The organism is Haloglomus halophilum, from assembly GCF_024298885.1.
Lineage (GTDB): Archaea > Halobacteriota > Halobacteria > Halobacteriales > Haloarculaceae > Haloglomus > Haloglomus halophilum.
The window spans coordinates 3,312,865-3,369,937 of sequence record NZ_CP101166.1 but is presented as its reverse complement, the minus strand read 5'-3'; the positions used below and the strand labels follow the sequence as shown (position 1 = coordinate 3,369,937).

Sequence of the window (57,073 nt, the reverse complement as noted above, 5' to 3'; positions counted from 1 at the left end):
AGCGACGGCCGAGTTGGCGTTGAGGGTCTCGAACGCGAACCGGACCAGCGTCCGGACGGCGTCGGTGGCGTACCCCTTGCCCTGCCCGGACGGGAGGACGTAGTAGGCCACCTCGGCGACCCGGGCACGGTCGTCGGTCATGGTCACGCCGGCCCATCCCAGCGGCTCGCCTTCCGCCCGGATAACACACAGGGCGCCGTCGCGGTCATCGGCCCGTCGCTCCCGGATGCGCTCGCGGGCCTCCCCGGTCGTCAGGCCAGCCTCGTACGCACCAGTCACGCGCATCGCAGGCTGATTGCGCGACGCCCGGTAGACGGCGACGTGGTCGTCGTCGTCCGGGTCGAGCGGTTCCAGGTCGACGGTGTCGCCCGAGAGGAAGGGCATGGTGGTCGCTAGAGGGGTCGGGCCATAACTCTGGTCGGGGGGGCGTGGGGGCCGTGCGGCCAGGGGAGCGTCGGGGCGTCGTCGGACTCCACGTTCCCACACGGACATCCACCGTCAGATATGTTTCTCTCGGTAGTCGTTGGGGATTATTTATCCGTGGGTGGGCGCTATCTGCCCGTGAACGCGCAGGCGTCGCCGCCGAGTTCCGAACACGTATGCTGGACCCCCATCCGCTGGACAGCCCCCCGACGGGGGAGGCCGAAACCCCCTCGCTCGTCCTGGTGGTCGATCCGAACGACCCGACCACGAGCCGGATCGTATCGGCGCTCGAGGAGGCCGACATCCCGACGGTGGAGACCGTCGACACCGCCCATGCCGCCAGGGAGCACCTCGAACGCCAGCCGGTCGAGTGTGTCGTCAGCGAGGCGACGCTCCCGGACGGGACCGGGCTGGGCCTCTACGAGTGGCTCCAGGAGGACCGGCCGGACCTCCCCTTCGTCGTCCACACGGCCGACGGGAGCGAGGCCGTGGCCAGCGATGCACTCTCGGCGGGCGTGACCGAGTACATCTCCAAGGAGCGCGATGGGTCGCTCCAGCAGCTCGTCGACACGGTCGAAACGGTCCTGCGGCGGCGCAACGCGACGCGAGCACTCACCACCGCCGAGGCCGACGAGTTCCGGGCTCTCGTCGACGGAATCAGGGACCACGCGATATTCCTGCTCGATCCGGAGGGGTACGTGACATCCTGGAACCGGGGGGCCCACAATCTGAAGGGCTACCGCCGGGAGGAGATCCTCGGAGCCCACGTCTCCACGTTCTACCCCGAGGCGGCCACCGAGCGCAACAGACCCACGAACCTGCTCGCGGAGGCCCGGACCCACGGGCGCGTCACGGACGAGGGCTGGCGCGTCAGGAAGGACGGGTCGCAGTTCTGGGCGAGTGTCGTCATCAGGGCACTCCGTGACGACGACGGGGCGGTCCGGGGGTTCGCGAAGTTCACCCGCGACCTCACCGAACAGCGCGAGCGCGAGCGACAGCTCCGCGAACAACACCACCTGACCGAGCGCATCCTCGACGCGGTGCCCGTCGCCGTGGCGGTTCACTCACCCGAGGGGGACCGCCTCCGGGCGAACGACCGTGCGACGGAGCTCCTCGACGCCCTCGGTATCGACGGCCACGACGCCACCGGGGGCCCGACGGCCACCATCCGCGACGCGACCGGAGAGCCGCTCGACCCCGGAGCGTTCCCGACCCAGCGCGTCATCGCGACGGGCGAACCGGTCATGGATCGTGAACTCGCCGTCGAACGCCCCGACGGCACCCGCCAGTGGCTCTCGGTCAGCTCGGTGCCGATGGCCGACCGGCGGGACCAGATGGAGCGGATCATCACGGCCGGACGCGACATCACGCCGCTCAAACGGCGCGAACGGGAGCTCGAGGAGACCCGGGTGGAACTCGAGGAGACCATCACGCAGCTCGAGGCGGCGAATCAGGAACTCGAACGGACCGAGAACCGGTTCGAGGCGCTGACGAAGAACTCCTCGGTGGCCGTCGTCACCATCGACGGCGACAGCACGATCCGCTTCGCGAACGACACCATCGAGGAGATATTCGGCTACGAGCCGGAGACGCTGGTCGGGACCTCGCTGACGCGAATCATCCCCGACCGGCTCGTCCCGGACCACCTCCAGGCACTCGACCGGTACCAGACGGACGGAACTCGGCACCTCGACTGGGACTGGATCGAGGTTCCCGGCGAACACCGGGACGGCCACGAGGTGCAGCTGGGCCTCTCCTTCGGCGAGACCAGGGTCGACGGTGACCACCTCTTCACGGCCGTCATCCGCGACATCACCGAGCAGAAGGAACGACAGCAGGAACTCGAGGAGCGCCGCGAGGAGCTGAGTGAACTCGTCGAGGAGCTCGAGCGGTCGAACGCGGAGCTGGAGCAGTTCGCCTACGCGGTCTCGCACGACATGAAGGAGCCACTCCGGATGATATCGAGCTACCTCGACCTGCTGGAACGCCGCTATGCGGGCGAACTGGACGAGGACGCGACGGAGTTCATCCAGTTCGCCGTCGACGGCGCCGACCGGATGCAGCGGATGATCGACGAGATCCTCGAGTTCTCGCGGGTCGACCTCGACGAGTCGGCCCACGAGCCGGTCGACTGCACCGCGGTGCTGGCGGAGGTCCGGGAGATGCTCGCCATCGAGGAAGCGGATGCCGAGGTGACCGCCGAGCCGCTCCCGACGGTCCGGGCGAACCGGACGCAACTGACCAAGCTGTTCCAGAACCTCGTCACCAACGCCATCAATCACAGCGAGGGCCACGTTGCGGTGGACATCAGGGCGGAGCGGGCAGGCGGGATGTGGCGCTTCGCGGTGGCCGACACCGGACCGGGAATCCCGGAGCAGCGCCAGGAACACATCTTCGACCTGTTCACGTCGGTCGGCGCCAGCGGCGGGTCGGGTGTCGGCCTCGCGCTCTGCCGGAAGATCGTCCAGCACCACGGCGGCGAGATCACCGTCGACTCCACCCTGGGCGAGGGGACCACGTTCAGCTTCACGCTCCCGGACGCCGGGGAACACGACACCGCTCCGGACGGCGGCTACCGGGAGCACGGCGACACGCCGGCCGACGACACGTGATCGGTCGCCCTAGTACTCCCGTTCGACGAGGTAGTCCGCGATGACGGCCAGCAGGGCCTTCGGCTCCCCCTCGGGGAGGGGTTCGAGGTTCGCCTTCCCGGAGGCGACGAGGTCCTGTGCGGTCTCGCGGGCGTACTGGATGGAGCCGGCGGCCTCCAGCGTCGCGACGGCCTCGTCGACCTGGGCCTCGGTCACCTCGTCCTCGTCGTCCGGGAGGAGGTTCTCCACGTCGACGCCCTGCTCGCGGGCGTGGAGGGTGACGAGTGTGCGCTTGCCCTCGACGAGGTCCGAGCCGCGCTGCTTGCCCAGCTGCTCGGATGGCGTGGTCAGGTCGAGCAGGTCGTCCTGGATCTGGAACGCACGGCCGACGTCGAGTCCGTAGCCAGCAAGCGACTCGACCGTCTCCTCATCGGCTCCGAGCAGGACCGCCGGAATCGCGGCCGCTGCGGCGTACAGCACGGCGGTCTTCAGTTCGACCATCTCCAGGTACTCGTCCGTGTCCACGTCCTCGCGGCCCTCGAACTCCACGTCGAAAGCCTGCCCTTCGCAGATCTCCGTGCAGGTCGTGGCGAGCCGGTCGAGCGCCTCCACGGAGCGCTCGGGTGGCGCGCCGGTCCGGAGCATGTACTCGAACGCCTTCGAGTAGAGCGTGTCACCGGCGAGGATGGCGGTCTCGAGGTCGAACTCCCGGTGGACGGCGGGCACGCCGCGCCGGAGGTCGTCGTCGTCCATGATGTCGTCGTGGATGAGCGTGAACGACTGGATGACCTCGATGGAGACGGCGGCGCTCATCACGTCCACGGGCTCGCCCCCCACGTCCGGGAAGGCCTCGTAGTCCTCGGCCATCGGCTCGGTACCGGTGACAGCCTCGGCGACGAGAAGCAGCATCGTCGGGCGGAGCCGCTTCCCGCCGGCATCGAGGAGATAGCGCGACGCCTCGTAGAGCCGTTCGGGCTCCGTCACGGGGAGTCGCTCGACGATGGCGTCGTTGACCAGCTCGCGGCGGTCGCGGATGGCCCGGTCCACATCCACGTCGCCGCCGCCTGCGTCCGGGTCGGTCATGGTGGTCGCTCAGCGCCGACACCCAAAAGCCCCGCGGGTCGCGACGCTATCGTGGCGCCGTGACCGAACCGGCGGCGGCCGCAGGGCTGGAGCGGGCCACGGGAGCGCGGGAAACCGGGCTGGGCAAGGGGTTACAGTGGGCCGGGAGCGAACGCGTACACGACGACGAAGAACACGAGCAGACCGAGCCCCGCGAGCAGCGGGGCGAACGGGACGGCAGCGCCGGCAGCCGCGCCGGCGACGAGGGTCCCGACGTACGCCAGTGTGGCGACGAAGACCGCACCGAGGGCGAGTTTGATGGCTGGACCGATGGCACCCGGGCGCGCCGGGCCGGTCGAACCGCGTCGTGAGCGGGGAGGTGTGCTCATGCATACCATAATGCAAGCTGAATATAAAAAGGGCAGGGCAGATAACGGCCCCCGATACGACTGCTGAACGTCCGGCGTCACCCAGCCCGTCGGGCGAGTGGAATATCGCAGGGCGCTCACGGGGGACGGGGTCCCGTACCCGGATTACTCGGTCAGCTGGATGGTGTTGCCGTTGGACGTGACGTGGAGGTCACGACCCAGCTTGTAGCCCTCGGACTTGCACAGGTCCGCGTACGGCGCGAAGCCCTTCATGTTCTGGTGGGCCGGGATGACGTTCTGGGGCTGGAGCGCGTCCAGCATCGCGTAGTGGCCCTCCTGGTTCAGGTGCCCAGAGACGTGGATGTCGTCGTAGATGCGCGCACCCTGCATCCGGAGGAGCTGCTCGGACTGGTAGCGCTGGCCCTCGTTGGTCGGCTCCGGGATGACCCGGGCCGAGAAGATGACCTTGTCACCCTGGTCCAGCTCGTAGGGCGTCTCGCCACGACCCATCCGGGTGAGCATCGCGCGCGGCTCGCCCTGGTGGCCCGTCACGACGGGCAGGTATTTCTCCTTGCCCTCGTTCATGATGCGCTTGAACGTGCGGTCCACGCTCTTGCGGTGGCCGTACATACCGACGTCGTCGAGGAAGTCGACGAAGCCGAGGCGCTCGGCGGTGCCGGAGTACTTCTCCATCGACCGGCCCAGCAGGACCGGCTGGCGCCCGATGTCGCGGGCGAACTCGACGAGGCTCTTCACGCGGGCGACGTGGCTCGAGAACGTGGTGGCGACGATGCCGCCGTCGTAGTCCTCGATGGAGGTCATCACGTCCTTGAGGTGGCGCCGGGCGACGGACTCGGAGGGCGTGCGGCCCTTCTTGCCCGCGTTGGTGCAGTCCTCGATGTACGCGAGGACGCCCTCGCCCTCGCGGCCGATCTCGCGGAACCGCTCCATGTCGATGGGGTCGCCGATGACCGGCGTGTGGTCCATCCGCTTGTCCAGCCCGTAGACCACGGCGCCCTCGGGCGTGTGGACGACGGGGTTGATGGCGTCGATGATGGAGTGGGTCACGTTGACGAACTCCAGGTCGACGTTGCCCGAATCCCCGATGGACATCGTCTCCCCGGCATCCATCTTGATGAGGTCGTTCTTGACGCCGAACTTCTCCTCGCTCTGGATCTGCTGTTTGACCAGCTCGATGGTGAACGGCGTCGCCACGATGGGCGCGTCGTATCGGTGGGCGAGCTTGGAGATGGCGCCGATGTGGTCGAGGTGGCCGTGCGTCGGCACGATGGCCTGCACGTCGCCCTCGATGTCGCTCATGACCCGGTCGTCCGGGATGGCCCCCATGTCGATGAGGTCCAGGCTGTGCATCCGCTCGGTCTCGACGTTGTCGTGGATGAGGACCTTCGACAGGTTGAGCCCCATGTCGAAGACGACGACGTCGTCGCCGGCCCGCACGGCAGTCATCTGCCGGCCGACCTCCTCGTAACCGCCGATTGTCGCGATTTCTACTTCCATTGTTCTATGCCGAGTGGCCGCCCCGGACGACGGGGGGACCGGCGAGAGCGCATGGCTGCGCGGCCGACGACGGGCGGACGTCCCGCGACCGCAGGGCCCGAACGCGGACCCGGAGGCCGGTCCAGCGACTCCAAGCGGAGCCGTGGCCGGGGCGTGCCGACCGTCGGCGGGTCGTCGGGCGGGCCCCGGTCGGCCCCGACTGGAGCCATCCCGGACCGTCCCGACGACGCTGCCGGTCGCCCCCCGTACGCGTTCCCGGGGCGACCGATGCTCGGTTACCTGCAACTCTGCAGCGCAGGCGTATAAGTTCGGGGGTTCGGCCGGTGAAGCAACGGACCAGTGGAGCAACGAGCCGGGGTCGGACGGCCGCTCCTCGCTCGTGCCGACACGCTTAGGCGATTCGCCGGTCCCCTTCGAGATATGTCAGCCGACCTCGCCGAGAAGACCGACCGCTACGAGCGACTGCTGGCCGAGGCCCTCGACGCCGCCGAGGCCGTCCCGCCGGCCGAGACGCCGCTCGCCGACGCCGCCGCGGAGTACGAGGAGATGGCCCGCTCGTATCTGGAGGACGGGCGCCACTTCCGCGAGGACGACGACCCCGTGAACGCGCTGGCGGCCTTCTCCTACGGGCACGCGTGGCTCGACGCGGGCGCCCGAATCGGGCTGTTCGACGTACCCGACGAGGGGCACCTGTTCACGGTCTGACCCCCGGACCGCCGGGTGGCGTGGGGACGGACCCGACCCTCGTCGGGGCGCCGGCAACCAGACACGAAATTGGGTGAGAGTGTGGGCCGAGGGGGGCTGAAAGTCGGAATATCGCTTTACAGTGGCTCCGTGACGTACAGGTGTATGCATCGACGGATATCCGTGCTGATGATCGCCGCGGCACTCGTCCTCTCCGGGATGACGATGGGTGTCGGGGCGGTCGGCGCGACAGCGACCGACGCCGATTCGGGCAGTTCATCGGCAGTATCGACCACGACTGATTCGGCCGCGCTCTCGCACGTCGCGAGCGCGACACTGGACAACCAGACCAGTGGCGGCACCACCGTCACGGTCCAGCAGGTCTACGTCCCGGACGGCGGGTTCGTGACCATCCACGACGCCTCGGTCAACGAGGGCGGCGCGAAGGTCCTCTCCAGCGTCCGCGGGAGTTCGAAGTACCTCTCGCCGGGCAACCACACGAACGTCACCGTTCGGCTGGACGACCCCATCGAGAACACCACGACGCTCGTCGCGATGCCGCACAAGGACACCGACGGCGACCGTATCTACGAGTTCGTCTCGGGGAACGCCGAGGTCGACGGCCCGTACACGGCCGACGGTGAGATCGTCGTCGACGTGGGGACGGTCACCGCCTCCGCGACGGTCTCGATCTCCGACCAGCCGACCGACGGCGAACACGTGTTCGTCGACCGGACGGAGCTGGCCAACGGCGGCTTCCTCGCCATCCACGACTCCTCGCTCCTCGACGGGGCGACCTTCGAGAGCGTCCGTGGCGTGAGCCCGAAGCTGGGCGCCGGCGTCCACGAGGACGTTCGCGTCACGCTCGACGAGCCGCTGGAGAACGACGACACGGTCATCCCGATGCCCCACCGTGACACGGACGACGACGGGTCGTACGACTTCGTCACGAGCAACGGCGAGGACGACGGTCCCTACACGGACACGGACGGGAACATCGTCCTCGACTCCGCGAGCGCGGAGCTGACGGACACGGCGAACGTCACGATGGCCGACGAGGTCAGTGGCGGGCACCTCGTGACGGTCGATTCCGTCTTCCTCCCCGAGGGCGGCTTCGTCACCGCACACGACGCGAACGTCTCTGACGACGCCTTCGGCAGCGTCCGTGGTACCTCGCACTACCTGGGTCCGGGCTACCACGAGAACGTCCACATCGTGCTGGACGAGCCGTTCACGGACGACAACGCGACCGTCGTCCCGATGGCGCACAAGGACACGAACGACAACCAGCGCTACGACTTCGTCCGTAGCGAGGGCAACAACGACGGCCCGTACACGGACGACAACGGCGCCGTCATCGACCAGGCGACGCTGGACATCGCGGCCAACTTCCACATCGCCGCCCAGCCGTCCGACGGGACCACGGTCGTCGTCGACCACGTCGACCTCTCCGAGGACGGCTACGTGACGATCCACGACGCCTCGCTCAACGCGGGCGCCGTGACCGGCAGCGTCCGGGGCTCCTCCGAGTTCCTCGAGGCCGGCTACTACGACAACGTCACTATCACGCTGGACGACCCGCTGCAGGAGTCCGGCACGGTCATCCCGATGGCTCACCGTGAGACGGACGGCGACGAGTCGTACGACTTCGTCACCACCGAGGGTAGCGAGGACGGCCCCGTCACCACGAACGGTGGCAACCTCGTCATCGACACGGCGAAGGCGACCGTCAACGCGCAGGTCACCTTCGAGTCACAGACCACGTCCGACACGAACGTCACGGTGCAGTCCGCGACGCTCCACGACGGCGGCTTCGTCACCATCCACGACGCGAGCCTCCTCGAGGGAGCGGTCTTCGACAGCGTGCGTGGCACGTCCGAGTACCTCGGGCCCGGCACGCACGAGAACGTGAGCGTCTCCCTCGACAGTCTCGAGGAGTCGACCACGCTCATCGCGATGCCGCACTACGACACGAACGACAACCAGCAGTACGACTTCGTCACCAGTGAGGGCACCGCCGACGGACCCTACGTGGCGAAGGATATCGTCGTGGCGCCCGCCACGGTCAACGTCTCCGACATGGGGATGGGCGGCGGCACGGCGACGGTCACGCTGAACAACCAGACCGCCAACGGGCAGGCCGACTCCGTGAACGTGGCGAGCGCGACCCTCTCGCAGGGTGGCTTCGTCACGATCCACGACGGGACCCTCCTCGACGGCGACGTCTTCGACTCCGTGCGGGGCACCTCCGACTACCTGGAGGCCGGCTCCCACGAGAACATCAGCGTCTCACTGGACGACCCGTACACGGAGTCCGGCACCATCATCGCGATGCCGCACAAGGACTCCAACGACAACGAGGCGTACGACTTCGTCTCCTCCGAGGGCAGTGCGGACGGGCCGTACACGAGCGGCGGCGAGGCAGTCGTCGCCCCGGCCAGCCTGACGGTGCGCTCGGCCTCGGTCACCTTCGAGGCCCAGGAGACCGCGGGCGACTCGCTGACGGTCGCTTCGGTCTCGATGTCGCAGGGCGGCTTCGTGACCATCCACGACGCGACCCTGCTCGACGGTGCCACCTTCGACAGCGTCCGGGGCAGCTCGGACTACCTCGAAGCCGGCACGAACGAGGACGTCGAGGTCTCGCTGGACGACCCCGTCGAGGAGTCGGGGACGTTCGTCGCGATGCCGCACCGCGACACCAACGACAACCAGCAGTACGACTTCGTCTCCAGTGAGGGCGGCGCCGACGCGCCCTACGTGACCGCCGGGGGCGACATCGTCCTCGCGGACGCGCAGGTCACGCTGGCCGACGGCGCGACCGACACCGGGATGGGTGGTGACGGCGGTGACGGCACCCCCGACTCCACCGAGTCCGACGGTCAGCCCGGCTTCGGCGCGGTCATCGCGGTCCTGGCCCTGCTGGGCGCGGCACTGCTCGCCCGACGCAGCTGAGCTACCGGTTCCATCCGGTAGATTCAAGTACTGAACTCCGACATTCTTTTATACTACCACTTCTCGGAGCGGATGCACCGTCCTGATGGAGAATGTACGAATTCGGGCGTTACGGGCGGCCACAATCGTGTTAACGACCCTCACGACGGCGAAAGGTTTAAGTAGCTTTCGACCTTACTGTGGGTAAGGAGTCGTCCCGCCGGAATTCTTTGGCTTTCCCGGCCCGGCAGGGGCGTCTCTCGCACCCATCATGAGCGATACCACGACACTCCGAACACAGGAGACCACCAGCGAGGCCGAGCGGACACAGGAGAGCGAGGAGGCGACCACGTGCCCCGAGTGCAGCGGCCGGCTCGAGACCGACACGGAGCACGGGGAGGTCGTCTGCAGCGACTGTGGCCTCGTGGTCGAGGAGGACAGCATCGACCGCGGGCCCGAGTGGCGCGCGTTCGACTCGGCCGAGCGCGACAACAAGAGCCGCGTCGGCGCCCCGACGACCAAGATGATGCACGACAAGGGGCTCTCGACCAACATCGGCTGGCAGGACAAGGACGCCTACGGTAACTCCCTGTCCAGCCGCCAGCGGCAGAAGATGCAGCGGCTCCGCACCTGGAACGAGCGCTTCCGGACCCGCGACTCCAAGGAGCGCAACCTCAAGCAGGCCCTCGGCGAGATCGACCGGATGTCCAGCGCACTGGGCCTCCCCGAGAACGTCCGCGAGACCGCGTCGGTCATCTACCGGCGCGCGCTCGCGGAGAACCTGCTCCCCGGCCGCTCCATCGAGGGCGTCGCCACCGCGTCCGTCTACGCGGCGGCGCGACAGGCCGGCGTCCCGCGCTCGCTCGACGAGATCAGCGTGGTCTCGCGAGTCGACCGCATGGAGCTCACTCGCACCTACCGGTACATCGTCCGGGAGCTGAACCTGGAGATCGCCCCGGCGGACCCGGAGAGCTACATCCCCCGGTTCGCCTCCGACCTCGAACTCAGCGACGAGGTCGAGCGCCGCGCCCGCGACCTCGTCGAGGACGGCCGCGAGGCCGGCCTCCTCTCGGGCAAGTCGCCCGTCGGCCTCGCCGCCGCCGCGGTGTACGCCGCGGCCCTGCTCTGCAACGAGAAGGTCACGCAGAGCGAGGTCAGCGAGGTCGCCAGCATCTCCGAGGTCACCATCCGGAACCGGTACAAGGAGCTGCTCGAGGCCGCCGAGGTCATCACAGCCTGATTCCCTGATGGGTGCGGGCCGCGGGCGAACCCCCGCGGCAACGATTTCTGTTCGGTAGTTGTCGAGACCGACCAGTGACAGCGAACCGTACCGGTGACAACGTTTTTGCGTCCCCTGCTCGTTCGGCGACGGTATGGAAGAGACGTACGCACGATTGCTCTGTCCGGAATGTGGCAAGAACTGGGAGTCCACTCCCTCCGACCTGCCCGAGGTCTCGACCACGTTCCACTGTCCGGCCTGTCACGCGACCCGGCGTCTCTCCGAGTTCGCGCGCACCGAACACGACCTGAAGACGATGAAGCAGTTCTGACGCGAGGAGAGCCCCGAAATCGCGAGGATACGAACCAGTTCCGCCCCCTGGTCCAGATACTCCCGTGTTACTCCGAGGATAATATCCGAAACCGGTCCATTATCGATCTATCCGCCGAGATACCGGTTCGTCAGCTGCCGGTCGCCGACCGGGCCCCGCAGGCGTCACACTGGAGCAGCTCGGCGCCGCCCTCGCGGACGATGTTGGTGTCAGGGAGGCCACACTCCGGACAGCGGACGTACGCCTCGGCGTACTCCTCGATGGCGTCCTGGACGCGGGCCTGTCGGAAGTCGCCGGTGAGCCGGAGCCGTCCCCGCTCGTCGATGGAGGCGCTGGTCCCCAGCTCGTTCTGGACGAACTTCATGACGTGGTCCGCCTCGCGACCGAGCTGGTCGATGGTCCCCTGGAAGTTCTCGAACACCGTGACGTTCCCCTCCTGACGGACCTCGACCTCGGGCACCTGGAACCGGTCGCCGCTCCCCTCGATGTCGGGCGTCTCCTCCAGCGCGCGGTCGAGGTGGTCATCGTAGCTCATGTGCCGGGCTATTTGGCGGGTCCTCAAAGCTTTCACGTTGGCTGTCGGCCCGGCGCGCGCCGGCCCACCCCGCCGACCGATGTCCCCGACGGGGGCCGACCACCGGCAGTAGTTGCCACCAAGCACGTGGGTGGTTGTCACGGCGATTCGGCCGTTGCCGGGGAGTAGCGACCCCGAAACGACACTCCATGTTAACGTCACTCAGGATAATACTATAACCATCCAGTGGTAAAGCGCGGGTGAGTATGAAGAAGCAGGAACTCATCCATCTCCACGGCCTGCTTGCGGAGGTACGCAACCACTACGAACAGCGCACAGGTGACGATGTCGCAGCCACCGACTACGAGAATCTCGGTGTGCGCCCGACATCCATCCACAAGTCGAAGACCGACCACAAGGCCGCCGTCTTCGCTCTTGCCGATGGTATCACCGAGGAAATGACCGAGGAGGTCGCGGAGCCGGTCTCCGCCGCCGCCGACTGAACGCGACCGCGCGTTATCCTATCCATCACACCCACCAGCGGCAGCGCTGCACGGTGCGCGCGCGAGTTCCGCCACAGGCTCACTCCTCGACCAGTTCCTCGAACTCCGGAAGGATATCGTCGTCATCGTCGTCGTCCAGTCCGACATCGAGGTCGAGTTCGTCCTCGATAGCCGATCCGTCGCCTCCCGCATCAGCAGCGCTCTCCTCGCTCGTCTCGCTCGTCTCGCCATCCTGGGCGTCGTTCTCGTCTGCCTCGACGGTCTCGACCTCCAGCACCTCCAGCGGGATGTTCTCCAGTCGCTGGCCGATCTCCTTCCGGGCGATGCGGGCGGCGTGTTCGTCCCGTTCGACGTTGAACACCGTCATCTCCAGTTCCAGCGCCACCAGCCCCTCGTCGGCGGCGATGAACGCGGGTTCGAGGTGGTCGCCGCAGTGTGGGCACGACCGGTCGCCCATGTCGATCTCGACGTAGTTGAGGTCCGGGTTGAGCATCTCTCCCGTCTTCGAGATGGCGATCCGCACTGCCTCGTCGGCACTCCCCACATCGTAGACGGGTACCGCCGCCTCCACGACAACGCGACAATCCATACCCAGTCAACGGTTCGCACGCTGGCATCAAGAAGTTTGCCCGGGCCGGAAACACAAGCCGGATGCCGGTCCCGAACCGAGCCGAGGTATGCACGCCGGCCGCGTTCCCGTCACCGAGTTCGCCGGGGGGTTCGACCTCCAGTCGACACTCGAGAGCGGGCAGACCTACGTCTGGGACCGCCCCGACGGCGGGATGTTCACCGACGATGTCGCCTGGGGCGGGGACGCCTGGTACCACACCGTCCTGCCGGCGACCGAGACGGAGACGAACGAACCCGAGGTCCTCCGGTGCCGGCTCGGCGAGGAGGCACTGGAGTGGGAGGCCTCGACCCCGCACGCGCCCGAGCATCTGACGCGGCTCCTCCGCCTGGACGACGACCTCGACGCGATCGTCGACGCCACGCCGGAACTCCCGCTCCTCCGCCGGGCCTACGAGCGGTACGGGGGGATGCGCCTCGTCGAGGACCCGTCGTTCGCGTGCCTGATATCGTTCATCTGCTCGGCGCAGATGCGGGTCTCGCGCATCCACGGGATGCAGGGCCGCCTCGCGAGGGCGTACGGCGACCCCGTCGAGTTCGACGGCGACACCTACCACGCCTTCCCGACACCCGGCCAGCTCGCGGCCGCCACGGAGGCCGACCTCCGGGACCTGTCGCTGGGCTACCGCGCGCCGTACGTCCAGCGGACGGCCGAGATGGTCGCCGAGGGGGAGGCCCACCCCGACGACGCCCGGGAGCTGGAGTACGAGGCCGCCCGCGACTACCTCACCCAGTTCGTCGGCGTCGGGGACAAGGTCGCGGACTGTGTCCTCCTCTTCTCGCTGGACTTTCTCCAGGCCGTTCCGCTGGACACGTGGATCCGCACGGCCATCGAGGAGTACTACCCCGAGTGCGAGAAGGGCAACTACGCCGACACCTCGCGGGCCATCCGGGAGCGCTTCGGCGGGGAGTACGCCGGGTACGCGCAGACGTACGTGTTCCAGTTCCTGCGGACGGGCGGCGAGTAGTTCGGAGCGTGGTCGGCCCTCGGAGCCTGGATTTCAAATACCAGTCCGCACCAGCCGCGCCGTGACCTGACGAGCGAGGGCACGGTGACACGAGCGGCGCGACGCCGACACCGTGGCCGCGGGAACAGAGGCGTCGCCTGTCAGTCATCCCGGTGCAACCGTCAGTCCGTCATCCCCAGCCAGCGGCGCACCTGCTCGGCGACACCCCCTCGGAACCGCCCCCAGTCGAGGTCGACCCCGCCCGTGTCGGTGACCCCCCGGAACAGCGCCCCGTGGTTCGCCCGAGTGACGTGGTCGAGGACAGCCTCGAACAGCGGGTCGAACGCGCCCGGCTCGTCCCCGTCACGGAGCGCTGCCGCCCGTGTCGTCATCAGGTCGTCCGTGACGAACCGGTCGGCGAGGACCGACGCATCGCCGGTATCGACGTGGACCGTCGGCGGCTCGTCCGGCAGGTCCGGGTCCACCGACCGCGCTCGATGACCGCGCTTGTCGACGAACGTCACGCCCGCCGCGGGACCGTCGTCCCACGCCGACGCGGGCAGGTCGTATCGGGCGAGCGGGCGCTGGTCGACGGACCGTTCGCGCTCGACGACGGTGACCAGTGGCGGCCCGAGCCGGTCGAAGACCTGCTGGACGCGGTCCGGCGGGAGCCAGCGGTCCTCGGCGTCGTCCCAGATGGCCGTTCCCAGCACCGGTGGGAGGCGGTCCCAGTCGTAGTCGATGCTCCGATGATGAGTCGCCACCCCGGCGAACGTGTAGCGTGCCGGCTCGTCGACCGTGTCGAGGAACCCACCGAGGTCGAACGCCCGCTCCACGAACCGGCCGGCGTACCCGAGTTCGGGCGGTACCTCGTCGAAGACACGCTCCGGCCCACCGAACTGGAGGTAGCCGGCGGACGCGACGCTGAACCGAATCGCGACCCCGTCGAGCCACTCGTGGACCCAGACGTGGCCCTGCAGGTGGTCCGGAGCCGCGTTCGCGAGTGACGGGACCGATGGGTACGCTCGCACGTGGTCCGGTCCCGCCGCCGCGAGGATAAGTCCTCGTGCCGCCGCGGTGCCCGCGGCTTCAGTCCCCCGCCGGTCGCACCTTGAAGCCGTATCGGGTGACGCCCTCCTGCGTGTAGACCCGGCGAACGACGGCCGCCACCCGGTCGCCGACGGAGAGGTCGTCGTCCACCTCGGTGTCGTGGTCGGTCACCTGTGCGGGGGCGCTGACGGTCCCGCCGTCGGGGCCGTCGAACGAGACGATAGCGACCCCGAAGGCGCCACTCCGGACCTGCTGGGTTGCGAACTCCGGGGGTGCGCCGCCGCGACCGATACGCGTGACCGCCTCGACGGTTCCCTGCCCGGGGAGCGTGACGGACTCGTACTCGACCAGGGCGCCGCAGTCAGTACAGGCCCCTTCCGGCGGGAAGGCGAGTGCGCCGCAATCACGACAGCGGCCGGCGACGAGCCGATGTCGCTGGGCGATGGAGCGCTCCCAGGTCGGCACGGAGACGTAGGCACCGCCGCCAGCCGGTTCCTGCCCGTCGAGGTCTCCACGGCGGCGGAGATACTCGGCGTAGGAGATGTCGACCTCGCCGTCGAGAGCGAAGGACGCCGGCACCGGGTCGTCGGTCTTCAGGAGGAACACGTCCGCGCCGGCGCCGCTCCCGTACGCGGCCGCGAGGACCCGGTCGTGGCCGTCCGCCAGCGCCCGTGCCAGGGACAGCGGGACGCTCGCGGCCCCGGTGTCGCCGAGGTCGTGGACCGTCGCGCAGGCCTGGATGGCCTCGCTGTCGACGCCCAGGGGCCCCGTCGCGCGGTACGGCCGCTTCCCGTCGGGCGCCTGCACCGCGGCGGCCGACACGTCGGGGTCGTCGAGGCCGGCATCGGCGGCCGCGCCGGCGAGCGCGTCGTGGAACGCGGCGCGGTCGTAACTGGTCACGCCGAGACCCTGCACGCGGTCGCCCCCGGACTCGCGGAAGCGCTCGCCCGGACGCGGCGTGACGGACTCGCCGTGTGCGACCACGCGCGCGCCGTCGTCGGGCGCCAGCACGAACGCGGCGGCGCCCGCACCCGCGGCGTGCTCGCGTTCGTCGGGCGGGTCCGCCCGCGGGCAGTCCGCTGCGACGACGAGCACGGGCGCTCGCTCGGCGTCGAACGCCGCAGCCAGTGCCCGGGCCCCGGCGCGGGTACTCGCCGTGAACTGGTGGTGGGTCGCCGTCTCGGGTGCGCCGAGCATCGACCCCAGCCGGACGATCAGTTCCTCCTCAGCGAGCGGTGGGGTCGTGGTGGCGAGCGACAGTCCCGACAGCTCCGCCCCATCGACGCCGGCCGCATCCAGCGCACGGTCGGCGGCCGCAGCAGCCATCGTGAGCGCGTCCTCGTCGGCCTCCGGGACGGCCTTCCGCTCGACGCCGGACGCCTCGAACTGCCCCCACGCTTCGGCGAACGCGTCGGCTTCGATACGGAGCCGCGGCGCGTACGCGCCGACACCCGTGATAGCGAGGTCGCTCATGCGATCACCTCCCCGTCTTCCACGTCGTCCCAGTCGTGCTCGCGCTCGAACAGGTGGACCACGGCCGCGCCGCCGGAGCCGCCGACGTTGTGGGTGAGCCCCACCTCGGGCGCGTCGAGCTGTCGGTCCCCGGCGCCGCCCGTGAGCTGGTCGAACGCCTCGACGACCTGCCCGGCACCGGTCGCGCCGATGGGGTGGCCCTTCGACTTCAGGCCGCCCGAGGTGTTCACGGGCGTCTCGCCGTCCGGACGGGTGGCGCCGCTCGCGATGTACGGGCCGGCCTCCCCGGGTTCGCAGAGGCCGATATCCTCGTACGCCATCAGCTCCGCGATGGCGAAGCAGTCGTGGACCTCCGCGAAGTCGAGGTCGTCCGGCCCGGCAGCGGCCCGCTCGTAGGCCGTCTCGGCCGCACGGCGCGAGGCGGGGACGCCCGAGTACGTGTCGCGCTGGAAGAGGCCGACGCGGTCCGAGCCCGCGCCGACGCCCGCCACCCGGACGCGCGCGTCGGTGAACCGGTCGACGGCGTCCTCGCTGGCGAGCAGCACCGCGGCCGCGCCGTCCGTCGTGGGACAGCAGTGGTACAGCGTCAGCGGGTCGGCCACCGTCGGCGCGGAGGAGGCGTCCTCCAGCGAGCACTCGAAGCCGAGCTGTGCGTGCGGGTTCTTCGCGCCGTTCGCGTGGTTCTTGACGGCGACGTGCGAGAGCTGGTCGACGGTGGTCCCGTACTCGCGCATATGCGCCGAGGCCATCTGGGCGTAGACGCCCGCGAACGTGGTGCCCGACAGGCGCTCCCACTCGGTCTCGCCGCTGACCCCGAGCCAGTAGCGGACGGCGTCCGAGGAGACGTCCGTCATCACCTCGACGCCGCCCGCGAGAACGAGGTCGGCCATCCCCGACCGAATCGCCTGCACACCCTGCCGGACGGCGTAGCCCGAGGCCGCACAGGCGTTCTCGACCCGCGTCGTCGGGACGCCGTGGAGACCGACGTGTTCGGTGACGGCCGGCCCCGGCAGGCCGAGCTGGCGCCCACCGACCCCGAGCGTGCCGACGACGGCCTCGTCGACATCGTTCGGTTCGACGGCGGTCCCGTCGAGGGCGTGTTCGAAGGCGGTAGCGAACAGCGACCGGTACGACTCGTCGGGGAAGGCGCCGAAGTCGGACTGGCCGGCCCCGACGACGTAGGCATCGCGCATGGGGAGCCGAACGGCGCCCCCCGTCCTAAGCGTGTGGGGATGAATCCGCCGGCAGTGGACGGTGGGCGATGAGGGTGCGGCCCCGACCCAGCTCGCACCCGGCTCGAACCCGGACTGACGCCGGTTTTACCATGACTCCTGGCGTGGCCGCCGTATGGGCGACAGCGACACCGCCACCCGCGTCGGCATCGACGTGGGGGGCACCTTCACCGATGTCGTGGCGGTCACGGACGGGCGGGTTCGGGTTCACAAGGTCGCCTCGACCCCGGACGCGCCGGAGCAGGGTGTCGTCGAGGGCCTGTCCGAAGCGGCCGACGAGGGGCTCCCGCTCCAGGCCGTGGATGCGCTCGCACACGGGACGACCGTCGCCACGAACGCGGTCCTCGAACGCGACTGGGCCGACACGGCGCTCCTGACGACCGAGGGGTTCCGGGACGTGCTGGAGATCGGCCGCCAGGACCGGCCCGACCTGTACGACCTGCACGGCGAGAAGCCCGACCCGGTGGTGCCCCGGGACCGGCGCTACGAGGTTCCCGGGCGCCTCGACGAGCGGGGGACGGAACTGGCCCCGCTCGACGAGGAGACGGTCCGTGACCTCCCCACCGACATCGACGCCGAGAGCGTCGCGGTCGCGCTCCTGTTCGCCTTCGAGGACGACAGCCACGAACGGCGGGTCCGGCGGGCGCTTCGTGACGGCGGGTACGAGGGCGCTATCTCGCTATCGAGCGAGGTGCTGCCCGAGATCCGGGAGTACGAGCGGACGCTGGCGACGGCACTCAACGCCACGCTCCGGCCCGTGCTGGACCGATATCTCGGCCGGCTCGATGGCCGGGCCCGCGAGGCCGGCGTCGGCGCCGACCTCCGGGTGATGGCCTCGAACGGCGGGCTCATGGACGCCGATACCGCCCGCGAGACGCCCGTCCGGACGCTCCTCTCCGGGCCGGCGGCCGGCGTCCGCGGCGCGGCCCACGTCGCCGCGCGCCACGGCCACGACGATGTCCTGACGATGGACATGGGTGGCACCTCCTGTGACGTTTCGCTCGTCCGGGACGGCGAGCCGCTCGTCTCGACGGACGTGACGGTCGGGGAGTACCCCGTAGCGACGCCGATGGTCGATGTCCACACGGTCGGCTCCGGCGGCGGGTCCATCGCCCGGGTCGACGAGGGCGGGGCGCTCCGGGTGGGCCCCGCGTCGGCCGGTGCCGAACCCGGACCCGTCTGTTACGGACGTGGCGGCGACGAGCCGACGGTCACGGACGCCGCGTTCGCGCTCGGGCGTATCGCCCCGAGTGCGTTCCTCGGCGATATCGGCGGCGCGGGGGACGCGACCCGGCAGGCCATCGAGCGCGCGGTCGGGGAACCACTCGACGCGGACGTTCGCGAGGCGGCCGCCGGCATCCTGTCGGTCGCCGAGGCGGACACGGCGCGGGCGCTCCGGGTTGTCTCCGTCGAGCGGGGGTACGACCCGCGCGACCTCGCGCTGGTCGCGTTCGGCGGGGCCGGGCCGCTCATCGCCAGCGCCGTCGCGTCGGAGCTCTCGGTGCCGGAGGTCGTCGTGCCGCGAGCGGCGGGCGTGCTCTCGGCACTCGGCCTGCTGGTCTCGGACCGCACGTACGACGAGTCCGTCTCGCGGGTCCGCGCGTGGCGCGAGGTCGACGCCGCCGACCTCGAGGCGCTGTTCGCGGACCTGGAATCACGGGGACGTGAGCGCCTCGCGGACGTCCCCGCCGACCGCCGGCGGATGGAACGGGCCTTCGACCTGCGCTACCGGGGGCAGACGTACGACCTCACGGTCGACGCGCCGGCCGACCTCGACGGCGACGCGCTGGACGCGGTCGCCGAGCGGTTCCACGAGGCCCACCGCCAGCGCTACGGCCACGCGTCGCCCGACGAGCCACTGGAGCTGGTGACGGTCCGCCTCCGGGCGCGCGGTGTGGTCGACCCGCCCGAACTCGACCCGCCGCGGACCGAGGGCGCCGTCGCCGACGCCGTCCGCGAGGAGCGGCCCGTCACCTTCGACGGGCGGACGCTGGAGGTCCGGGTGTACGACCGCTCGCGCCTCCCCACCGGCGGGCGCGTCGAGGGGCCGGCCGTCGTCGAGGGCGCGGAATCGACGCTCGTGGTGCGGCCGCCCGACCGTGTCCGTGTCGCGGACGACGGGAGTCTCGTCGTGGAGGTGGATGCCGATGTCTGAGCACGGTTCCGACCCCGGAGCGGGCGCGGGCGTGGACGTGGACCCGGTGACGCTGGAGGTGGCGCGCAACGCGTGTGCCGCCGTCGCCGAGGAGATGAACGCGACACTCGTCCGGACGGCCTACTCGCCGAACGTGACCGAGCGCCGCGACTGCTCGTGTGCCCTGTTCGACGCCGAGGGCGCGCTCGTGGCACAGGCCGAGAACATCCCGGTCCACCTCGGCGCGATGCCGTTCTCCGTCGCGGCGGCGCTCGACGCGTTCCCGGCAGCGGCCCTCGAACCGGGCGACGCGGTGCTGCTCAACGACCCGTTCCGCGGCGGCGCCCACCTCCCGGATTTCACGCTCGTCACGCCGGTCTTCGCGGACGACGCGGACGCGGACGACGACCCGCTCGCGTTCGTCGCCAACCGCGCACACCACGCCGACGTGGGGGGCTCGCGGGCGGGCGGCGTGGCGGCGGATTCGACCGACATCTTCCAGGAGGGACTCCGCATCCCGCCGGTCAAACTGTACGAGGCGGGGGCGGCCAACGAGGCCATCTACGACACCATCCTCGCGAACGTCCGGACCCCGGACGAGCGCCGGGGCGACCTCCGCGCGCAGGTCGCGGCCAACGAGACCGGCGCCGAGCGCTATCGCGAGCTGCACGAGCGCTACGGGGCGGACCTGCCCGCCATCACCGCGGCCATCCAGAACTACGCCGAGCGCCGGACGCGCGCCGAGATCGCTGACCTGCCCGACGGGGAGTACGCGTTCGCCGACGCGCTGGACGACGACGGTTGCGGGACCGAGGACGTGCGCATCGCGGCCACCGTGACGGTCGCTGGTGACACGGTGACGGTCGATTTCGCGGGCACGGCACTGCAGACCCGCGGCCCGGTCAACGCCGTGTTCGCCGTGACAGCCTCGGCAACGTACTACGCGGTTCGGTGCGTGACGGACCCGGACGTGCCCCCGAACGCGGGGGCCTACCGACCGGTGGAGATTCACGCGCCGGAGGGGACCGTCGTGAACCCCGACCCGCCGGCGGCCGTGGTCGGTGGCAACCTGGAGACCTCCCAGCGCGTGACCGACGTGGTCCTGGGCGCACTCGCGGAGTGTGCGCCCGAGCGGGCCGCTGCGGCCGGGCAGGGGACCATGAACAACGTCACCTTCGGCGGGACCGACCCCCGTGAGGGCCGCGAGGGGCGGCCGTGGGCGTTCTACGAGACGGGGGGCGGCGGCGCCGGGGGCCACGCGGGCGGCGACGGGATGGACGGCGTCCACGTCCACATGTCCAACACGCTCAACACGCCGGTCGAGGTGCTCGAAACGGCGTATCCGCTCCGTGTGCGTCGATACGCGCTCCGACCGGACTCCGGGGGCGCGGGCGAGTACCGGGGCGGCCTGGGGCTCCGGCGCGATATCGAGGTCCGGGGAGAGGCGGCCGTGAGCCCGGAGGGCGAGTCCCGTCGGACCGGTCCGACGGCGTTCTCCCTGCTGGCGGACCGGCATCGACACCGACCGTACGGCCTGGCCGGCGGTGAGTCGGGAACGTCCGGCGCGGCGTTCCACACGCCCGCCGGCGCGGACGAACCGACCCGACTGCCGCCGAAGACGACGCTCGACCTCGACCCCGGCGACGTGGTGAGCATCCGGTCGCCCGGCGGCGGCGGGTACGGCGACCCCGCCGACCGCTCGCGCTCCGCTATCGAGCGTGACCTGCGGCTGGAGAAACTGTCGGTGGGGGCTGCACGCGAACAGTACGGTTATGAAGTAGAATAAAGGACTTCGAGAGTAATATCCGACACAATACATTTATCCCGGATGGAGCCCATCAGATCGTTCGGCATCGGGGGGCCATCTCGAACGGCTGACCGAAGACACTTACCGTGACTCGTGAATCGTCGGCCATGCGCCGCCGTGCCCTCCTCGCCGGACTCGGCGCCGTCGCCGCGGGCTGTACCTCGGGATACAGGGCCGACCGCGACGGTGACCGGACGCCCGGCGCCCCGACGGACGCATCGACCCTCCAGAACTGCTCCACCCCGACGGCGACCGCCACAGCGGCCGCGCCGCCGGCCGACGCGGAGTTCCGCATCGCCGACCTCGCCGTGGAGTACACCGCCGACGGCCCCGACAACCGCTACGTCCTGGAGCCGTCGGCGTTCTACTCGGCCGAGGCTGTCGAGCGCGAGGCGGCGGAGCCCGGCCCCGACCCGGTGGTGATGGCCGTCGAGGAACTCGACTCCCCGGACGTTCGGGCGGCCGTCACGACGGCCATCCAGGAGGAGAGCTGGCGCGCCGACGAGCTGCCGGCCGGCCTCGCGGAGACCGTCGAGCGGGTGGACTTCTTCACCGGCGCCAGTAGCGGGACCTACACCCACGTCGGCCTCCAGCTGTATCGACTCCACCCGGACCGCCCGCCGGCGGTCGTCCCGGAGGTCCGCGTGACGGACCCGTACGTCGCGCCGGACGACCCCGGCGAGATAGCGTTCGGCCTGCGGAATCGTGCGTCCGAACCCCGCGAGGTGTTCTCCGGGACGGTGCCGCCGTTCGGGATGCTCCACGCCGAGGCCACGCCCGGGCGCGGTCGGTTCCTCCTCTGGGCGGACTACGAGGCGGAGGGCTGTTTCAGCCGGACCGACGAGGGGTGGCTCCGCTGCGACATCGGGAAGGTCACGCGCATCCCCCCCCTGCGAGCGCGTGGCCCGGCGATACGAGGTGCTCCCCTCGACGACGGACCACTATCCCGACCTGACGGCCCCGCGGCCGGGGCGCTACGAGGTCGCGGCGTCGGTGGGCCACAGCACGGAGTTCGGCGGCCCGTCGACCGAGCTCTCGTTCACCACGGGGTTCGACATCCAGCAGCCCTGAGCGGCCGCGACCCGCTGCGACGGCCCCATACCGTGACCGGTCGGCCCGCCGCTCAGACGAACTCTCTGAGCCCCGACTGCTCGGTGTCGTCGCGCTCGATGATACTGCGATAATCGTTCGACGGGTCGTTGACGGCCGTCCCGATGCGGTAGGCCTCCAGGTCGTCGTCGGGATACGGTCGGCAGAGGTCGGCTCGTTCCGCGGGGTCGCCGTGGAGCCACGTCGTCTCCTCGCCCGGACGCAGGACGACCGGCATCCGGTCGTGGAGGTCGCGCATCAGGTCGTTCGGCTCGGTCGTGAGGACCGTGACACTCCGGAGGGTTCGGTTCTCGCCCTGCCACTCGCGCCAGACACCGCCCAGCAGCAGCAGGTCGTCCGGGCGGTGGACGCGGCACGGTTCCGTCCCGTGGCCGGCCTCCTTCCACTCGTAGAAGCCCGAGGACGGGACGAGGCAGGGGCGCTCGGTCCACGACTCGCTGAAAGCCGGTTTCTCCGCGACGGTCTCGGCGCGGGCGTTCATGAACCCGTCGCCGGGGCCGTCGGCCCACTCCGGCAGGAGCCCCCAGTGGTGGCGCTCGATGGTGTCCGGGTCGGCGCCCGTGACGACCTCGATGTCGTCCTGCGGGGCGACGTTGTACCGAGGTTCGTACGCGTCCGGGTCGGCGTGGGTAGTAGCGTCGAGCCGAGCTTCGAGTTCCTCGAGCGAGGGGAACAGCGAGGTGCGGCCGCACATATCCGGACGCAAGGGCGCACGGGACGTGGTTCTGTCGGCGGCGAGCGGTCGACCGAAGGCGGACTATTCCAGGGGTTCGACGCCGGTCACGTCGAAGCGGGCGCCGCCGGACGCGCTCTCGCCGACGGCGATGGACCAGCCGTGGGCCTCGACCACCTCCCGGACGATGGCCATCCCGATGCCGGAGCCGTCGTCGTCGGTGGTGTACCCCATCCGGAACACGTTCTCACGCTGCTCGGGCGGGATACCCGGTCCGTCGTCGGCGACGTAGAAGCCTCCGTCCGTGACGGCGACGGTGACGCGGACGTCGTCGCCCCCGTGTTCCACCGCGTTGGTGAACAGGTTCTCGAGCGCCTGCCGGAGCCGACTCTCGTCGGCGTGGAGCGTCAGGTCGCCCTGACGGTCCAGGGTCGCCTCCGGCGTCGGGACCGCGCCCCAGGCGTCGGAGACGACCGTCGACAGGTCGACTGCCCGCCGCTCGTCGATGATCTCACCCTGCCGCGCGAGCGTCGAGAGGTCGTCGATGAGCGACTCCATGCGGTCGAGGGCATCGGCGACGACAGAAACGTGCTCGGTGGGTGCGTCCTCGTCGAGGAAGCCCAGGCGGCCCTTCGCGATGGCGAGCGGGTTCCGAAGGTCGTGCGAGACGACGGAGGCGAAGTTCTCCAGCCGCTCGTTCTTCCGTTCGAGTTCACGGCGGTCGGTCCGCCGGCTGAACTCGTAGGTGAGCCACTGGGTCAGCAGTTCCATCACGGTCTCCTCGGTCGGCGTGAACGATGACTCGCGAGGGGACGGGCCGGCGAAGCAGAGGGTGCGGTCGACATCGTCGTCGACTTCGATCCGGCCGCCGATGTAGCAGCCGAGTCCGTGCTTCGCGTACGCGGGGTCGTCACCCCAGCCCTCCTCGACGGCGTCGACGATCGCCAGCAGGTCGTCGGTCTCCACGGTCTCCTTGCAGTACGCCTCGTCTCTGGGCATGCTCTCGCCCGGACGCAGCCCCGCCGGCGTCCCGTGCGCGTAGGCGACGGTCTGGCCCTCGTCGGTCAGCTCGTTGACCATCCCGAACGGGACATCGAGGTAGTCACAGCCCAGTTCGAGGACATCGTCGACCTTCTCGTCGAACGAGCGCTCGGCGTCGGCCGCGATGCGATACAGCGACTGGAGGGCCTGCCGGTCGCGCTCGCGGCGTTCCTCGCGACGCTTTCGGTCGGAGATGTCGCGGAGGTAGACGGAGAGGCCGCTCTCGGAGGGATATACGCGGACCTCGAACCAGGTGTCGATGGGCCCGTACTCGGCCTTGAAACTCACCGACTCGCCGGTCTCGGCGGCCCGCACGTACTGCTCGGCGAAGATGGTGTCCTCGGCGGCCGGGACCACGTTCCAGATGTGGCGACCCCGGAGCTCCGCCACCGTCGCCTCGATGCCGGCTGCCTCGCAGATCAGGTCCCGCGCCCGCTCGTTCAGGTAGCTGAACCGCCAGTCCTCGTCGAGCGCCAGGAAGGCATCCGACATCCGGTCCAGAATCTCCCCGGCATCCGGCACCTCACGCGTCTCGCCAGTCACCAGCTCCCACCCTCGGTACGCTGCATACCGCGCCTTCGGCTGCCAGGCATATAACGCTCTGTCCGACGAGGACACGACCGAGAACTCGCCGGCAAATATTTCACTCGGAACTGTGACACGGTAGCGTATGCCGTACAGTTACGAGCCGCACCACTTCGAGGACATGGCGGAGGGCAAGACGTTCGAGAGCGCCGGCCGCACGGTGACGGAGACGGACTTCGTCTTCCACTCCATGTTCACCGGCGACTGGACCGAACTCCACACCAACAAGGAGTACTCGCAGGACGGGACCTACGGCGAGCGCATCGCCCAGGGACCGATGACGTTCATCCTCGCCACCGGCTTCGTCCAGCGCTGTGGGTTCGTCGAGCGAACGGTCGAGGCGTTCATCGGGATGAACTACATGGACATCCCGAACCCCGTCTACATCGGCGACACCGTGAGCGCCACCTTCGAGTGTACGACGAAGCGGGAACTGGATTCGCGAGACGACGTTGGGCTGGTCGTCATCGACACGTCGATGACCAATCAGGACGACGAGTCGGTGTTCGAGGGGGACATGAAGTTCCTGTTCAAGCGGCGGGAGTCGTAGACCGGGCCCATCGACGGTCCACCGGGGCCGTCCGTGGCGTCGGGTGTCAGGTCGCGGCCAGCGTCCGCTCGACGAGGACCTGTCCCGAACCGGTGTGGACGATGCGGACGGTCACCTCGTCCCCGGGGCTCATCACGTAGCCGTCGTCGGTCTCCTTGATGCGGAACCTGACGAACCCCCCACTGCTCCACGTACCGTCCGTGTCGGGGGATTTAGACGAGATGGCGCCCGTCGTGTCGCCGGACTGCTTCGAAAGGAGGTCGTCACCCTCGACGTTCGACGGGCCGATGGTGTTCGACGAGACGGGCAGGTCGACGAGTCGAGTGCTGGCACCGGTCGCCTCCAGCGTGACCACGAACTCCAGCTCCGAGACATCGACCGGGTCACCGGTCTCGTGGACGAACCGCACCACCTGGCCCGGACTCCCCCCAGCCTCCAGCGGCTCCGCCGAGACCGATATCGTCGGCCCCGACTGCCCGGTCTTGTCGCCGAGGCCGAGGACGAGGGTGCCGACCAGTGCAGCCAGGATGACCGTTATCGCCACCATCAGTATCACGCCGATGACCGGTGACACCGCCCGTTCACCACCACCCTGGCCTCGCATAGGCCGAGTATCACCGACTGCGACATTGAAACTATCGGCGAACGTGGTCGTCGGCCCACAGATTCGGGTGTCGCCCGGCGTCACTCGCCGAACAGTTGCGCGAACAGCGACCCCTGTCCACGCCGGAGACGCTCCAGGAACGCCGACTTCGAGATGTCCAGCGTTTCGGCCACCTCGGCCGCTGTCGCGCTCCGTGGCACGGTGAAGTAGCCCGCGGCCAGCGCGGCGCGAACGGCCTCCTCCTGAGCGGGCGTGAGGTCCCACCGTTGCGCGATGGGGACGTCCCCCTCCTCTCCCAGCGTCGTGACGCGTTCGAGCGAGACGCCGACGCGGTCGCCGGCCGCCTCGAGAACGCTATCGAGCACGTCGTATCCCACCACGGCGCCGACGTGGCGCTCGATACCCTCGTGGTGGTGGACGGACTCGACCAGGAACCCCACGTCGACCAGGTCGTGAACGACACAGGGGTCCTTCGAGAGGCAGCGGTAGTTCCAGCGGCCGTCGACCTGCGACCCGTGGAGGTAGCGCACCCGGTCGTCCTCGTCGAGCAGGTCGCCGACGGCCTCGCTCGGCGTACTCGCACGGAGGAGGCTGTTCCCGTCCCTCCGGGCGAGCGGCGGCGCGGCGTCGACCGTCGCGTCCGCCGCTCGGGAGGCCTCCGCGAGCGGGCAGTCGTCGCCGGTGACCCGGAACTCGACGACGAGACACTCCGGGCGCATGCGGCACGGTAACGTGGCGTAGACATTTAAAACCGCCCCATGGACGGGCCAACCGGTTCGTTTCCAGCATAAATAGATGCCGGTATGGACCTGCCCACGGTTGAAGAGCGGGCGGGCCCCCGGCAGTTCGGGCCCACGGACGAGATGCCACTGGAGTACCGCGAGGCGGCGACGCGGATGATCCAGTTCCACGCCAACAGCGAGATCATGGGCGCGTACATCGAGCGCCCGTTCATCCGGCAGGCGCCCAGCCTGGACCGGAAGCTGGCGGTCAGCGCGCAGGTACAGGACGAGATCGGCCACGGCCAGTTGCTCTACCGCGCGGCCGAGAACCTCGGCGTGAAGACCCGCGAGGAGATGCTCGATGAACTCGCGAACGGGAAGGGGAAGTTCCTCAACTGCTTCCACTACCCGCTGGACAACTGGTACGAGCTGCCGATGATAATGTTCTTCGTCGACGGCGCAGCGATGCGCCGGCAGGCGTCGCTCAAGCGGACCTCCTGGGAGCCGTACGCCCACGCCATCGACAAGATCTGCTTCGAGGAGGGGTTCCACATCAAGCACGGCGAGGACATCCTCCGGGAGCTGGCCAACGGGACCCGACGCGACCAGGAGAAACTGCAGGAGGCCTTCGAGAAGTGGTGGCCCCGCATCCTGCAGTTCTTCGGGCCGACGGACGACCAGTCGACGCACGACGACTTCTCGCAGACGGTCGGGCTGAAGACGATGAGCAACGACGCACTCCGCAACGCCTTCCTCAACGCCTACCTCCCGAAGGCCGAGAAGTACGGCCTCGAGATTCCCGAGTACCCGCGCGTCGAGTACCACGAATCCGAGGACCACTACGAGGTGTACGAGGAGGACCTCGACTGGGACGAGTTCTTCACCGTCGCGCGCAACGAGTTGCCGACCGGCCGCGGCCAGATAGCGAAGCGCCGGCGGAGCCAGGACGCCGTCGAGTGGGTTCGTGAGGCCATCGAGAGCACCCCCACGGGCGGGCAGCCCGCGACAGCCGACTGACCATGATATTCGAAGTGTTCCGCCAGGAGACGGAGACGGACTACCACACGCACGTCGGGAACGTCCACGCGCCCGACGCGGAGATGGCCCGCATGTTCGCGCAGGTGGCCCACGCCCGGCGGAAGCCGGCGAACTCGCTGTGGGTCGTCCCGAAGGCGGAGATATCCGAGGTCGACGCCGACGACCCCGGCGTCGCGATGGGGGGCACCACCCAGAAGGAGTACCGCTGGGCGACCAACTACTCGACGGGCCGGATGGCCGAGGAGATCGAGGCCAGCGAGGCCGAGCAGGCCGAGGCCGAGTCACGGCGCCGGCGGCCGAGCGCCGCGGGCGATGACGGAGGTGACGACTGATGGCGACCGACGAGACGCTCCCGTGGGACCGCGAGTACGCGCTCGGCGGCCCCGACGAGCTCTCCGAGCGCGAGCAGGCGGCCGTGGAGGCCTGCCTGCGCGCGCTCGCCGACGACGAGTTCGTCCTCGCCGAGCGATACACGGAGTGGCAGGTCCGCGGGCCCACCCTGGAGAGCGACCTCGCGGTCGCGAACATCGCACAGGACGAACTCGGCCACGCGCGGCTCTGGTACGACCTGCTGGAGGACTTCGGCTACACGGAATCGGAGCTCATCTGGGAGCGCCCGCCCGAGGACTTCCGGCACGCGACGCTGGTGGAGCTCCCCTTCGACACCGGTGACTGGGCCGACGCCATCGTCCGTGGGTTCCTCTACGACGAGTTCGAGCATCTCCGCCTCGACGCCCTGACGGAGACGGAGTACCCCCGCATCGCCGACCGCGTCGGCAAGGTCCAGGGCGAGGAGCACTACCACCGCGAGCACGCCCGCAACTGGCTGGAGCGGCTGGCTACCGGCGCTGTCGACGGCGACCCGGCGAACGGCCACCGGCGGGTACAGGAGGCACTCGACCGCCTGTTCCCGCACGCGCTGACGCTGTTCGCGCCGACGGTGTACGAGCCCGACATCGTCGAACTCGGCGTGCGTCCGACACCGCTCTCGGAACTCCGCGAGGCGTGGCTCGACGCGGTGGTGCCCGAACTGGAGGCCCTCGGGTTCACCGTTCCGGTCGCGCCGGACGCCCATCCGGAGGCGGTCGACACGCTCCTGCCGGCCGAGCGGGGCCGCGACGGGAGTCACACCGACGCGTGGCCGGACCTCTACGACGAGCTGACGTTCACCTACCGACAACTCGACCGCCGGGAAGCACCGCGGCTGATGGCCGACCCGGACGATGCCGACGGTGACGGAGGTGCGCCACGATGAGCGACGCCGAGCGCCCGGAGGACGGCGACGCCCTCCCGGACGAGACGTTCGAGGACGAACCGCGGTACTGTGGGTACACCGAGTACCGCTCCGGGGGCGGGCATCCGGACCTCCCGCGGACAGGCGAGGGCGCCAGCGGCATCGAGGCGCGTGTCTGGGACGCCCTGTACGAGGTGGAGGACCCGGAGATGCCCGTCTCCGTCGTCGACCTCGGCCTCATCTACGACGTGTACGTGGACCGCACGAGCGGCGAGGCCCGCGTGGACATGACGCTGACGTACACGGGCTGCCCGGCGCGCGATTACCTGCTGAGCAGCGTCGAGCGGGCAGTCGAGAACGTCGACGGCGTCGAGGACGTACTGGTCAACCTGCTGTGGTCGCCCGAGTGGAGTGTGGAGATGGTGACCGAAGACGGCCGCGAGGCGCTCCGCGAGTTCGGGGTGGCGATATGAGACGGCTCGACCCCAGCGTCGACATCGAGGCGGACGACCCGGTGACCTGCCCGTACTGCGGGTCCGAGGAGACGACACGCGAACACCCGCGAGGGCCGTCGCTCTGCAAGTCCATCCACTACTGCAACGTATGCGAGGAGTCGTTCGAGGCGATGGCATAGGGCTCAGAAACCGCGCATTACTCACCTACATGCCCAATTACATCCAGTAAACTATTTTTAGAGATGGTATGGGGTGGGTACCGGATATGCCACCGGGTTATCGAGTGGTATGGCACAAACGCCCGTTTGTGCCTCCTGAAGGCCTTTTCCAGCGCGCTGCCAGTGATTCCCCAATGCCCTCCAGACTGTCGATGCTCGTGTTGCTCGTCGCGGTGGCGCTTGCGGGCTGTGTGGGTGGCCTGCCCGGGGGCGGCGCGCCCGGGTCACCCGACAGCACCCCGGACGCGACGCCGACCGCGACCGAGTGCACCGAACAGCGCCTGTCCGTCACCGACCCGACCCGCGACAACGTGAACCCGAGTCCGTATCCCGACCGGCCCGCGAACTGGACCGAGTCGTCCGTCCGGGCGTACGTGGTCGCGTTCGAGCAGGCGTGGTCCCGGAACCAGCAGCTCCGCGAGGCAACGAAGCGCGTGACCGTGTCCGTCTCGGATGTCTCCGTCGCGCGGACGGCGGATGGCTACCGTGTCACCCTCACCTCGCGGACGAACACGTGGTACGGCGGCCCCGCCGAGGGGAACCGCACCGCCACCATCGTCCACGGTGACGGGGCGTACATCCCGGTCCGGTACGCCCTGACCGACGGCCGACTGGTCCGCGCGGAGGGGCGGTTCGACGCGACACCGACGGTCGGCCCGCAGTCGGGGCGGACACTACACTGCTGGGGCGACGGCTGAGAGTGCGGCGAGATTCTAGAGACTCTTGGGTGAGAATCCCCACTGAGCCCGGAAAACTGGTTTGAGCAGTGCTGACGGAGTAACGGACATGACCGTATCCGAGCCCGGCCCCGAGACGACGGCCGAGAGAGTGCCTGTCGAGGTCCCCGACCTCGAGACCGTTCTGAGCGCCGTCTTCGGGCTTCGGGCGAGCGAGAGTAGCGCGTATCTGGGTCTGTTGCGAGTCCCCGATAGCTCGGCCGCCGAGGTGGCCGAGGAACTGGGTCGTGACCGCTCGAACGTGAACCGCTCGCTCCGGACGCTCCGGGACCGCGGGTTCGCCGAGCGACGCCGTGTCCTGCTGGAGGAGGGTGGCCATGTCTACCGGTACAGCCCGACACCGCTCCCGGTGGTTCGAGAGCGGATGCACGAGGCGCTCACCGAGTGGACCGACGGTGCCCGGGACCGTATCGATGATTTCGGTGCCGACATCGAGCCCGCATCGCAGACGGAGGCCGAGGGCGCCGAGGGCGTGTACGCGGGTCGGAACAAGGACTGACCGACAGCGCCACACGAACCGGAAGCTACACCCGCGGGCGCCGGACAGGGCCGGTATGTCACCCACTGTCGACGAGTTACGGGACGAGATCCGCCTGGCCGTCGGCCGCTACGAACGCGCCGTCTCGACCGACTTCACGAAGGAGGCCCTCGCGGCCATCTGTGGCGCCCTGGGCGAGGAGGTGACGGGGAAGCCGCTCCCGCCGAAGCGCGAGATGCGGGCCGTCGTGCGGGAACGGGTCGAGGGGCTCGACCCCGACGCCGTGGACGGCGAACGGTCCTTCCGGAAGGCGGAGCTGGAGGCCATCGTAGCTCGATTGCGTGACGAGGAGCCGTAGCGACCGGGTCGGTGAGAAGCTGACCGCCCTCGCCGGGCGGGCAGGACTGCCCGGTTTACCGACTACTCTCGGAGACCCGATACGCCTGGCCGTCGTACCTGAACTCGGCAGCGCCGTCGTCGTAGCCGACGCTCCAGGCCGTCGTCCGGTCGTCCGTGCGCAGGACGACCCGCTCGACATCGGGAGCGGCGAAGGCGAGCGTGTTCCGGAGCCCCCGTCGCCGACGACGCATCACCTGTTCCGGGATGAGCGTCCGGTCGGCGCCCGCCGCCCGTTCGAGCACGAGCTGCACCCGTGAACGGTCCTCGGCGTCGGGCGCGGTCCGCCAGCGGTCGGACGTGGCCGTGACCTGCCCGTCGGTTCGGTCGGTCGTCACGTCGTCCGTCGGGACCACCGACACCGCGGGGGCGTCGAACTGGACCAGGGCGGCGCTCTGTGCCGTCGCGTGTCCGTAGCCAGCCACGGCAGCGTAGCGGCCACCACCCAGGAACGGATAGCTCTCGGCCTCGCAGGGGGCCATCTCGCCCGTCGCTGCCCGCATCGTCCAGGTCTTCGAACCCCCCGGCGAGACGCCGCGGCAGTCCGACGTGTGAATGTAGGGTCCGAGGTGGAACCACTCGCCGTCCACGAGCTTGTAGAGGTTCCAGTGGCCACAGCGTGTCGACTCCAGCGAGCGGTTGATGAACGTGAACTCGACGCGAGCCGGGAGATCGGTCCGCTCGACGCCAGGTCTGACGAACGAGGGCGTGCTCGCGTCGGCATCGTGGAACCACGCCGTCTCCGACTCGCCAGGGAGGTCCGGGATGGTGGTCCCCGTGAACCGGGAATCGGTCGTCGGGCCGGGCGCATCGGTGGGCCAGACGCTCACCCGGACGGGGCGCTCGCCGGCCCGGGAGAACTCGTACATCCCGGGCGGCCGACCACGGCCGGCACCTTCGGCACGACCGACCAGGGCGTACTCCCCGCGGACGGTCTCGCCGGCGGCGAGTCGGACGCGCCCGGGGAGTTGCGGGAACGAGTCGCCGGCGAGCCGCCAGTGCCCGTCGGCAGCGCGTTCGAGCTCCGGTGGCTCCTCGACGAGCTCGTGGTTCGCCGTCGGGGCGAAGACGAGCGCCGTCCGGTAGGTGTGGTCGACTCGCCGGGGGCCCAGTGGCTGTGGGATGTCGCTCGCGAGGCGGCCGAACGGCGGCGTCCACTCCAGCCGGAACGTGTTCTCGAAAGAGTTCTCGTTTCGTAGTTCCGCCTCGACCGTCGCGGGGCTGTCGGCCGTCGCGGTCGCGGTGAAACGCATCCGGACGCTCGCCCCGTCGTCGGAGCGATACCGGAGCGGAGCGAGCGCGTACGTTCGGTCCACCGTTTCCAGGTCGACGATACTCGCCGCCCCGAGGGCCCCGTTGTCGGTATCCGGGTCCGGGTCGGGCGTCTCGGTCGGTGAGGCCGTCGGCGAGTCGGTCGGCCGGTCGCCCGAGTCCCCGTTCGGGGAGCCCGTCCGGTTCCCGATCACTTCGCTACAGCCCGCGAGTCCACCGATTCCGGCCGCGAGGCCGGCAAGGAGGGCGCGTCGTCGCATACGGGCAGCACTGGCGGGCATGGAGGCAAACCCTTTCTGGAGGCGCAAACGTCCCTTTCATCGACGCGTTCGGGGCTGCACTCGGCCGCTCCCCGTGGCTCACTCTCACCCGCTCGCACCGGGACGCCTATGTGAGCCACCCGGCAACGGGGTGGCATGAACGGAGACGACGCCGCGGACGGTGGCTGGTTCGCGGGCGTCGACCGCGACGACACCGACGCCGGAGCCACAGCCATCCGCGACGGGCGTGCCGAGGGCCCGGCCGACTGGCCGGCCGCCGCGGTCGAGTACGGCTACGCCGACGACGCGGCCGACTACTACGACGCACTCCACGCCGCGACGATGGCGGCCACGCGTGCGGCCGTCGCCGAGGCCGAGAGCGCCGGGGACCGACAACTGGTTCACGCAATCCGAGCGATGGACGACCACACCAGATAGCTAGTATAATATTCTCCCCGAATCTCGGGAACGAATCACTGAAAACAGCCGACAGTGCAAAGAGGACTGTTTCGTCCACTAATCCAGAATTCTGTCACTTTCACCCTCTAGACAATAGTTTCCAACCTCAGCACCCACCCCATCACCTCCGTGTAGACAGCGACCGATACGAGTTAGACACCATCGACGTGGCGAAGGCGAGTCGTATGTGCGACGCCCGCGCCAGCACATAGCAATACATTATACCGACATAAGAAGACAACATACTGTTCCCAAGAGTAATATCCTTGCGTGAACGAGAACAGCTATGACCGAGGACCGCCCTGCCGACGTGAACGAGCGCGTCACCGAGGAGTGGAAGGCGGACACCAGCCCCGGCGAGCGGGTCCGGACCGTCATGAAGCGGACGTACGATCCGCAGTCGGTCGCTACCATCGCCGAGCGTGCGCTGACCTCCGAGACGACCGCTCGTAAGCATCTGGGCGTCCTCGCCGAGGACGGATTCGTGGAAGCAGTCTCACCCGCGGACGAGCGCGGGACCTGGTACAAGCGTGCCCCTCGTTCGGTCGTCCTCGAACGCGCTCAGCAGATACTCGACACGGTCGACATCGAGACGCTGTCAGCCCGCGTCACCGAGCTCCGCGATACGGTTCGCGAGTTCGAGGATGAGGCCGGCGCGGAATCGCCCCGTGCCGCGGCTATCGCCGACGCGGAGTTGGACGCGGAGGCGATGACGGAGTGGCAGACGGCAGAACGGAACCTGAAACTCGCTCGGGCCGCCCTCGCCCTCGCTGACGCGACGGAGGTCGTGGGCGACGACTTCGGCTCCGACGAGCGCGGGGAGCCAGCAGGCATCATCGGCTGACAGGATGCAGGACGCCGAGTCACACGCGCTGCGAGGTGCCATCGATGCCGGTGCGCTTCACGATTTTCGCACCGAATTCGAGCGTCTGGAGCCACTCGCGAACGGGTCGTTCGACGACCCAGTGAGTCCCGGCGAACTGCGCCTTCAGCTGGACGACGGTATCGGTGAGGCGACGGCTGCGACCATCACCGTCCGATGGTCCGTGCGAGACGACTATAACATCCATTACAGCGACGACGCGGATCGGAACCTCCGGTGGGATGTGCATCCGCACGTGTATACCGATCCGGATGGGGATGGCCACTACCATCCGCCGCCGGATGCCTCGAAGGACGATGACGATGGTGAAGCGTCCTGTATCGAGGTTACGGAACTCGTGCTCGTCGCACGGGCTGTCCATCAGCTGTGGCGAAGTGGGTACGACGATGGGACGGCCGACCCGTTCAACGATGCGGCCGACCCACCCTGAGGAGGCCGTTGACAACGATCCTAACCGACCCTGATATAGATCTGCTGACGATCCGTCTGATACTCAGACAACGACCTCGGCCGTACGCCCCTTGAGCGGTGAACGGCACAACGCTGGCCCGAGCGCTACGTCCTGATTAAGAAATCTCCAGGCTCGAGTCGAACATCTCATTATCCACTCGGTGCCGCTGAAGATCCACCTCGAAACCTTCGCGAAGCCTCGGATTCGACCGATTAAATTATTCTATGAACCCTCAGTGATTAAATTTCTCGGATGAAGATCGGCCGGCGCTTAGCCGACCGAGCACACCGTGATGACATCCCTCGGCACGCTGACTACGGTGCTCGTTCAGGCGTTCCCTAATCGCTCGGGTCGTAGAACTTGTTCACCCAAGCGCCCTTCGCGAGCTTCAGCTGGATCTCCTCACCAGCATCCCACTGGTTGTCGAAGCCGCCGAAACGGTAGCCACACCCTTCCTCCAGGGTGATGTCTTCGTTGAACACGACACAGGGTCGCTGGACTTCCCCTCTATCACTATCCCCGAGCATCACTTTCTGGTGTGGGTCATGACTTCGGAGGTCGATGGTGTAGTTGACGAACGCTTTCGTCCTGATGAACCGGTCCGCGCCGTCGAACTCGTCGATGTGGATGAACGGCGGGCTGCTCATCGGTTTCCACCCCCACGGACGATCGTGATCTGCCCACACGTCTGTGTGCTGGGCTGTGCCTCACCGCAGCCCGGGCACCGCGTCTCGGTGATGGGATCAACGAGATCATCGCAGCTCCTGCACATCACGAGCCCGGGGGTGTTCAACCGACCGTCGTTGATGAGGACCGTTCGCAGCCAGCCGTCACGGACAAGCAGCAACGCATCCGTGTGTTCGTAGAGGCGAGCGTGGCTACACCTGGCTGCGGGAGCGTCGACGGGCTTGGCGACGCGCCATGCTTCCTCGAGCGGCCGCTCTGCGGGGGTCCGTTCGTGCCAGCGATCGCGGGCGTGTTGTTTGATCAGCGGGAGATACGTCTGGTCGAGGTTGTGTTGTACGGACATCTCTGAATAGTCAGGTCAGCGTGTGACGTCGCCGTCTGGGAGCCAATGGCTGCCGAGCGTGAATATCGAACGCTGGCCAGCGTTGCCACTGGCCGCGTTGATAGTGCTACAGCAAGTGAGAGTCGGCGAAGCGGAGCTTCACCAAGGATGGATGCCTCTCGGCGATGGGCCGAAGACTCTCGACGAGGTATCGCTGGCTAACGGCGAGAAACGATTCGGGCGCGATTCGCGCGTGCGGACGATGGCACAGAGGGAAGGGGTTGTTCGACGGGCCAAACCCATTGCCCCATGTGCGTGTTGTAAACAGAGCCCCGAAGACCGAAGGTGAAGGCTGGGCAGCCCATGGCCTCAAAGGGGGCAGCTATCCCGCGCAATTGGCGCGATGCCTGGCAGCCAGGCCGTGGCTCCGCCTTACGGCGGACCCGACGACCGGCGATCCTCAATACGCATATTGTCGCAAGAAACAGTTAAAAGAAAATTACTATTATACATGAAAGTGGCAGAATATATGTCCGATAGGGCATATTTGGCGAAGAAAGAGGGGGGATTAGGCGTCCCCCGTCGTGTCATCGGCCTCTCTGTCGGTGGCATCGCGCGGGCCAGTACTGAAGAAACTCGCTGCTTTCAGCTCACGCTTGACGAGTTGGGAAACGCTGTAGAGATCCGCTTTCGAAACCTCCTGTTGCTCCAGCAACTCTCGGTAGTCCGATTCCTGGAGCAGTCCCTTAGGGAGGTCTTCCTCATCGAGTTCCGAGAGAGCCTCATCGGGGAATCGGCGAGACCGATCCCACTCAACGAGTACCTTGATCGTCGCCAGTGCAACCTTACTGAGTCGTTTTTGCCGTCCGAACCGGTCCAGATTCATCGTCGCCATCGCGGTAACCGCCAATCGTTGTTGATGTGCTGGGATATCGAGCGCAGAGCAGAACGATTCGGTGATCCGCATCTTGTCGCGGGCTGCTTCACGGGCACTGTGGTTGCCATCGGAGCGGTGACGACCCTCGTTGTGCCGGATGAGCTTCGTCACATCCCCGCCAGCACTGCCGATTCCCACCCGGGTGTCTCCGAATGCATCGTACCCAGTGGTGTAGTAATCAGGAGCGTGATCGCGTTCCTGTTGCCTGGATGGTTGCTGTTCCGGTGTCTCGTCGACGAGATACTGGTCGGTTGCGTTCCCCCCGTCGTCATCCGCTTCGTCGGCGCTATCTTCCACGACTGATTCCCAAGCTGAAGAATGACTCACCAGCCACCCTCTTAATCCTTTGTCGGGGGGTTGCAGAAATCTGGAGCAGTAATCCTGGTTCCGCGCCGAGCAGGTTGACCGAATCTATCTCACGCCATTAGGGCGTGCGAGAGTTGCACCCACGGACATATTGCCCTGTCCTGGAGACGAAATGGACTACCCCAGAACCTCTGCAGGAATGACACTGTGCGGCGAATCGAATCTCCTCGCCATCGGTCGAGTCACCAAGTTCGTATTGGCGACGGGGATCCCCTTCCTGGTGAGGCTGGGGTTGTGAAGCCGTTACTGAGTATGCTCTGCTGCGACTGTTACCCCGTCTAGCGCCTCGAATAACTCCGCAGCTGGCGCCTCGAACGTGCCGAAGTCATGGATCGGATCATCGACTTCAGTGAAGAACAACGCGGCACGGACCTCTCGCTCAGGATCGTGTGCCGCCAACATCGCAGCGTAGGCGAGCAACTGTGGCCGGTGGTGCGTGGCTTGCTCTTCGACGAACTCCTGGTGGTCGCGATCGCCCGGACGGTCTGTTTTGTAATCGATGACGTAGTAGGTATCCGCAGTCGCTGCCAGATAATCGATCTCGCCGGCCAGTTCGACTCGATCAACCCCTAGCGGCGTCTCCGCTTCGAATGTCGCTTCGGCTCGATATTCGTCATACTGGGCATGGACAGCTCCGTGATCGACTATGTGGTCGAGAGCATCCGTAACCCGCTCCATGCGCGTCCTGACTGCCTCGGTGATCGACTGAAGAGCAGCATCCTCCGGCAACGTATCGAGCAGTCCCTCCTGCTCGGCCTCACGCAGCAAGTCGCGGATGAGCTGCTCGTGTTTGTCTGTCGGTGGCTGGAGCTCACAGAAGCGGTGCACCAGCGTGCCGAACACACGTGACGGAATGCCTCCGGGGACGCTTGTGGGCCCCGCTGTTCCCTGGTCAGTCCCAGTGTTAGTGCCGGGGTGGTACTCGATCCGATGGGCCTGTGTCCGCTCCAATGTGCCACTCCCATCGAGAACTCGTGAGCACTGGCTGGGTGAGATCGCTAAGACCGTCTCTCGAGTCAGGGCGGGCTCTGGATCGTATGCGTCCGGGTTCAGCGTTGGCTCTGTCGCGCCAGGCTGGTAGTCGGTTGCTTCCGGAGGCAGTCTGACCGTGATTCGGCCGGTTCGTTCGCTCCCGTCCCGGAGCTTGAACGGAAGGGTGCGATCATACTGCTCAGCACTAATGAGCCGCTCGAGTGGCGCTGTGGGGTCGATGGCGGCGGTCGTTTCCTGACGGCCGTCTTCATCTTCCGACGAGTCATCGTCAGGCAGCAACACGGCTTGGACCCAGTCTCGCCATGCATCTGCCTCCGCCGGCTCTGGGGCTTCCATCACGGCCGGCTCATCATCCTCACTATCACCCTGTTTGTGTTGCCCTGCCAGGATAAGGTGGTCTCTGGCTCGCGTGCAGGCCACGTAGAGTGTCCGCTTTTCTTCGGCTCGCTCTTCGGCCCGTCGCTGGTGGCGTGCCAGCGCTCGTGCGGCTGTGCCACTGTCAGCGTAGGGATCGAGCGGATTCGGGCCTTTGAGGCCCAGGATGGGGACGCGCCCCTCGTCTGTGGGGTCAGGAACAGTCTCGAACTCCATCGTTTGGCTCCCGAGCCCCGACTGCGTATCACTCGCCTGTCGGAAGTTGCGGGCCATCCCTGGGACCACCACAACCGGATACTCGTCACCCTTGGCCTCGTGAATGGTGAGGATATCGACGCTTCCCGTCGTCGTGCCGCTGTCTGGCTCGTCGAACGAGATGACGTTCGCTTCCGGATCATCGCTATTCTCGAGTTGCTCCTCGAGTGTGGCCACCAGCTCAGCGAGCCCCTGTCGCTCCTCCGGTCCCGAGGCCCGAAGCCGATCACGGAAGCGCTCAACATTGGCAACCGCCTTTTCGCCCCGCTCGTCAGCTGCGACGGCTGCCAGGTAGCCGGTCTGATCATACACCCGGGTGAGAAGCTCTCCCCACGACTCTACCGCTGGTTCGGCATCGGTCTGACCCGCATACCCTCGGAATCGCGTGAGGTCATCATGAATCGCGGTCCATTCCGATTCGGTCGCCGCGCTGAGGGCGTCCCACAGCGATTGCTCTGGCTCGTCCTGAATCCGAAGCGCGAGCTGTGCGAGTGCATCGTCAGGTTGCCCGAACATCGGTGACCGGAGAAGTGCATACAGCGCCCGATCATCGGTTGGGTCCACGAGCACCCGGAGCAGATTCAGTAACGTCTCGATCTCGGGGGCTTCGAGGAAGCCACCCCCTTTGATGACGCTGTAGGGAACGCCCGCCTCGCGCAGCGAGCGCTCGTAGGCGCCTAAATCACTCCGTGTCCGGAGGAGGATCGCGATGTCGTCCGGTTGGACGGCACGCGGTCGCTCAACGGGCCCATCGGAGCCATCGTCCCACTGATCGTACGCCGGATCATCCTCTTCGAGTTCCTCATACACCTGTGTGCCGTCCGTGAGCAGCTTCGTGAGCCGGTTCGTTACGGCGTCGGCCTCCATCGCCGCTCGATCGAATGTCGGCCCGTCGAGGAGATCGTGCGTGGTCTCGTCGTCGGACTGCAACAACCGGTCGGCTAACGATGCATCAACTGGCACTGGGAGATACTCGACGACTGGCTCAATCGCGGCCTGATCCTCGCGAGCTGCTTGCAGTGGCTCTGAGTCGGCTTCGAATGGCGCTGGCTGGCCCCCATATTCGGCATACCAAGGATCTTCTTGGGTTGCGGCCCGCTCACTGACGAACACTCTATCGAACAACCCGTTGATGGCGCTGACGGGCGCGTCGAGTGTCCGGAAGTTCCGTGTGAGCGGTTCCTGCTCGTCTACGATTCCAGCTTCCTGATTCGCTCGATCGAGCTCCGTTTCTGCGTCACCGAAGACAGAGACATCGGCCCCCCGGAAGCGATAGATGCTCTGCTTATCATCGCCCACGAGAAACAGATTCGTCGCCTCCGGATTCGATGGGTCTTCGCAGGTGAGCCCCTTGATGACTGCCCATTGGGCCGGGTTCGTATCCTGAAACTCATCCACCATGACGTGTGCTCCTAGAGGCGAGTCATCGTTGCCGCCTGCGAAGAAGCCGATCTCTCGTCGAGCGGCCGGGCGTAGCGAGTTGAGGAAATGGTTGGTGAGCGCGATGAGGTCACCATAGTCCAGCATCTCCTCATCGCGCTTGCGGCGGGCGTACTCGCTGAACGCATGCTGTGCGAGTGTGGCGAACGCCTGTACGTATTCGAAGGACTCCTCTTCCCCTTCATACAGTAGTTCAAGGACGTCGTCCCAGGGCCCTCGTCGCGCGTGTTCAGTGACGGTTTCAACGGCTGCTGAGACGCGATAGAGTGGACTCTCCGGATCAAGCTCGTCCGGATACGCAGCATCGAGCATTCCATCGTGGACTCCACCACTGCTACTCCGCAGTGCCGCGACGACTTCGATCGCGAGATCCCGCTGTCGCTGTTCACTCAGGTCTGATAGCGATGTGGTTCCGTCGAGTCCCCGCTCCTCGACGCTGTCGACGAGGCCATCCAAGGCCCACATGCAGAGATGGCCATGGAGATCCGGCCGTGTCTCCTCGTAGTTCGCTGCGATAGTGACTGCAGCCGGAACCGCTGCCTCGACCGCCTCGTCGATCCACGCCGGGTCGAAGTCCGGCCGCACGACATCGAAATACTGCGCGATGTGATCCTGGGCGTACGTGGCGGCGTCATCGTAGCTCGCGACCTGGTCCAACCACGCAAACGCGGTGCGACGCGGATTGTATGAGAGGAGATCCTCCAATGCCGCTTCGATCGTGCTCCGATCGAATCGCCGTGCGAGTGTCTGGACAGCGTCCGTCTCTTCATTGGCCCGCACAGCTGCACTCACGGACTCTCCCACGAGTGCATCGGCGTCGGCCTCCTCGACGACATCGAACCCGGGGCCGATGTCGTCGTAGGTAACGCCATACCGTGCGAGCGGGCTGGTGTCTGCGACGGTCGGGTCGCGGGCTGTCCCGACCGCATGCTCGGCCAGGATGCGGTGGCACAGGCCGTGGAGGGTGTGGATATAGCCTTCCTCGAGCCCGTCGGCTACCTCACGCCAAAGCGTGAACCGCCGGTCGCTCTCGGCCGCTGTCAGCCGCGCATTCACTTCCTCACGAACACTTTCCTGTAGATCAGCTGCTGCTCGCTCTGTGAATGTTGTCGTAAGGATCTGCTGTGGTAACGCTGCGGCCAGTTCCTCCTGCTCTGGGTGCCCTTCGATCGCATCGAGTTCGCGCTCTAGAATCTCGAGATACCGGGCCGTCAGTGTCGTTGTCTTCCCCGTTCCAGCCCCCGCCCGAAGAGTCACGTTGGCGTCCAGCGTCTCCTTTGCGGTTAGCTGTTCTCGCTCTAACCGACTGTCATCGATCATTGCTCTGCCCCCATTGAATCGGTGGCACCTGGTGGGACGTAGGCTGTCTCCAGCCCGTGCTGCTCCAGCCGCTCTGCGCGTCGATGGTGGCGAACGTCACAAACATGTGCGAAATCACAATGCTCACAGCCCGCATCATCCGCAGCTAACAGCGTCGGGTGGTAGATGCCCTCAGCAAGCGCTGCCCCAATCGTTTGGAGGCGTTCGTCTATCGTCTCGAAGAGGAACTCCTCCAGCGAGTCTTCGCCCTCTTGGGTTTCAAAGAGTGAGTCTTTCTGCGCCCGGAGCAGTGCTTCCCCACCCGTGCCAAAGTGCTCCGTATGGTCCTTCGACGCAAGCGGACTCTTCTGGATCGCCGCAGTTGCAGGTGGCTTTAGGTCGTAGTATGCGGCCCCAACCGGCCGCCAGTCCGTCTCTTCATCAAGCACCGCGTCGAGGAGCCGCAGATAGAGTGGGAGCTGGAAACTGAGCCCCGACCGAACGTTGCTAATGCTGGGGCTGCTACCGGTTTTGTAATCGATCGCAGCGAATTCGGCGGGGCTTGCACTTGGATCGATGTCCACCCGATCGACTTTGCCTCGAACCTTGATGCCATCGACCAACTCAACCGGCTCCTCATGCAGCAGCGTCGTGACATCACTTCGCTGGCGACTGAGGCCAATTGCCGCCTCGAAGAATGCCGGAGAGACGCTCGTTAGCGCTTCCTCCTCGGCCAACGATTCCAGGAATCGGATGAAGAGCCCCCGATGGGCAGGTGGCCCCTGATATGGGTTCGTGTGCGATGAGGGCTCGAGGCCCGAAAAGAGGCGCTGGAGCCAGCCGTCGTGGAAGGTGGATTCGTACTCCGCAACGTAGGCTTGGTTCAGTTCCGTCTGTGCCGCCTCGAAGAGGGCGTCATGATACGGGTCCGGATCTGCGATATGAACGGGTTCACCCGGCGTTGCCTGAAGAGATTTGAAGAAGCGGCCCACCGTTTCGTGGATGAAGTGTCCGCGTACCCCAGTATCGGGTTCGGTCGCGATGGTCTCTGGCGACTCGAAATCGAGGAGGTAGCTCGCGAAGAACTTGAACCCGCAAGCAGCGTACGTATCGATTCGACTCGGGCTGAGTGGGGCCTCGCTGGCCGCGAACTCTTCGACCGTTTCCGGAGAGAGGCGCCCGTCATACCGCGTTGTCGAGGCGTCGCGACGTGCGGCCGCGCAGGTAATCCCGGCTTGAAGCCGTGTTGCGGGTGTCCCGGGCCCTGTTTCGAACGCCCCACTCTCTGCGGCGGTGGTTGCGACGTCCTCATCCGGCTGTGATCGGGCGCCCAGCACCCGGCCAACCTGCCGCTGAATATCTTCTCGGGAATGGAGCTGGTCGCCGTCATCGTGCTGGGTCGGCTCCAGGTCACCATCACATAGCCGCTGTAGCTCAGCGAGGAAGTCAGCAATCACTGACTGGTCGCCCTCTGGCGTTTGGTCCGGGTGTGAAAGGACGAGCCGATCGCTGGCACTCGCCAGTAGCCCGAGCGCATACCGGGCGCGAAGCGTGGTATCGCCGGGCTCGAAATCGGGGTGGGAGTCGTTGATTTCACGCGTGAATGCCAGTCGTGTTGGCGGAGACGGGAACGCCTCTGTTGTCAGGCCGGCCACGACGGTGACGGCGAACTCATGCTGAAGCACATCCGTTGGCGAGCAGAGGACGATTCCGTCGGGATCGCCGATCGATGCCTCGACAGCCGCCGTTGCTAGTGCGCGTGGCAGTCGCTCGCCGACGTTCCGGGCATCGAGCGCTGTGGTCGCAGCTAGGGAGTCAAGGACCCGATCCAGTTCGCGTCGCGCAGCCTGCGCTTGGTCTCGGGCCCACTTCGGCCGCTCGGCTGTTGTATCCAGTTCCCAGGCGTCCTCGGCAGCAGCCTGTGTCACCACGCCGAGCGTCTCCAACAGGGCATACGTCTGCTCGTGGACCTCGCTCGTTGGAGCATCGACGAACTCTGCACAGAGCGCTGTGAGCCATTCCAGCGAGGCGGCACGGTCGTCCTGCCCCTCTCGTTCGAGGAGCTGCTGGGCGGCCGCGATACTGCTCACCTCGAGCTGACCGACGATGGTGCCGAGCTCCGCGGCTGTCATCGTTGCCGCCGGCCATGAGAGGTCCGTCAGGGGGTTATCGAGCAGTCGGAGGATGTCTCGAAGCCGACCCTCGCCACTCCCGATTCGTATCGCATCCGACAGTACGGCCCCGAGCTCCGTCTGGTCGAGTGCCCCTTCCTCGGTCGTCTGTGTTGGGATGCCGTACTGGCTGAACACTTCGAAGAACTCCCGGCGCCGGTCGGCAAGGTTCGTCACCACGACCCCGATCTCATCCGTGTCACGCCCAGCTTCGAGTGCCGTTCGCACCGTTCGGGCCGCACCACGAGTTTCGTGGGCGGGCGTGGGGTAGGTTTGCCAGTCGATGCCGGCTGCCTCGACTGCGGCCGGTCGGAGCTCCGTCCCCGTCTGATAGCGATAGCAGGCCGCCGCAATGTCGGTCCCCGAGGCTCGGCTTGGCTCCGCGGGGGGCTTATGAGCGAAGTTCAGATCGGCGTACCGCTGCCACGCCCGGCTGGCACCAACGTCAATCCCAGCGAGCGACTCCCCAAGCGCTGGCGGAGCATCGAGTGCAGCGGCCGCCAGCGGTAGCGCGGCCGTCATGATCTCGACCTCGCTGGCGATCGCGTCAATCAGGTCTGCCTCGAGTGGGGAGTAGAATGGATGCGGGCCTAGAACTACCGCATCGACCGGATCAAGCACGGCTGCCAGCCCATTGTCGGCCGTACAGACACGCTGATACCGTTCGCTCTGCAGCGTCTTCTGGCCACGCTCATCGGCAAAGACATCGCGTCGAGAATCGAATTCAGCAGAGAGTGCGGTGATTGCATCTCGGACTGGGGTTGAGACCGGCTCGAGCCGTTCATCGGTCCGAATGGCGGCCGAGTCCACGAGCCCGGCGAACTCCAGTAGCGAGAGGAGGTCCTCTGCCTGTGCACATGCCTCAGGTCCTGCTGGTCCGTCCCGCATCGCGAGCGGGTGATCCTGCCCGTCCAGCCCATCGACGGCCGCTTCGACGATCCGTTGCCGTTGCTCCAAGGACAGTCCTCGACTCCGCGGTTCGTAGTCGAGCTGTTCGATCGCTTCGGTGACAACCGTATCGAAATCCGAGGTCCGGAGTCGAATCGGCGTACCAAGCTCCTCCCACCGTGATTTGACGTCCGCTGCTGGACGACCACCGGGCGCAAGGTAGAGGATTGCCCCCGGCTGGGTGCCCGCCTCCGATGCTGCCGCTGTGAGCGCTGCTCGCTCGGCGTCAGCAACCGTGGGGGCAGTGTGGACCTGCCGTGTCATTTCATTGCTTGAAGAGTGGGGTGTCCTTCAAAATAGGGGCCAGCTCGATGACGTGACACATGTGGTGGTGATCAGTCCCGATTTTCCGGGGGCACAGTTCTGGGTGACACGTCACCCCGCAAGCGACGGATGGCGGCAGTGTAGATGGGTCTTGATTCAGTGTGTTCGTGGATAGAATTAGGTAGCATGGGCCCACGGGGTTCATTGTATGTCGACTGTGGGGTCAGTTTCAATCGACGAAGCGGGGGGTAGCGTTACGATCGACTCACTCCAAATCGAAGACGAGGAGCTGTGCGAATTCTTGCTGCAGCACGAGGAATCTGAGTATCCTGAGAAAGTCTCTCAGGCGCTCACGATCGGCATGAAGACGATGCAGCTCATGGACACCTCGCAGGAAGTCGAATATGTCGAACGGCGACTGAGCAATCTCGAAGATAGCTTGACCGCTCAGGTCGAGGCGTTCCAGGACGAACTCCAGCGCAAGTTGGGAGATGATGGGGAGCTCCACCAAGCTCTCGACGAGCATATGGGTGAAGAGGGAACGCTTGAAAGCCGGATCGAGGCTGCCTTCGACGATGATGGCCCCTTTGTCGAACGACTGAACGAGGAACTGGGAGAGGATGGGGAACGAATTCAGGCAGCGCTCGATCCGGACAAAGAGGGCTCACCTACCCACCGGCTCGAACAGCGGCTAAAGAACGAGATCGAGTCGATCCGGGACAAAATCGTCGAGGAAGAGACAGAGGCTGACCTCCGGAGTCGAACTTATCTCAAGGGTGGCGATTTCGAAGACTCCGTGCATGATATCCTCAACGAGATCGTTCGACAAACGCCAAACAACGTGGAGTTCACTGGCGATACGACTGGCGAGACCGGACGCGAGGTCGGTGACTTCGTTTTCAACCTGGCTGATACTGACCAGAAGATCGCTGTTGAGGCGAAGACAGAGTACTATCCGACACAGGACATCAAGGACGAAATGGAGGCTGCGATCCAGAATCGGGATGCGGCATATGGCGTCTTCGTCACTGATACGCTTGAGAATCTTCCCTCCACGAAGACAGGCTGGTTCCACGAATTCCCCGATCAGAATACGGTTGTCGTTGCGTTGAGCGAGACCGCTGAAGACGAGATTGAGCCCGGTTATCTCCGGATCGCCATGAGCTGGGCACGGATGCGGGCAGTACAGGCACATGCAGAGGTTGGCAGTGACTTCGACCCTGAGGACTTGCGGGCCGAATTGAATGAGATTGAAAGTGACCTCGACCGCTTCAAAGCTATTCGAGGACAGTGTACCGAGATCAAGAACTCTCGCGAGCGGATTGAGACGACGCTCTCAGAGATTGAGCGCGATATCACAGCGCGGCTTGGAACGATCGAAGCAGAGCTGAGCAAAGCTGGCGCTGACTAGCAGCGTCGTTGAGTAGCTTCCAAGATTTTGTGTGGCGAACTGCTGGCTAGAACGGATTGCTGAACGCTGGTGGTTAGTTTCTTTACTCACTGCTGACGAATAGCTTCTTCCGCTATGGATTGTATCTGTGGGCTCTTGATCTGTTCCCTACCCAACAGTGTACCGTCCACTCATCTTGTAGGGTAGAAAATAAATATTTACCACGAAGTTTGGTATTGAACCCTCGTACGCTGCGATTGATTCTTGCAAAAGTAGTAAATCGGTATTTCAGGGTATGTACGGACTATTTTGATTATATCGGGTTTATTTTAAATGTTGCTTTCAGAATATCCTATATCTTCGGATTACCACCAGATAATTTGATACTGAGTAACATTTCAACGAATTCTGTCCCCATCCCTGACTCAAATTTCTGAAGAACTTCTTCTATGGGTGTATATATGTCGCTAACTTTGGTATCCTCGACCGTATCAGGCAATTTCGACTCTACCTCTTTGGGACCGAAAAAGATAAGCTCAACAGCTGGGTCATCCTGGCTATAGGATAATAATTTTCTTAATTTACTCTCAGCATCATCTACTTTCTTTTCAAATGTAACTTGTGCGACGATCTCTCGATCATCGTTCTCTATTCCGGCAAATATATCTGCTTCAGATAATGAACCGCCCGCCGATATTAGCTCTACGTAACTATCGTTTTGCCGCCGGAGGTACTCTCCACAGAGTGCTTCAAGCTGGCCTTCTGATAGAGCCCAAACGCTCGATTTGTCCCTCCCGATTATATCATAGACATCGTCAAGTCGGTCGATATCCACGTGGTCGGAAACTGCACTATAGTATGCTGCATAGAGGTGCTGATCCCCCGTATTCCATCCCATGATGGTTCCGCGCTTATTCGCTGCCCAAAGCCCAGGGAAGTCTTGGTTCCAAACCCACTCTACATCATTTTTGTTTAACTGTATTCCTTTGAGAATCTTGTAGCTCGGGCCGTCAGAATCGACACTTCCCCTATTTTCGATTACGGAATGAACATACTGAGCTGCCTCGTTATTGAGATCGTCCACCTGTGATTCAATCTGGTCTTGATTTGCACCAATCGGGACAGAAATATAGTCCACAATCGCGTTCTGAGGCTCTACCTCCTCTCCATATTCACAAACTAACAGGAGCATCCGGTCAGAGTCACTAGACGCAGACTCCGGTGACCCCACTGTCCCGACGTATCGCCCTCCAGAAAGAGCCGGATGTCCCGAGTATGAAACTGCTAAAATGCGACCCTCACGAGCATATTCGGATAGTCTCCCGATTGAGCTTTTATTTGAATTCTTATGACCCGCATCAGCCCACTCCGATTCAGTTAGACTTACTGGGAAGTCTCCAAAATGAATTGCTGCGATCTTACTTCTATAAAGTGCAGCGATAATTGGCTTCCATTTATCCTTTGACCATGCATGGTTTATATACGCTGTATCTGGAACATCTACCATGATTCTCGCTATTGTATGTCTGCCTAAATATTATTTCGGCCACCTCAGCTATCAAAAGTGATGTGTTGGATCAGACACTGCACGAGTTCTTAATCACGAGGTGATCACCGGATCGTCCCGTTCTCTGTGGCCACCGTATCCGGATTAGAACCGCGTTCCGCGGCATCAAACGGACTCTGTGGTACGGGGTAGGTGGTGTCCGGAGGCTGATTCCCTCTCTGTCCACAGCGCGCGGCTGGAGAGCATGACCGGGAGTTACGGTCCCTGGCAAGACCGATACTGTCTGTCGATGGGCTGTCATACATGTGAATGACGATCGACAAGGTGGCCATTTGAAGCGGCCGACACTATTCCCGGAGTGGTGCCTTCAGGAGAGCCTCAACGATTGATGTTGTTTATTCTCTCTACACTCGCTAATGATGCCCGCGTTGACTAAATCAGCCTTTGATAGCAGAATTGAGCCGGACGTCGAAATCAGAACAGTCGGCATCGCTCGTAGGGCGATACCTTGCCTCTGGCTTTCCACTCGTCCGGCACGGAACGATATGTCACAAAACGACCTCATCGAGGAATTCACGGAACTATATCCGACAGGACTGGAAACGGTCTCGCGACCGACCGAGTCGCGATTGTACCACGGGGCCGACGCGGAGACACCCGTCACCGGAACCTGGCCGCTCGACCCCTGGTCGGCCGAGGCAGTCGACGGATTCCGTACGGCTCGCCTCAACTACGATGCAGTCGCTCGAGTCCATCCCCAACTTGCGAGCCGACTTCGGGAGGATCCTGCGACGACGATTTCGATGGCTCGCCTCGCGTATCAGGTGTTCACCGACAGAGAGGGTGCTGGCCGCCTCATCGAGGCGACGAACTTCGAGGTCTACCAAGGACCATCCGTCGGCGGGCAATTCGGAGCGGTTTCGCCAGAGCGACTCTGCCGCCTCGAAGGCGTGGTTCAGGAAGCCTCACGGGTCGAACTATCGCTGTACGAAGCGGCGATGCGGTGTGAGGATTGTGGAAGCGAGCAACTCATCTCGATCGGAACGCTGGATGAGGGCCCACCGGACATCGGCCCCTGTACAGCGTGTACGGCCGACGATCCGTGGCAGTTTGAGCCTGAACACTCGCTCTACAGACCGATTCAAACCGCCCGACTCGAACGACCCACGGATGGCGAGGAATCCGCTCCGGCAGCATCCGTTCCCATCGTTCTGGCCGACCATCTCGCATTGGGCGTTGTCGAGGGAGATGAGGCAGCGGTGACCGGCATCCGATGCGAGCGGCCCGATACCCAGAGCCCACTCACTATTTCCGGGCCCTACCTCCACTGTTCGTCGATCGAATCCCTAGCAGCACCGGGCACTTCCCTACCGTTCGAGGGCGGAAGGAGTTGATAAGCGGGCGTGCCACGCGCTCTCCCGGAGTACGACCAATGGGAGCCCCCGTTCCTCATTTGCTCCGCCGTTCGATCCGCCACCCATCCAGCCGCCATCGCCGCCGAGGCCCGGGGTCGGGGGCTTGTCGGGCGAAGGCCCACTCGACCCCGAGAAGTCCCGCCGCTTGGCGTGGCGACACGCGCCCCCACCGCTGGAGAATCCCAGCGAGTGTTTCGAGATCCGCCTCGTCCCAATCGCGGAGGTCGCGATCTTGGAGCCACTTGAGCACGGTCTCGTTGACCATCCCGACTTCCATCTCCGGCGGGCCTGACGACCGGTAGTAATCGTCGCCGTTCACCACCTCCCATTCCACCCTGCTCACGGCGCACCCCCACGAGGTATCGTGGTGTCGAGTAGCGGCCGAACTGGCCACGTACAGGCCGGCAACCCACCGACGGAGCATCGCGCCATGGACTCGTGGCTGTGATAGTTTGCTATATGAAACTGGCGGCTCTAGCGGTACTGGCCCCTCACCAGCTCACCTGAGGAGGCACGAGATCGGGTTGTGGTTGTATCGCTCCGACTCGGTTTCCGACGTACATTCTGTGGTTATCGAATACTGTGCGTAGAACCGATCCCACGAGGCAAGCGTTCTCGCTCGCGTCCCGACCGGCTCCGTACTCGGGTCTGGTCGGATATCCAACCGTGGCGTATTGACGATGAGTGCGAGCTTCTGCAAGCCACTCAATGCCTCACTATAGTGGACATCCGGATGGGCGATGTACGCTTCGTGAACCCGTTGCCAACGGTCATCTGCAACGAGATCTGGCGGTCTGTTCTGCCCGTACAGTGCACGGGCCCATCGATGGTTCTTGGCTATCGGAAGGAGTACCGAGGCGATGGACTCGCCATCACGGATCAGTGCTTCATCCGGAATTGACAGCTCTGAGAGCGTCTCCGAGAGTTCCGCAGCCAACTGATTCGCGGCGATGCCACGGACGAGATGGCGATCAGCGGCTTCGGGCGCTGGGGCCCCTGGGGATCGGTCTGGCGTTTGGCGCCACGATTCGAGGACCCCATCAGCATGGTCGTGTGTTCTATCCGTCCGGTCGAAGTACGCGAACGCGGCCTGTGCTGCAGGAGTCTCGAACAAGTGTGCGTCCCACCGGCACAGTTTGGCTTCCAATTCGATCTCGTCGATATGGGCTTCGAGTTGCTGTCGGAGGATGTCTTCCGTAACTGCCGACAACCAGGGAATAGCACGCCGCAGGTCTCGTGTTGTCTCCAGTAGCTCCAGCACGTCGGTAGAGAGGGTGCCTGAGACCGGTTCGGCGATCTCTCCGGCCGCCGCTGTATTGTGTGGCCGGCCTCCAGCCAACCCGATCAAGCCCGCCGTGCTGCTACCTTTCAGCAGTTCACGCCGTGACCACTCCGAGGACTCCTCGTTCATAGATACCGGTTCAAATAGAGCGTAGAGCGAGGGTGAATCGCGCCATCCTCCACCTCTATTGTGGTAGTTCGGAGCCAATATTCCCCCAGAGGAATCGAGCTCTCGATTCAAACGTTAGGAGGCGCTCTGAGTCCGTTAGGCCGTCCCATCACCCTCAAGCCGGGTCGCGGCAGCAACACGGCGGGTAACATCTCGTTCCAACAGCGCGGTCATACCATCGTCGGCGATCGTGACGCCGGTATCGCCCCGCCCGACTCGGAGAATCACGGTGGCGTCGACCAGCGCATAGGAGAGGTCGACATCCGACGCCTGGTATGCAGTTGCCGCTGTCTCCGCGATGGTGGCGAGTGTCTGTTCCCAGCCCGTCGTGCCGACGATCTGGACGTCGATACCGTGCGTGGCGTAGCAGTTGAGCTCACGCACGTCCGTGTCGTCGATCCACTGGCCAGTCTCTTCGACGAGCCAGATCCGCTCCTCAGCAGCATCCATCCGCTCGCGGAGATCCTTCAGCGTCCCGTTGATGCCGGCGTGGACCCAGGCCGGATATCGGTCAGATGAGCGCTCGCGTTCGATTTCGTAGTCCTGTTCGAGCTGGTCGGTTAGTGTATCCGCACGGGTGGTGAAACGCTCCTTGCGGTCGGTGATGACCTGGCGCGGGTGCAGCGCCTGGTACCGCTTGGGCTGCCGTCCCTGTACCCGGACGGCCTCGCCTTCGAGTCCTTCCAGCACATCGTAGACGCGGCCCTGCGGTACCGCCGTCCGTGCGACGATTTCGCTGGCCTCCAGTGTCCCCATCCGAACGAGAGTGATGTAGGCGGCAGCCTCGTACTTCCCCCACCCCATGACCTCCTGTAGATACTCCGAGAGTCGTGCCGCGTCCAGCGGCTCTGAGTTGTTTGCCGACGACATGACCGGACCCGGGTCGACTCGGTTCTGGTATTAAATTCCAGCGCTTTTGGCAACCTGCTATATAATTCTTTGGCTGTTGGAGTCATTTCCACCGCTACCGCTCGCCAATACCAACAACGATCGTTGTGTCCTGGTGCCACCCTTTGAGTCGAGGATATCACGACTGAATTGTCGCTACCCCGGAGATTAGTCCAGCCTCAGTACTACCCCGAACCAGCACGAGAGAATCTGCCTGGGCGCGGCTCCTGAGAGCACCATTATGAGCGAATCGACGGAGCGGATCGTTATCGGCGGCATACGCAGGGCAGGGCTGAGAGAACTCTACCAGGAGTACGGCATCGAGGCGGTCGTTCGGGTCACGGACCGCTGGCCTCGCGAGGGCTACCCGGACGGCGTCACGATCCACTCCCATCCGATGGATGACGGCTCTCGCAACCGCTATGAAGCGTTCGTCAGAGGCGCTGCCCGGGTGCTCCACTTACTGCGGGAGACCAACGAAACACTCCTCGTTCACTGCACGATGGGTGCCTCGAGAAGTGTCGGCGTCGCTGCCGCCGCGCTGGCGGTCCACGCTGGAGGTACTGTCGACGAATGGGTGGACCGGCTCGCCACTCATGACCGGCGGCCAACAGAACAGGTGCTTACCCACGCACGACAGTTCGTAGAGGCGGTCTCCGCAAAGGGGCATTGACCAGCACCGGCCATTAGTTCGGGAAGAGGTCGGTGGGTCGCTGCCCTCAATGACGAACGGGTAGGAGCCGTAGTGATGTGGAAATCAGCACGAATCAAGCGGTAATCGAAGTTCCAGGAAACAACCTCTGTTGTGACGTTGGTACGCCTTCCTCGTGGATGATCCCACTCACCCGATTGGTGGTGAATCAGGAGGTCGATTGGAACTCCCCTCCGACGAGGCAAGCACCGCTCGCTGACTGCGCTGTGCACCCCTTCACCCAGGAATCCTCATGCATCTCAACGGTACGGAACAAGATGGGGAACCGCCCTCCGACCCAACATCCGCACCGACCCATTCGGAACCGATACCCACACAGTCGACATCCGACAGCGGTGCTGCCTCGATCCCCGAAGACGAGTGGCCAGCGCTCATTCAGGGGTGTTGTGACATCTCCCTCAACGAGCAGGGCTTCGACGCGTTCGAGGAGGAGCTCGTCCTCGACCATTTAGTGGAGGAACGGAAGGAGGCCTGGATTACAGGCATCTATCCACATGATCACACCAGTGCTGCCAGGATCCCACAGGTCGATGACCCCGACCCTGGCCGTGTCACCGTCCAGTTCACGTTACCGAACCTGGACACAATCGTCCGGACGTATGTGCTTCCCGAAGCGGCGTGGAACGACCAGCATACCTTCTGCCGACTGGTCGAGGTGGCTGGCGTTTCACCGGGCAATGTCGCCGATGCGATCGGTGAAATCGTGCCAATCGCCAAGAGTACGAACCCGACTGGCGATGCTGACGTGGTCCGGCATCTCGGACCGAGCTGGGAGCCAGTGAACCGGCAGGAGTGGACTGTCGACGAGCAGACCTACCCGACGCTTCGGACAGCGTTCCGCAAACTCGGCTGGGCCGGCCTCATCTTCGTGGGGCCATACATATTGACGACGGGTGGTGTAGTATACCTTCTCGGGAATCCTCCCGTTAACCTCGATAATCCGTTGCTTTGGGTTTCTGCTGCGGGATTCATGCTCCTAGTGATTGCATCGTTTCTGGTTCCTGCGGCGTATGCATGGCGGGACGATGATTGACACGTACGTTCTTGAGTGCGTTATCTGTGGCCACCGAGTATCTGCACCGACGCTGGAGAAATCGCGGTGCCTCTGGCGGAATCACTTCGCCAATAACGCCGGCCACTACATGACCTGGGTCGAGCCGAAGGAACCGCCACGGGGTGTACGAAGTAAAACGCTCTACGTTGCCGAGTCTCCGAACCACTGGCACCCCGTTGTTTATGCTTCTCAGCGTGCCGCAGTGGTCGCACAGCAGGAATGTGAGAACGATTCTGTGGGTGATGCTGAGATCAGTCGCCCGACCGAGATACGAATCTTGAACACATCTCAAAAGAGCATCCTGCGCTCTCTGTTCATTCGCTTCGATACCCGTGGATTAGAGCGTGCGATGCGTCATTCGGTGGGGATTTTCAGCACTCTTCTGCTAATCTACATCATCGCGCTCGCCAATGCGATTCATCAGCCAGCTCATTACGAGAATTTCGTCGTCCTCGGGGTCGCTTCGACTCTGATTGGCTGTCTTTTCATTTCCTCTTGCATACTGCAATACGCCGATATCGGAGAAGAACAGCTGCTTAAGCCGGTCTTCGCGGGCTATACTTCGGTACCACTCTCGGATGAGTTCTGATACTCGATCGTGGGCTTCCAACCCGACTCTGTATGCCCAGAATCGGTGGGGCTGGATGACTTTGACATATCCGCACCGTTGCCGCAGCAAGTTCTCTAGCTGCGCAACAATCGCCCAACGGCACTCTGGATCGTCGGTACGAAGGAATGCCTCTCCGAATTGTCTACCTTAACGACTGTGCTCGGGCTCCTCGCCGGCCTCATACTCGAACCCCGGTTCCGAACCCGACTCGGTATCAAATGTCGTAGCCAGATAGAACTCAGAAGAATAGTACACCGCTCCCGACGCAAGGGCCTCGTCGATTTGGCGGTCGACCTGCTGGGGGGAATTCTCACGGCGAACCGAGGACGCGAACACGACGGATTCGGGCACACCCATCGCATCACCAATCCCCTGCATTCGAAGCTTCGAGACGAGCTCCGGTATGGAGAGGAAATCAGCCCCATCCTGAGGAATCGGCACGAGCTCCGGCAGTCCATGATTAGTGAACCGCTCGTGATCAGCAGCGAACGACTCCGCTTCTGTTCGTCCGTGAAACCGAGTCTCGGTTCCGCATTCCGCACACCGGACCACACAGTGTCGAATCTCCCGGCCACGCGAGGTGAACTCCGCCGGAAGCTCCCAGCAGCAATCGTGGCCAGTATGCGTTCGGTGCCCACGGCTGTACTCCGCTGCCTCCTCGTACGAGCCCGCCGAGTAGGTGAACCCACACTCCGGACACGAGAGTTCGAACGTACCTGATGAAGCGGTCTGTGAGGGCATAGCTGCGTTCGTGCCTCCGACACGTGGCAGATAATGGCTTGTCTCAACCTCGGGCGTTGTTGTCCGACTCCAACATTCGTGACTACCCGAGTGCTCTATGGGTGGACCAAGCGACCGAGAAGACCGGTGATTTGTTGGCTTATCTGTGCCGACGACGGGATTCCAGCCTCGGTCCTGGGGGACGCTCTCGCTCCTATCAACACCATCCAACGGCTGCTTCGAGTACCGTTCGTGGACCTTCCGGAACGAGTAGTGGTTCCTGGGCCGGTTAGTATGACCGGACGCCGATTGATACCGGACCGGCTCTTCCGCCCGATTTCGAGGGGCTAACTCAGTATAGCGCCAGCTTCTTGTAGGAAATCACGAGAACGACGGAAGCACGCATGTCTGGGGCCGATCTCGACGCTGAAACTCGCGAGGCGTATCTGGCGGCGCACGAGCCACTCGGAGCGGATTCAGCAGTCGCCGAGGAGCGGTATCGGGCGCTGGTCACGTCGGACCCGGGGCGGGCGATTCTGGACCTCTATGGAGCGACCGAGGCCGCCGTGGGGGCAGTCCTGTCTGCGCACGCTGTTGAAACCCCTGCGCCCGACAGCGACTCACGAGTCCCGCGGGAGCTCCCGATCGAGCTGCTCGAGACCCGCCCTCGGCGGGACTGGATTCGGGCGCAGCGCGCGTCGCTTGCCGCACTGCAGATTCTGGTCGAAGAAGCCACCATGGAAACATCGCTCAACCTTCCGCGTACGGCGTTCCCTACCTCCCGACAGCCCGGGTCGGCGGTTGTGCTCCCGCTTTGTATCGGCCCCACCGGGAATCTCTACTGGATCGACATTGAGTATGCGGCAGCGACCCTGCCATCCTCGCTCCAACCGGGGCCCGAAACGGAAGCCGCATTCAGGGCGGCTGGATTCGATGCATCGTCTTCGGTCTCACCGGTGGTGCTTGCCAATACCGCACGCCTTCACCTGGAAGCAACTCACCTGCCGACGCCGGACCGACGAGACCTAACGCGTTTGGCGAAGCGGTCACTGAACACCCTCTGCCCTGGAACAGCACGGAATCCGACCCGCTTGCTCATCTCGGGTGGCTCCGTCGATGTTGACGGAATGCAATTGGGATGATCGGCAGCCGATCGCGCCAGTGAGAGGGCTGTCGCAACCGCTTCCGTGGTCGGGTGCGTGCTCTCGTACTCACAGTCCAAGTGACTCGAAGAGAGCGACCCGTGGTAGTGGGCACCTCAGGTCGGTTTGGCGAACGGATTCCAATCCCGGCCCTCCTCGAACGGGCCGTCCCGTCCCCCATGCCCATCGTCGTACGGATGATCACGGACACGAGCGAGCGCGTTGACCAACCAGGGCGGCTGGTCGCCTTTTCCCCCGGCAGATAACTCCGCCCCGACGGCCAGCCGTTCCGTGTCTGCAACGAGTACGAGGTGGGCCCGCCCGCTTGCCACGTCGTCATAGGCAGCACTCGCCGCTTCGAACTGCTCGGGAACCAGTTCCTCCGCGTAGGCCGTTACGAAGCGAAGTGTAGGCTCGTACCCATGCACCCAGTCGAGACCGTCGCGCTGTGGAACATAGAACGGAAGCAAATAGCCATCCGGGCGGTCGGAAGCTTCGAACTCCACATGTGCGATCTCAGGGATCTCGCGTGAGTGTAACTCGACAGCTATCTCCGCATAGACTTGGAACGCGGCTGTGGTGTACCGGATGCGCTGTCGGTGGTGCTCGCGGGTCGCTGCCAAGTCCTTCGAAGTCAGGGTCCACGAGACATCTTCCATTTCTGCCTCACTAGCCTCTGCTGGGAAGGTGTGGCGGTCGATCAGAGTGCTGAGGAGATGTGCCTCTCCGTCGAAGCCGAGACACGCGTGCACTGCCTCGCCGGCCGGGCATGTCTCAACGAGGTGTCGCGTTCTGCGTTGTCGTCTGGCGGCCTGCATCTCGTCGAGGAACCGGTGGCAAAGTTCCGATACCAACTCGGTTGGTGCGAACAACACTTGCTTTCCCTCGTAGCGGTACGCGTAGAACGCCGCAAGTCGGGAGTGAGCGGAATCCGGCAACGAATCGAGCAGCGTCCAGTCAGCAGTATCACACTGTGCCGACATTGGCTCCGGTGGCTCGGAAACCTGTTTGGCGGCGTATGCTGGGTCGATCGAATCGAGGGCTACGAAATCCGGGTGGTCAGCGAGTTGGTACGCGCGTCGAGAGAGCTTCCTCCACATCCACTCGATGAGGTCGGCCAGCACGTCGGCTTGGCTCGGGGTCGGAAGGGAGTCATCCTCACAGGCAGCGATGAAGGCGTCGAGCTCCTGTTGTGCGGTAGGATCAAGGAGGCTGGCGAGAGACTCGTCCGTGGCCATTCTGAAACTACCCCCATTTCGGCTTCTCCGGGTATCTATCTTGGTGACCACCACAACCGTGGAGGGCTGATCTGCTTAACTGCTGTTTTGACTCTCTGCCCAAACGCCGGTGCTGGTGACGGGCAACTGCCGCCGCGAGGATCCCCTGGCGGCATCTCACTTAGAATCTGGTACGGGACCAGTGCGGTACGTCGCTCACATCAGGCGGTCGTACTCAGTCGCGATACGGCGATGGCGCACGATGGGGCGTCGAACTGAGGACTGGCTGCCACGGAACGTGATATCGACCTCGTCGTTTCGCCAATGCTGG

At 65.5% G+C, this 57,073-nt stretch carries 53 protein-coding genes (2 of these 53 running past the window's edge); 27 read left to right on the top strand and 26 right to left on the bottom strand.

The features are described from left to right. Positions 1–384 carry the 5' portion of a GNAT family N-acetyltransferase gene (locus NL114_RS16350; protein WP_254821984.1) on the bottom strand. The gene continues 201 nt to the left of window position 1, outside the view, so the window shows 384 of its 585 coding nt (coding positions 1–384); it begins with the start codon at positions 382–384; its stop codon lies beyond the left edge, outside the window. A gap of 215 nt (positions 385–599) precedes the next feature. Between NL114_RS16350 and NL114_RS16345 the strand changes: the two genes are divergently transcribed. Next, on the top strand, positions 600–3,035 hold the full coding sequence (locus tag NL114_RS16345) for a PAS domain S-box protein (protein ID WP_254821983.1): 2,436 nt from the start codon (positions 600–602) through the stop codon (positions 3,033–3,035). A gap of 9 nt (positions 3,036–3,044) precedes the next feature. Here NL114_RS16345 and idsA3 read toward each other — a convergent pair whose 3' ends face one another. The 3 genes from idsA3 to NL114_RS16330 all read right to left on the bottom strand — a co-directional run bounded on the left by idsA3 (position 3,045) and on the right by NL114_RS16330 (position 5,962). Further along, positions 3,045–4,097 (bottom strand): geranylfarnesyl diphosphate synthase, encoded by a 1,053-nt coding sequence (idsA3, locus tag NL114_RS16340; protein WP_254821982.1) that lies wholly within the window; start codon positions 4,095–4,097, stop codon positions 3,045–3,047. 131 nt (positions 4,098–4,228) lie between these two features. Beyond that, positions 4,229–4,465: a hypothetical protein gene (locus tag NL114_RS16335; protein WP_254821981.1), complete on the bottom strand. Its 237-nt coding sequence runs from the start codon at positions 4,463–4,465 to the stop codon at positions 4,229–4,231. 144 nt (positions 4,466–4,609) lie between these two features. Further along, on the bottom strand, positions 4,610–5,962 hold the full coding sequence (locus NL114_RS16330; RefSeq protein ID WP_254821980.1) for a ribonuclease J: 1,353 nt from the start codon (positions 5,960–5,962) through the stop codon (positions 4,610–4,612). Positions 5,963–6,382: 420 nt separating this feature from the next. On the opposite strand from NL114_RS16330, the gene NL114_RS16325 reads away from it, so the two are divergent. The 4 genes from NL114_RS16325 (at position 6,383) to NL114_RS16310 (ending at position 11,127) form a co-directional block, all read left to right on the top strand. Then, on the top strand, positions 6,383–6,667 hold the full coding sequence (locus NL114_RS16325) for a DUF357 domain-containing protein (RefSeq protein ID WP_254821979.1): 285 nt from the start codon (positions 6,383–6,385) through the stop codon (positions 6,665–6,667). Between the two features lie 144 nt (positions 6,668–6,811). After that, on the top strand, positions 6,812–9,598 hold the full coding sequence (locus NL114_RS16320; protein WP_254821978.1) for a DUF7282 domain-containing protein: 2,787 nt from the start codon (positions 6,812–6,814) through the stop codon (positions 9,596–9,598). Between the two features lie 250 nt (positions 9,599–9,848). Then, on the top strand, positions 9,849–10,817 hold the full coding sequence (locus NL114_RS16315; protein WP_254821977.1) for a transcription initiation factor IIB: 969 nt from the start codon (positions 9,849–9,851) through the stop codon (positions 10,815–10,817). Between the two features lie 133 nt (positions 10,818–10,950). Continuing rightward, positions 10,951–11,127: a DUF7836 family putative zinc-binding protein gene (locus tag NL114_RS16310; protein ID WP_254821976.1), complete on the top strand. Its 177-nt coding sequence runs from the start codon at positions 10,951–10,953 to the stop codon at positions 11,125–11,127. A 130-nt stretch (positions 11,128–11,257) separates the two neighbouring features. On the opposite strand, the gene NL114_RS16305 is transcribed toward NL114_RS16310, so the two are convergent. Next, a complete protein-coding gene (locus tag NL114_RS16305) occupies positions 11,258–11,662 on the bottom strand; it encodes a translation initiation factor IF-2 subunit beta (protein WP_254821975.1) in 405 nt (134 codons plus the stop codon). Between the two features lie 245 nt (positions 11,663–11,907). Between NL114_RS16305 and NL114_RS16300 the strand changes: the two genes are divergently transcribed. Next, the gene (locus NL114_RS16300; protein ID WP_254821974.1) at positions 11,908–12,144 is read left to right on the top strand and encodes a UPF0058 family protein; all 237 of its coding nucleotides are present in this window, start codon (positions 11,908–11,910) and stop codon (positions 12,142–12,144) included. A gap of 79 nt (positions 12,145–12,223) precedes the next feature. Here the strand turns inward: NL114_RS16300 and NL114_RS16295 are convergent, their stop codons facing one another. After that, positions 12,224–12,733 carry a DUF555 domain-containing protein gene (locus NL114_RS16295; RefSeq protein ID WP_254821973.1) on the bottom strand — a complete coding sequence of 170 codons (510 nt, stop codon included), beginning with the start codon at positions 12,731–12,733 and terminating at the stop codon, positions 12,224–12,226. 88 nt (positions 12,734–12,821) lie between these two features. Between NL114_RS16295 and NL114_RS16290 the strand changes: the two genes are divergently transcribed. Beyond that, positions 12,822–13,739: a DNA-3-methyladenine glycosylase family protein gene (locus NL114_RS16290; RefSeq protein ID WP_254821972.1), complete on the top strand. Its 918-nt coding sequence runs from the start codon at positions 12,822–12,824 to the stop codon at positions 13,737–13,739. 161 nt (positions 13,740–13,900) lie between these two features. Here NL114_RS16290 and NL114_RS16285 read toward each other — a convergent pair whose 3' ends face one another. Genes NL114_RS16285 through NL114_RS16275 form a run of 3 tightly spaced genes read right to left on the bottom strand, consistent with a single transcriptional unit; the run spans position 13,901 to position 17,434 of the window. After that, entirely contained in the window at positions 13,901–14,749 is an 849-nt protein-coding gene (locus NL114_RS16285) for a hypothetical protein (protein WP_254821971.1), read from the bottom strand. A gap of 58 nt (positions 14,750–14,807) precedes the next feature. Beyond that, positions 14,808–16,241, bottom strand: a complete 1,434-nt coding sequence (locus tag NL114_RS16280) for a zinc ribbon domain-containing protein (protein ID WP_254821970.1) — start codon at positions 16,239–16,241, stop codon at positions 14,808–14,810. Beyond that, on the bottom strand, positions 16,238–17,434 hold the full coding sequence (locus NL114_RS16275) for a thiolase domain-containing protein (RefSeq protein ID WP_254821969.1): 1,197 nt from the start codon (positions 17,432–17,434) through the stop codon (positions 16,238–16,240). The genes NL114_RS16280 and NL114_RS16275 overlap by 4 nt, the downstream gene beginning before the upstream one ends. A gap of 154 nt (positions 17,435–17,588) precedes the next feature. Between NL114_RS16275 and NL114_RS16270 the strand changes: the two genes are divergently transcribed. The 3 genes from NL114_RS16270 to NL114_RS16260 all read left to right on the top strand — a co-directional run bounded on the left by NL114_RS16270 (position 17,589) and on the right by NL114_RS16260 (position 22,598). Beyond that, positions 17,589–19,628: a hydantoinase/oxoprolinase family protein gene (locus NL114_RS16270; protein WP_254821968.1), complete on the top strand. Its 2,040-nt coding sequence runs from the start codon at positions 17,589–17,591 to the stop codon at positions 19,626–19,628. After that, positions 19,621–21,393 (top strand): hydantoinase B/oxoprolinase family protein, encoded by a 1,773-nt coding sequence (locus tag NL114_RS16265; protein ID WP_254821967.1) that lies wholly within the window; start codon positions 19,621–19,623, stop codon positions 21,391–21,393. Before NL114_RS16270 ends, NL114_RS16265 begins: the two co-directional genes overlap by 8 nt. A gap of 128 nt (positions 21,394–21,521) precedes the next feature. Then, positions 21,522–22,598, top strand: a complete 1,077-nt coding sequence (locus tag NL114_RS16260) for a hypothetical protein (protein WP_254821966.1) — start codon at positions 21,522–21,524, stop codon at positions 22,596–22,598. Here NL114_RS16260 and NL114_RS16255 read toward each other — a convergent pair. Next, the gene (locus NL114_RS16255) at positions 22,538–23,218 is read right to left on the bottom strand and encodes an SOS response-associated peptidase (protein WP_254821965.1); all 681 of its coding nucleotides are present in this window, start codon (positions 23,216–23,218) and stop codon (positions 22,538–22,540) included. The genes NL114_RS16260 and NL114_RS16255 overlap by 61 nt on opposite strands. Positions 23,219–23,281: 63 nt before the next feature. Continuing rightward, complete coding sequence (locus NL114_RS16250) at positions 23,282–24,781, bottom strand: sensor histidine kinase (RefSeq protein ID WP_254821964.1); 1,500 nt, start codon at positions 24,779–24,781, stop codon at positions 23,282–23,284. 127 nt (positions 24,782–24,908) lie between these two features. Between NL114_RS16250 and NL114_RS16245 the strand changes: the two genes are divergently transcribed. Continuing rightward, positions 24,909–25,373, top strand: coding sequence for a MaoC/PaaZ C-terminal domain-containing protein (locus NL114_RS16245; RefSeq protein WP_254821963.1), 465 nt, complete (start codon positions 24,909–24,911; stop codon positions 25,371–25,373). Positions 25,374–25,419: 46 nt separating this feature from the next. Here the strand turns inward: NL114_RS16245 and NL114_RS16240 are convergent, their stop codons facing one another. Then, complete coding sequence (locus NL114_RS16240; protein ID WP_254821962.1) at positions 25,420–25,977, bottom strand: type IV pilin domain-containing protein; 558 nt, start codon at positions 25,975–25,977, stop codon at positions 25,420–25,422. A gap of 80 nt (positions 25,978–26,057) precedes the next feature. Further along, a complete protein-coding gene (locus NL114_RS16235; protein WP_254821961.1) occupies positions 26,058–26,696 on the bottom strand; it encodes a helix-turn-helix domain-containing protein in 639 nt (212 codons plus the stop codon). 84 nt (positions 26,697–26,780) lie between these two features. Between NL114_RS16235 and paaA the strand changes: the two genes are divergently transcribed. From paaA to NL114_RS16195, 8 genes are all read left to right on the top strand, one after another. Next, positions 26,781–27,716 (top strand): 1,2-phenylacetyl-CoA epoxidase subunit PaaA, encoded by a 936-nt coding sequence (gene paaA / locus NL114_RS16230; RefSeq protein ID WP_254821960.1) that lies wholly within the window; start codon positions 26,781–26,783, stop codon positions 27,714–27,716. A 2-nt stretch (positions 27,717–27,718) separates the two neighbouring features. After that, positions 27,719–28,069: a phenylacetic acid degradation protein PaaB gene (locus NL114_RS16225; RefSeq protein WP_254821959.1), complete on the top strand. Its 351-nt coding sequence runs from the start codon at positions 27,719–27,721 to the stop codon at positions 28,067–28,069. Then, on the top strand, positions 28,069–28,992 hold the full coding sequence (gene paaC / locus NL114_RS16220; protein ID WP_254821958.1) for a 1,2-phenylacetyl-CoA epoxidase subunit PaaC: 924 nt from the start codon (positions 28,069–28,071) through the stop codon (positions 28,990–28,992). The genes NL114_RS16225 and paaC overlap by 1 nt, the downstream gene beginning before the upstream one ends. Next, a complete protein-coding gene (paaD, locus tag NL114_RS16215; protein ID WP_254821957.1) occupies positions 28,989–29,444 on the top strand; it encodes a 1,2-phenylacetyl-CoA epoxidase subunit PaaD in 456 nt (151 codons plus the stop codon). Before paaC ends, paaD begins: the two co-directional genes overlap by 4 nt. Continuing rightward, positions 29,441–29,605: a PaaD-like zinc ribbon domain-containing protein gene (locus NL114_RS16210; protein WP_254821956.1), complete on the top strand. Its 165-nt coding sequence runs from the start codon at positions 29,441–29,443 to the stop codon at positions 29,603–29,605. Before paaD ends, NL114_RS16210 begins: the two co-directional genes overlap by 4 nt. 173 nt (positions 29,606–29,778) lie before the next feature. Continuing rightward, positions 29,779–30,342 (top strand): hypothetical protein, encoded by a 564-nt coding sequence (locus tag NL114_RS16205; RefSeq protein ID WP_254821955.1) that lies wholly within the window; start codon positions 29,779–29,781, stop codon positions 30,340–30,342. 88 nt (positions 30,343–30,430) lie between these two features. Further along, a complete protein-coding gene (locus NL114_RS16200; protein WP_254821954.1) occupies positions 30,431–30,880 on the top strand; it encodes a helix-turn-helix domain-containing protein in 450 nt (149 codons plus the stop codon). A 55-nt stretch (positions 30,881–30,935) separates the two neighbouring features. After that, complete coding sequence (locus NL114_RS16195; RefSeq protein WP_254821953.1) at positions 30,936–31,217, top strand: hypothetical protein; 282 nt, start codon at positions 30,936–30,938, stop codon at positions 31,215–31,217. A 55-nt stretch (positions 31,218–31,272) separates the two neighbouring features. On the opposite strand, the gene NL114_RS16190 is transcribed toward NL114_RS16195, so the two are convergent. Beyond that, positions 31,273–32,787: a hypothetical protein gene (locus NL114_RS16190; protein WP_254821952.1), complete on the bottom strand. Its 1,515-nt coding sequence runs from the start codon at positions 32,785–32,787 to the stop codon at positions 31,273–31,275. A 156-nt stretch (positions 32,788–32,943) separates the two neighbouring features. Here NL114_RS16190 and NL114_RS16185 point away from each other — a divergent pair, with 156 nt between their 5' ends. From NL114_RS16185 to NL114_RS21880, 3 genes are all read left to right on the top strand, one after another. Then, positions 32,944–33,225 carry a hypothetical protein gene (locus tag NL114_RS16185; RefSeq protein ID WP_254821951.1) on the top strand — a complete coding sequence of 94 codons (282 nt, stop codon included), beginning with the start codon at positions 32,944–32,946 and terminating at the stop codon, positions 33,223–33,225. A 307-nt stretch (positions 33,226–33,532) separates the two neighbouring features. After that, positions 33,533–34,090, top strand: a complete 558-nt coding sequence (locus NL114_RS16180; protein WP_254821950.1) for a DUF7342 family protein — start codon at positions 33,533–33,535, stop codon at positions 34,088–34,090. A 4-nt stretch (positions 34,091–34,094) separates the two neighbouring features. Continuing rightward, a complete protein-coding gene (locus tag NL114_RS21880; RefSeq protein WP_491543633.1) occupies positions 34,095–34,559 on the top strand; it encodes a toxin-antitoxin system TumE family protein in 465 nt (154 codons plus the stop codon). Between the two features lie 359 nt (positions 34,560–34,918). Here the strand turns inward: NL114_RS21880 and NL114_RS16170 are convergent, their stop codons facing one another. From NL114_RS16170 to NL114_RS16150, 5 genes are all read right to left on the bottom strand, one after another. Then, positions 34,919–35,227, bottom strand: coding sequence for a hypothetical protein (locus NL114_RS16170; RefSeq protein ID WP_254821948.1), 309 nt, complete (start codon positions 35,225–35,227; stop codon positions 34,919–34,921). Beyond that, the gene (locus tag NL114_RS16165; RefSeq protein WP_254821947.1) at positions 35,224–35,610 is read right to left on the bottom strand and encodes a DUF8122 domain-containing protein; all 387 of its coding nucleotides are present in this window, start codon (positions 35,608–35,610) and stop codon (positions 35,224–35,226) included. Before NL114_RS16165 ends, NL114_RS16170 begins: the two co-directional genes overlap by 4 nt. A 547-nt stretch (positions 35,611–36,157) precedes the next feature. Next, complete coding sequence (locus tag NL114_RS16160) at positions 36,158–36,823, bottom strand: DNA-directed RNA polymerase subunit epsilon (protein ID WP_254821946.1); 666 nt, start codon at positions 36,821–36,823, stop codon at positions 36,158–36,160. Between the two features lie 312 nt (positions 36,824–37,135). Further along, the gene (locus NL114_RS16155; protein WP_254821945.1) at positions 37,136–41,275 is read right to left on the bottom strand and encodes a UvrD-helicase domain-containing protein; all 4,140 of its coding nucleotides are present in this window, start codon (positions 41,273–41,275) and stop codon (positions 37,136–37,138) included. Then, positions 41,272–44,637: a PD-(D/E)XK nuclease family protein gene (locus NL114_RS16150; RefSeq protein WP_254821944.1), complete on the bottom strand. Its 3,366-nt coding sequence runs from the start codon at positions 44,635–44,637 to the stop codon at positions 41,272–41,274. Before NL114_RS16150 ends, NL114_RS16155 begins: the two co-directional genes overlap by 4 nt. A 208-nt stretch (positions 44,638–44,845) precedes the next feature. Between NL114_RS16150 and NL114_RS16145 the strand changes: the two genes are divergently transcribed. Further along, the gene (locus tag NL114_RS16145) at positions 44,846–46,048 is read left to right on the top strand and encodes a hypothetical protein (protein WP_254821943.1); all 1,203 of its coding nucleotides are present in this window, start codon (positions 44,846–44,848) and stop codon (positions 46,046–46,048) included. Between the two features lie 331 nt (positions 46,049–46,379). On the opposite strand, the gene NL114_RS16140 is transcribed toward NL114_RS16145, so the two are convergent. Then, positions 46,380–47,534 carry a hypothetical protein gene (locus tag NL114_RS16140; protein WP_254821942.1) on the bottom strand — a complete coding sequence of 385 codons (1,155 nt, stop codon included), beginning with the start codon at positions 47,532–47,534 and terminating at the stop codon, positions 46,380–46,382. Between the two features lie 545 nt (positions 47,535–48,079). On the opposite strand from NL114_RS16140, the gene NL114_RS16135 reads away from it, so the two are divergent. Beyond that, positions 48,080–48,928: a hypothetical protein gene (locus NL114_RS16135; RefSeq protein ID WP_254821941.1), complete on the top strand. Its 849-nt coding sequence runs from the start codon at positions 48,080–48,082 to the stop codon at positions 48,926–48,928. 55 nt (positions 48,929–48,983) lie between these two features. Here NL114_RS16135 and NL114_RS16130 read toward each other — a convergent pair whose 3' ends face one another. The 3 genes from NL114_RS16130 to NL114_RS16120 all read right to left on the bottom strand — a co-directional run bounded on the left by NL114_RS16130 (position 48,984) and on the right by NL114_RS16120 (position 51,269). Further along, positions 48,984–49,292, bottom strand: coding sequence for a hypothetical protein (locus NL114_RS16130; RefSeq protein WP_254821940.1), 309 nt, complete (start codon positions 49,290–49,292; stop codon positions 48,984–48,986). 156 nt (positions 49,293–49,448) lie between these two features. Beyond that, positions 49,449–50,360 (bottom strand): hypothetical protein, encoded by a 912-nt coding sequence (locus NL114_RS16125; protein WP_254821939.1) that lies wholly within the window; start codon positions 50,358–50,360, stop codon positions 49,449–49,451. A gap of 135 nt (positions 50,361–50,495) precedes the next feature. Further along, positions 50,496–51,269, bottom strand: coding sequence for a TrmB family transcriptional regulator (locus tag NL114_RS16120; RefSeq protein WP_254821938.1), 774 nt, complete (start codon positions 51,267–51,269; stop codon positions 50,496–50,498). Positions 51,270–51,528: 259 nt separating this feature from the next. Here NL114_RS16120 and NL114_RS16115 point away from each other — a divergent pair, with 259 nt between their 5' ends. The 3 genes from NL114_RS16115 (at position 51,529) to NL114_RS16105 (ending at position 53,642) form a co-directional block, all read left to right on the top strand. Next, on the top strand, positions 51,529–51,960 hold the full coding sequence (locus NL114_RS16115) for a dual specificity protein phosphatase family protein (protein ID WP_254821937.1): 432 nt from the start codon (positions 51,529–51,531) through the stop codon (positions 51,958–51,960). A 271-nt stretch (positions 51,961–52,231) separates the two neighbouring features. Further along, on the top strand, positions 52,232–53,032 hold the full coding sequence (locus NL114_RS16110) for a hypothetical protein (protein WP_254821936.1): 801 nt from the start codon (positions 52,232–52,234) through the stop codon (positions 53,030–53,032). A 109-nt stretch (positions 53,033–53,141) separates the two neighbouring features. Next, positions 53,142–53,642, top strand: coding sequence for a hypothetical protein (locus NL114_RS16105; protein WP_254821935.1), 501 nt, complete (start codon positions 53,142–53,144; stop codon positions 53,640–53,642). A gap of 168 nt (positions 53,643–53,810) precedes the next feature. Here NL114_RS16105 and NL114_RS16100 read toward each other — a convergent pair whose 3' ends face one another. The 3 genes from NL114_RS16100 to NL114_RS16090 form a co-directional block, all read right to left on the bottom strand. Continuing rightward, a complete protein-coding gene (locus NL114_RS16100) occupies positions 53,811–54,404 on the bottom strand; it encodes a hypothetical protein (protein ID WP_254821934.1) in 594 nt (197 codons plus the stop codon). A gap of 1,237 nt (positions 54,405–55,641) precedes the next feature. Next, entirely contained in the window at positions 55,642–56,763 is a 1,122-nt protein-coding gene (locus NL114_RS16095) for a hypothetical protein (protein WP_254821933.1), read from the bottom strand. Between the two features lie 195 nt (positions 56,764–56,958). Beyond that, positions 56,959–57,073: the 3' end of a hypothetical protein gene (locus NL114_RS16090; RefSeq protein ID WP_254821932.1), read on the bottom strand. Its footprint extends 914 nt past the window's final position; 115 of the gene's 1,029 nt are visible here — the last part of the coding sequence; the start codon falls outside the window, past its right edge — the gene reads right to left on this strand; its stop codon occupies positions 56,959–56,961.

Coding starts and splice junctions, on each gene's coding strand:
- NL114_RS16145 (WP_254821943.1), top strand. CDS start 44,846: ATGTCGACTGTGGGGTCAGTTTCAATCGACGAAGCGGGGGGTAGCGTT.
- NL114_RS16345 (WP_254821983.1), top strand. CDS start 600: ATGCTGGACCCCCATCCGCTGGACAGCCCCCCGACGGGGGAGGCCGAA.
- NL114_RS16260 (WP_254821966.1), top strand. CDS start 21,522: ATGCGCCGCCGTGCCCTCCTCGCCGGACTCGGCGCCGTCGCCGCGGGC.
- NL114_RS16140 (WP_254821942.1), bottom strand. CDS start 47,534: ATGGTAGATGTTCCAGATACAGCGTATATAAACCATGCATGGTCAAAG.
- NL114_RS16195 (WP_254821953.1), top strand. CDS start 30,936: ATGTCACCCACTGTCGACGAGTTACGGGACGAGATCCGCCTGGCCGTC.
- NL114_RS16115 (WP_254821937.1), top strand. CDS start 51,529: ATGAGCGAATCGACGGAGCGGATCGTTATCGGCGGCATACGCAGGGCA.
- NL114_RS16245 (WP_254821963.1), top strand. CDS start 24,909: ATGCCGTACAGTTACGAGCCGCACCACTTCGAGGACATGGCGGAGGGC.
- NL114_RS16155 (WP_254821945.1), bottom strand. CDS start 41,275: ATGATCGATGACAGTCGGTTAGAGCGAGAACAGCTAACCGCAAAGGAG.
- NL114_RS16315 (WP_254821977.1), top strand. CDS start 9,849: ATGAGCGATACCACGACACTCCGAACACAGGAGACCACCAGCGAGGCC.
- idsA3 (WP_254821982.1), bottom strand. CDS start 4,097: ATGACCGACCCGGACGCAGGCGGCGGCGACGTGGATGTGGACCGGGCC.
- NL114_RS16180 (WP_254821950.1), top strand. CDS start 33,533: ATGACCGAGGACCGCCCTGCCGACGTGAACGAGCGCGTCACCGAGGAG.
- NL114_RS16120 (WP_254821938.1), bottom strand. CDS start 51,269: ATGTCGTCGGCAAACAACTCAGAGCCGCTGGACGCGGCACGACTCTCG.
- NL114_RS16310 (WP_254821976.1), top strand. CDS start 10,951: ATGGAAGAGACGTACGCACGATTGCTCTGTCCGGAATGTGGCAAGAAC.
- NL114_RS16335 (WP_254821981.1), bottom strand. CDS start 4,465: ATGAGCACACCTCCCCGCTCACGACGCGGTTCGACCGGCCCGGCGCGC.
- NL114_RS16210 (WP_254821956.1), top strand. CDS start 29,441: ATGAGACGGCTCGACCCCAGCGTCGACATCGAGGCGGACGACCCGGTG.
- NL114_RS16240 (WP_254821962.1), bottom strand. CDS start 25,977: ATGCGAGGCCAGGGTGGTGGTGAACGGGCGGTGTCACCGGTCATCGGC.
- NL114_RS16095 (WP_254821933.1), bottom strand. CDS start 56,763: ATGGCCACGGACGAGTCTCTCGCCAGCCTCCTTGATCCTACCGCACAA.
- NL114_RS16320 (WP_254821978.1), top strand. CDS start 6,812: ATGCATCGACGGATATCCGTGCTGATGATCGCCGCGGCACTCGTCCTC.
- NL114_RS16255 (WP_254821965.1), bottom strand. CDS start 23,218: ATGTGCGGCCGCACCTCGCTGTTCCCCTCGCTCGAGGAACTCGAAGCT.
- NL114_RS16330 (WP_254821980.1), bottom strand. CDS start 5,962: ATGGAAGTAGAAATCGCGACAATCGGCGGTTACGAGGAGGTCGGCCGG.
- paaA (WP_254821960.1), top strand. CDS start 26,781: ATGGACCTGCCCACGGTTGAAGAGCGGGCGGGCCCCCGGCAGTTCGGG.
- NL114_RS16295 (WP_254821973.1), bottom strand. CDS start 12,733: ATGGATTGTCGCGTTGTCGTGGAGGCGGCGGTACCCGTCTACGATGTG.
- NL114_RS16125 (WP_254821939.1), bottom strand. CDS start 50,360: ATGAACGAGGAGTCCTCGGAGTGGTCACGGCGTGAACTGCTGAAAGGT.
- NL114_RS16165 (WP_254821947.1), bottom strand. CDS start 35,610: ATGTCCGTACAACACAACCTCGACCAGACGTATCTCCCGCTGATCAAA.
- NL114_RS16275 (WP_254821969.1), bottom strand. CDS start 17,434: ATGCGCGATGCCTACGTCGTCGGGGCCGGCCAGTCCGACTTCGGCGCC.
- NL114_RS16290 (WP_254821972.1), top strand. CDS start 12,822: ATGCACGCCGGCCGCGTTCCCGTCACCGAGTTCGCCGGGGGGTTCGAC.
- NL114_RS16305 (WP_254821975.1), bottom strand. CDS start 11,662: ATGAGCTACGATGACCACCTCGACCGCGCGCTGGAGGAGACGCCCGAC.
- NL114_RS16150 (WP_254821944.1), bottom strand. CDS start 44,637: ATGACACGGCAGGTCCACACTGCCCCCACGGTTGCTGACGCCGAGCGA.
- NL114_RS16265 (WP_254821967.1), top strand. CDS start 19,621: ATGTCTGAGCACGGTTCCGACCCCGGAGCGGGCGCGGGCGTGGACGTG.
- NL114_RS16190 (WP_254821952.1), bottom strand. CDS start 32,787: ATGCGACGACGCGCCCTCCTTGCCGGCCTCGCGGCCGGAATCGGTGGA.
- NL114_RS16225 (WP_254821959.1), top strand. CDS start 27,719: ATGATATTCGAAGTGTTCCGCCAGGAGACGGAGACGGACTACCACACG.
- NL114_RS16200 (WP_254821954.1), top strand. CDS start 30,431: ATGACCGTATCCGAGCCCGGCCCCGAGACGACGGCCGAGAGAGTGCCT.
- NL114_RS16170 (WP_254821948.1), bottom strand. CDS start 35,227: ATGAGCAGCCCGCCGTTCATCCACATCGACGAGTTCGACGGCGCGGAC.
- paaC (WP_254821958.1), top strand. CDS start 28,069: ATGGCGACCGACGAGACGCTCCCGTGGGACCGCGAGTACGCGCTCGGC.
- paaD (WP_254821957.1), top strand. CDS start 28,989: ATGAGCGACGCCGAGCGCCCGGAGGACGGCGACGCCCTCCCGGACGAG.
- NL114_RS16185 (WP_254821951.1), top strand. CDS start 32,944: ATGAACGGAGACGACGCCGCGGACGGTGGCTGGTTCGCGGGCGTCGAC.
- NL114_RS21880 (WP_491543633.1), top strand. CDS start 34,095: ATGCAGGACGCCGAGTCACACGCGCTGCGAGGTGCCATCGATGCCGGT.
- NL114_RS16135 (WP_254821941.1), top strand. CDS start 48,080: ATGTCACAAAACGACCTCATCGAGGAATTCACGGAACTATATCCGACA.
- NL114_RS16110 (WP_254821936.1), top strand. CDS start 52,232: ATGCATCTCAACGGTACGGAACAAGATGGGGAACCGCCCTCCGACCCA.
- NL114_RS16270 (WP_254821968.1), top strand. CDS start 17,589: ATGGGCGACAGCGACACCGCCACCCGCGTCGGCATCGACGTGGGGGGC.
- NL114_RS16235 (WP_254821961.1), bottom strand. CDS start 26,696: ATGCGCCCGGAGTGTCTCGTCGTCGAGTTCCGGGTCACCGGCGACGAC.
- NL114_RS16100 (WP_254821934.1), bottom strand. CDS start 54,404: ATGCCCTCACAGACCGCTTCATCAGGTACGTTCGAACTCTCGTGTCCG.
- NL114_RS16280 (WP_254821970.1), bottom strand. CDS start 16,241: ATGAGCGACCTCGCTATCACGGGTGTCGGCGCGTACGCGCCGCGGCTC.
- NL114_RS16105 (WP_254821935.1), top strand. CDS start 53,142: ATGACCTGGGTCGAGCCGAAGGAACCGCCACGGGGTGTACGAAGTAAA.
- NL114_RS16205 (WP_254821955.1), top strand. CDS start 29,779: ATGCCCTCCAGACTGTCGATGCTCGTGTTGCTCGTCGCGGTGGCGCTT.
- NL114_RS16300 (WP_254821974.1), top strand. CDS start 11,908: ATGAAGAAGCAGGAACTCATCCATCTCCACGGCCTGCTTGCGGAGGTA.
- NL114_RS16325 (WP_254821979.1), top strand. CDS start 6,383: ATGTCAGCCGACCTCGCCGAGAAGACCGACCGCTACGAGCGACTGCTG.